At 45.0% G+C, this 57,671-nt stretch carries 53 protein-coding genes, 1 pseudogene and 1 riboswitch (2 of these 55 cut by a window edge); of the genes and pseudogenes, 38 read left to right on the top strand and 16 right to left on the bottom strand.

Annotated elements, in window-relative coordinates; translation table 11 throughout:
• The 7 genes in view from AC6R05_RS01280 to AC6R05_RS01250 are tightly spaced (at most 32 nt apart) and all read left to right on the top strand, a layout consistent with a single transcriptional unit that may run on beyond the window.
• Positions 1–149, top strand: the final stretch of a protein-coding gene (locus AC6R05_RS01280) for an FHA domain-containing protein (protein ID WP_285466974.1). 838 nt of this gene lie to the left of the window's left edge; 149 of the gene's 987 nt are visible here — the last part of the coding sequence; its start codon lies off the left edge, out of view; the stop codon is at positions 147–149.
• Positions 149–655, top strand: a complete 507-nt coding sequence (tssJ, locus tag AC6R05_RS01275) for a type VI secretion system lipoprotein TssJ (RefSeq protein WP_152469764.1) — start codon at positions 149–151, stop codon at positions 653–655. Before AC6R05_RS01280 ends, tssJ begins: the two co-directional genes overlap by 1 nt.
• 10 nt (positions 656–665) lie before the next feature.
• Positions 666–1,994: a type VI secretion system baseplate subunit TssK gene (tssK, locus tag AC6R05_RS01270; protein WP_150870132.1), complete on the top strand. Its 1,329-nt coding sequence runs from the start codon at positions 666–668 to the stop codon at positions 1,992–1,994.
• A 4-nt stretch (positions 1,995–1,998) separates the two neighbouring features.
• Entirely contained in the window at positions 1,999–3,198 is a 1,200-nt protein-coding gene (gene icmH / locus AC6R05_RS01265; RefSeq protein ID WP_500646335.1) for a type IVB secretion system protein IcmH/DotU, read from the top strand.
• Between the two features lie 12 nt (positions 3,199–3,210).
• Positions 3,211–6,624 (top strand): type VI secretion protein IcmF/TssM N-terminal domain-containing protein, encoded by a 3,414-nt coding sequence (locus AC6R05_RS01260; RefSeq protein WP_500646334.1) that lies wholly within the window; start codon positions 3,211–3,213, stop codon positions 6,622–6,624.
• Positions 6,615–7,481, top strand: coding sequence for a protein kinase domain-containing protein (locus AC6R05_RS01255; RefSeq protein ID WP_500646333.1), 867 nt, complete (start codon positions 6,615–6,617; stop codon positions 7,479–7,481). Before AC6R05_RS01260 ends, AC6R05_RS01255 begins: the two co-directional genes overlap by 10 nt.
• Positions 7,482–7,513: 32 nt before the next feature.
• The gene (locus AC6R05_RS01250; RefSeq protein ID WP_500646332.1) at positions 7,514–8,119 is read left to right on the top strand and encodes an HAD family hydrolase; all 606 of its coding nucleotides are present in this window, start codon (positions 7,514–7,516) and stop codon (positions 8,117–8,119) included.
• A gap of 41 nt (positions 8,120–8,160) precedes the next feature.
• On the opposite strand, the gene AC6R05_RS01245 is transcribed toward AC6R05_RS01250, so the two are convergent.
• From AC6R05_RS01245 to AC6R05_RS01235, 3 genes are all read right to left on the bottom strand, one after another.
• Positions 8,161–9,648, bottom strand: a complete 1,488-nt coding sequence (locus tag AC6R05_RS01245; protein WP_500646331.1) for an SgrR family transcriptional regulator — start codon at positions 9,646–9,648, stop codon at positions 8,161–8,163.
• Positions 9,649–9,713: 65 nt separating this feature from the next.
• Positions 9,714–10,748, bottom strand: a complete 1,035-nt coding sequence (locus AC6R05_RS01240; protein ID WP_500646342.1) for a Gfo/Idh/MocA family protein — start codon at positions 10,746–10,748, stop codon at positions 9,714–9,716.
• Positions 10,749–10,884: 136 nt separating this feature from the next.
• Positions 10,885–12,432 (bottom strand): methyl-accepting chemotaxis protein, encoded by a 1,548-nt coding sequence (locus AC6R05_RS01235; RefSeq protein ID WP_500646330.1) that lies wholly within the window; start codon positions 12,430–12,432, stop codon positions 10,885–10,887.
• A 433-nt stretch (positions 12,433–12,865) separates the two neighbouring features.
• Here AC6R05_RS01235 and AC6R05_RS01230 point away from each other — a divergent pair, with 433 nt between their 5' ends.
• Positions 12,866–14,992 carry a methyl-accepting chemotaxis protein gene (locus tag AC6R05_RS01230; RefSeq protein WP_408692891.1) on the top strand — a complete coding sequence of 709 codons (2,127 nt, stop codon included), beginning with the start codon at positions 12,866–12,868 and terminating at the stop codon, positions 14,990–14,992.
• A gap of 113 nt (positions 14,993–15,105) precedes the next feature.
• Here the strand turns inward: AC6R05_RS01230 and AC6R05_RS01225 are convergent, their stop codons facing one another.
• Positions 15,106–16,056, bottom strand: coding sequence for a LysR family transcriptional regulator (locus AC6R05_RS01225; protein WP_500646329.1), 951 nt, complete (start codon positions 16,054–16,056; stop codon positions 15,106–15,108).
• Positions 16,057–16,157: 101 nt separating this feature from the next.
• Between AC6R05_RS01225 and AC6R05_RS01220 the strand changes: the two genes are divergently transcribed.
• The 4 genes from AC6R05_RS01220 to AC6R05_RS01205 all read left to right on the top strand — a co-directional run bounded on the left by AC6R05_RS01220 (position 16,158) and on the right by AC6R05_RS01205 (position 19,559).
• Positions 16,158–17,507 carry an MATE family efflux transporter gene (locus AC6R05_RS01220; RefSeq protein ID WP_500646328.1) on the top strand — a complete coding sequence of 450 codons (1,350 nt, stop codon included), beginning with the start codon at positions 16,158–16,160 and terminating at the stop codon, positions 17,505–17,507.
• Between the two features lie 92 nt (positions 17,508–17,599).
• On the top strand, positions 17,600–17,845 hold the full coding sequence (locus AC6R05_RS01215) for a hypothetical protein (RefSeq protein ID WP_032552842.1): 246 nt from the start codon (positions 17,600–17,602) through the stop codon (positions 17,843–17,845).
• Positions 17,846–18,117: 272 nt separating this feature from the next.
• Positions 18,118–19,122 (top strand): response regulator, encoded by a 1,005-nt coding sequence (locus AC6R05_RS01210; RefSeq protein WP_500646327.1) that lies wholly within the window; start codon positions 18,118–18,120, stop codon positions 19,120–19,122.
• Positions 19,123–19,124: 2 nt separating this feature from the next.
• Positions 19,125–19,559 (top strand): PAS domain-containing protein, encoded by a 435-nt coding sequence (locus tag AC6R05_RS01205; protein ID WP_500646326.1) that lies wholly within the window; start codon positions 19,125–19,127, stop codon positions 19,557–19,559.
• A gap of 73 nt (positions 19,560–19,632) precedes the next feature.
• Here the strand turns inward: AC6R05_RS01205 and AC6R05_RS01200 are convergent, their stop codons facing one another.
• Together AC6R05_RS01200 and AC6R05_RS01195 are read right to left on the bottom strand one after the other, a co-directional pair.
• Complete coding sequence (locus AC6R05_RS01200; RefSeq protein WP_150896658.1) at positions 19,633–20,196, bottom strand: putative outer membrane beta-barrel protein; 564 nt, start codon at positions 20,194–20,196, stop codon at positions 19,633–19,635.
• A gap of 189 nt (positions 20,197–20,385) precedes the next feature.
• Positions 20,386–20,928 (bottom strand): outer membrane beta-barrel protein, encoded by a 543-nt coding sequence (locus AC6R05_RS01195; RefSeq protein WP_500646325.1) that lies wholly within the window; start codon positions 20,926–20,928, stop codon positions 20,386–20,388.
• A gap of 607 nt (positions 20,929–21,535) precedes the next feature.
• Here AC6R05_RS01195 and AC6R05_RS01190 point away from each other — a divergent pair.
• From AC6R05_RS01190 to napH, 7 genes are all read left to right on the top strand, one after another.
• A complete protein-coding gene (locus AC6R05_RS01190) occupies positions 21,536–22,579 on the top strand; it encodes a GMP reductase (RefSeq protein ID WP_500646324.1) in 1,044 nt (347 codons plus the stop codon).
• 311 nt (positions 22,580–22,890) lie between these two features.
• Positions 22,891–24,426 carry a hypothetical protein gene (locus tag AC6R05_RS01185; protein WP_500646323.1) on the top strand — a complete coding sequence of 512 codons (1,536 nt, stop codon included), beginning with the start codon at positions 22,891–22,893 and terminating at the stop codon, positions 24,424–24,426.
• A 280-nt stretch (positions 24,427–24,706) separates the two neighbouring features.
• Entirely contained in the window at positions 24,707–25,084 is a 378-nt protein-coding gene (locus AC6R05_RS01180) for an energy transducer TonB (RefSeq protein WP_500646322.1), read from the top strand.
• Positions 25,085–25,247: 163 nt separating this feature from the next.
• Positions 25,248–25,631 carry a VanZ family protein gene (locus AC6R05_RS01175; RefSeq protein ID WP_390520944.1) on the top strand — a complete coding sequence of 128 codons (384 nt, stop codon included), beginning with the start codon at positions 25,248–25,250 and terminating at the stop codon, positions 25,629–25,631.
• Between the two features lie 76 nt (positions 25,632–25,707).
• The gene (locus tag AC6R05_RS01170) at positions 25,708–26,091 is read left to right on the top strand and encodes a DUF4345 domain-containing protein (RefSeq protein WP_500646321.1); all 384 of its coding nucleotides are present in this window, start codon (positions 25,708–25,710) and stop codon (positions 26,089–26,091) included.
• A 275-nt stretch (positions 26,092–26,366) separates the two neighbouring features.
• Complete coding sequence (napG, locus tag AC6R05_RS01165; RefSeq protein ID WP_150870166.1) at positions 26,367–27,146, top strand: ferredoxin-type protein NapG; 780 nt, start codon at positions 26,367–26,369, stop codon at positions 27,144–27,146.
• Positions 27,146–27,991, top strand: coding sequence for a quinol dehydrogenase ferredoxin subunit NapH (gene napH, locus AC6R05_RS01160; protein ID WP_285465066.1), 846 nt, complete (start codon positions 27,146–27,148; stop codon positions 27,989–27,991). Before napG ends, napH begins: the two co-directional genes overlap by 1 nt.
• A gap of 136 nt (positions 27,992–28,127) precedes the next feature.
• Here napH and AC6R05_RS01155 read toward each other — a convergent pair whose 3' ends face one another.
• The 3 genes from AC6R05_RS01155 to AC6R05_RS01145 all read right to left on the bottom strand — a co-directional run bounded on the left by AC6R05_RS01155 (position 28,128) and on the right by AC6R05_RS01145 (position 30,526).
• Positions 28,128–28,844 (bottom strand): hypothetical protein, encoded by a 717-nt coding sequence (locus tag AC6R05_RS01155; protein ID WP_500646320.1) that lies wholly within the window; start codon positions 28,842–28,844, stop codon positions 28,128–28,130.
• A 59-nt stretch (positions 28,845–28,903) separates the two neighbouring features.
• Complete coding sequence (locus tag AC6R05_RS01150) at positions 28,904–29,419, bottom strand: hypothetical protein (RefSeq protein ID WP_500646319.1); 516 nt, start codon at positions 29,417–29,419, stop codon at positions 28,904–28,906.
• 153 nt (positions 29,420–29,572) lie between these two features.
• Complete coding sequence (locus tag AC6R05_RS01145; protein WP_500646318.1) at positions 29,573–30,526, bottom strand: LysR family transcriptional regulator; 954 nt, start codon at positions 30,524–30,526, stop codon at positions 29,573–29,575.
• A 293-nt stretch (positions 30,527–30,819) separates the two neighbouring features.
• Between AC6R05_RS01145 and AC6R05_RS01140 the strand changes: the two genes are divergently transcribed.
• The gene (locus AC6R05_RS01140) at positions 30,820–32,376 is read left to right on the top strand and encodes a methyl-accepting chemotaxis protein (protein WP_500646317.1); all 1,557 of its coding nucleotides are present in this window, start codon (positions 30,820–30,822) and stop codon (positions 32,374–32,376) included.
• A 119-nt stretch (positions 32,377–32,495) separates the two neighbouring features.
• Positions 32,496–33,197 (top strand): class I SAM-dependent methyltransferase, encoded by a 702-nt coding sequence (locus AC6R05_RS01135; RefSeq protein WP_500646316.1) that lies wholly within the window; start codon positions 32,496–32,498, stop codon positions 33,195–33,197.
• Positions 33,198–33,281: 84 nt separating this feature from the next.
• Here AC6R05_RS01135 and AC6R05_RS01130 read toward each other — a convergent pair whose 3' ends face one another.
• Positions 33,282–34,493 carry an MFS transporter gene (locus tag AC6R05_RS01130; protein WP_500646315.1) on the bottom strand — a complete coding sequence of 404 codons (1,212 nt, stop codon included), beginning with the start codon at positions 34,491–34,493 and terminating at the stop codon, positions 33,282–33,284.
• A 91-nt stretch (positions 34,494–34,584) separates the two neighbouring features.
• Here AC6R05_RS01130 and AC6R05_RS01125 point away from each other — a divergent pair, with 91 nt between their 5' ends.
• The 3 genes and pseudogenes from AC6R05_RS01125 to AC6R05_RS01115 all read left to right on the top strand — a co-directional run.
• Entirely contained in the window at positions 34,585–36,273 is a 1,689-nt protein-coding gene (locus AC6R05_RS01125) for an ABC transporter substrate-binding protein (RefSeq protein ID WP_500646314.1), read from the top strand.
• A 45-nt stretch (positions 36,274–36,318) separates the two neighbouring features.
• Positions 36,319–37,197, top strand: a complete 879-nt coding sequence (locus AC6R05_RS01120) for a helix-turn-helix domain-containing protein (protein WP_500646313.1) — start codon at positions 36,319–36,321, stop codon at positions 37,195–37,197.
• A 94-nt stretch (positions 37,198–37,291) separates the two neighbouring features.
• A pseudogene (locus AC6R05_RS01115) lies at positions 37,292–38,167 on the top strand (nuclear transport factor 2 family protein); the annotation flags it as partial.
• A gap of 414 nt (positions 38,168–38,581) precedes the next feature.
• On the opposite strand, the gene AC6R05_RS01110 reads toward AC6R05_RS01115, so the two are convergent.
• Positions 38,582–39,061 (bottom strand): porin, encoded by a 480-nt coding sequence (locus tag AC6R05_RS01110; protein WP_500646312.1) that lies wholly within the window; start codon positions 39,059–39,061, stop codon positions 38,582–38,584.
• Positions 39,062–39,556: 495 nt separating this feature from the next.
• On the opposite strand from AC6R05_RS01110, the gene AC6R05_RS01105 reads away from it, so the two are divergent.
• A complete protein-coding gene (locus AC6R05_RS01105; RefSeq protein ID WP_500646311.1) occupies positions 39,557–41,056 on the top strand; it encodes a winged helix-turn-helix domain-containing protein in 1,500 nt (499 codons plus the stop codon).
• A 113-nt stretch (positions 41,057–41,169) separates the two neighbouring features.
• Here the strand turns inward: AC6R05_RS01105 and AC6R05_RS01100 are convergent, their stop codons facing one another.
• Complete coding sequence (locus AC6R05_RS01100) at positions 41,170–41,775, bottom strand: mechanosensitive ion channel family protein (RefSeq protein WP_500646310.1); 606 nt, start codon at positions 41,773–41,775, stop codon at positions 41,170–41,172.
• 366 nt (positions 41,776–42,141) lie between these two features.
• Here AC6R05_RS01100 and AC6R05_RS01095 point away from each other — a divergent pair, with 366 nt between their 5' ends.
• Positions 42,142–42,348 carry a hypothetical protein gene (locus AC6R05_RS01095; RefSeq protein WP_331441380.1) on the top strand — a complete coding sequence of 69 codons (207 nt, stop codon included), beginning with the start codon at positions 42,142–42,144 and terminating at the stop codon, positions 42,346–42,348.
• A gap of 1 nt (position 42,349) precedes the next feature.
• Positions 42,350–43,306 (top strand): TerC family protein, encoded by a 957-nt coding sequence (locus AC6R05_RS01090; protein ID WP_500646309.1) that lies wholly within the window; start codon positions 42,350–42,352, stop codon positions 43,304–43,306.
• 98 nt (positions 43,307–43,404) lie between these two features.
• On the opposite strand, the gene AC6R05_RS01085 is transcribed toward AC6R05_RS01090, so the two are convergent.
• Both AC6R05_RS01085 and AC6R05_RS01080 read right to left on the bottom strand, forming a co-directional pair.
• Positions 43,405–43,797: an MAPEG family protein gene (locus AC6R05_RS01085; RefSeq protein ID WP_500646308.1), complete on the bottom strand. Its 393-nt coding sequence runs from the start codon at positions 43,795–43,797 to the stop codon at positions 43,405–43,407.
• A 93-nt stretch (positions 43,798–43,890) separates the two neighbouring features.
• On the bottom strand, positions 43,891–44,142 hold the full coding sequence (locus AC6R05_RS01080) for a hypothetical protein (RefSeq protein WP_500646307.1): 252 nt from the start codon (positions 44,140–44,142) through the stop codon (positions 43,891–43,893).
• A 337-nt stretch (positions 44,143–44,479) separates the two neighbouring features.
• Positions 44,480–44,591, top strand: a riboswitch (TPP riboswitch).
• A 103-nt stretch (positions 44,592–44,694) separates the two neighbouring features.
• Here AC6R05_RS01080 and thiD point away from each other — a divergent pair.
• From thiD to thiM, 6 genes are all read left to right on the top strand, one after another.
• A complete protein-coding gene (gene thiD, locus AC6R05_RS01075) occupies positions 44,695–45,555 on the top strand; it encodes a bifunctional hydroxymethylpyrimidine kinase/phosphomethylpyrimidine kinase (RefSeq protein ID WP_500646306.1) in 861 nt (286 codons plus the stop codon).
• Positions 45,545–46,324 carry an ABC transporter ATP-binding protein gene (locus AC6R05_RS01070; RefSeq protein WP_500646305.1) on the top strand — a complete coding sequence of 260 codons (780 nt, stop codon included), beginning with the start codon at positions 45,545–45,547 and terminating at the stop codon, positions 46,322–46,324. Before thiD ends, AC6R05_RS01070 begins: the two co-directional genes overlap by 11 nt.
• A 52-nt stretch (positions 46,325–46,376) precedes the next feature.
• Positions 46,377–47,120, top strand: coding sequence for an ABC transporter permease (locus AC6R05_RS01065; RefSeq protein ID WP_500646341.1), 744 nt, complete (start codon positions 46,377–46,379; stop codon positions 47,118–47,120).
• A 61-nt stretch (positions 47,121–47,181) separates the two neighbouring features.
• Positions 47,182–48,114, top strand: a complete 933-nt coding sequence (locus AC6R05_RS01060) for an ABC transporter substrate-binding protein (protein ID WP_390521102.1) — start codon at positions 47,182–47,184, stop codon at positions 48,112–48,114.
• An 8-nt stretch (positions 48,115–48,122) separates the two neighbouring features.
• Positions 48,123–48,809: a thiaminase II gene (gene tenA / locus AC6R05_RS01055; RefSeq protein ID WP_150870216.1), complete on the top strand. Its 687-nt coding sequence runs from the start codon at positions 48,123–48,125 to the stop codon at positions 48,807–48,809.
• A gap of 8 nt (positions 48,810–48,817) precedes the next feature.
• The gene (gene thiM / locus AC6R05_RS01050; protein WP_500646304.1) at positions 48,818–49,606 is read left to right on the top strand and encodes a hydroxyethylthiazole kinase; all 789 of its coding nucleotides are present in this window, start codon (positions 48,818–48,820) and stop codon (positions 49,604–49,606) included.
• 131 nt (positions 49,607–49,737) lie between these two features.
• Here the strand turns inward: thiM and AC6R05_RS01045 are convergent, their stop codons facing one another.
• Complete coding sequence (locus tag AC6R05_RS01045) at positions 49,738–51,684, bottom strand: methyl-accepting chemotaxis protein (protein ID WP_500646303.1); 1,947 nt, start codon at positions 51,682–51,684, stop codon at positions 49,738–49,740.
• Between the two features lie 341 nt (positions 51,685–52,025).
• On the opposite strand from AC6R05_RS01045, the gene thiE reads away from it, so the two are divergent.
• Entirely contained in the window at positions 52,026–52,643 is a 618-nt protein-coding gene (gene thiE / locus AC6R05_RS01040; protein ID WP_500646302.1) for a thiamine phosphate synthase, read from the top strand.
• Between the two features lie 109 nt (positions 52,644–52,752).
• Here the strand turns inward: thiE and AC6R05_RS01035 are convergent, their stop codons facing one another.
• Positions 52,753–53,094, bottom strand: a complete 342-nt coding sequence (locus AC6R05_RS01035) for a hypothetical protein (protein WP_032552962.1) — start codon at positions 53,092–53,094, stop codon at positions 52,753–52,755.
• A gap of 379 nt (positions 53,095–53,473) precedes the next feature.
• Here AC6R05_RS01035 and AC6R05_RS01030 point away from each other — a divergent pair, with 379 nt between their 5' ends.
• The 4 genes from AC6R05_RS01030 to AC6R05_RS01015 all read left to right on the top strand — a co-directional run.
• On the top strand, positions 53,474–53,881 hold the full coding sequence (locus AC6R05_RS01030; protein ID WP_500646301.1) for a hypothetical protein: 408 nt from the start codon (positions 53,474–53,476) through the stop codon (positions 53,879–53,881).
• Positions 53,882–53,943: 62 nt separating this feature from the next.
• Positions 53,944–55,440, top strand: coding sequence for a TolC family protein (locus AC6R05_RS01025; protein ID WP_500646300.1), 1,497 nt, complete (start codon positions 53,944–53,946; stop codon positions 55,438–55,440).
• A 9-nt stretch (positions 55,441–55,449) separates the two neighbouring features.
• Positions 55,450–57,162, top strand: coding sequence for an efflux RND transporter periplasmic adaptor subunit (locus tag AC6R05_RS01020; protein ID WP_500646299.1), 1,713 nt, complete (start codon positions 55,450–55,452; stop codon positions 57,160–57,162).
• 2 nt (positions 57,163–57,164) lie between these two features.
• Positions 57,165–57,671, top strand: partial view of an efflux RND transporter permease subunit gene (locus AC6R05_RS01015; protein ID WP_500646298.1) — the start only. It continues 2,613 nt past the right edge of the window; the window shows 507 of its 3,120 coding nt (coding positions 1–507); its start codon is at positions 57,165–57,167; its stop codon lies beyond the right edge, outside the window.

Genomic DNA, 57,671 nt, shown 5'->3' with positions numbered 1-57,671 from the left:
CAGAGTTTAATGACTACCTATCTGGGTGGGGCAGTAAAGAGAAGAAATACTGGGGACTGTACAAGAAGCAGTTCGCACGCAAACAGGATCGCGGAGAGTTCAAGCGTAATTTTACCGCGATGCTTTTAGAAGAGTTAAGGGACAAGTAATGGAGACAAAGCAGTTTTTTGTTCGTTGCCTGTCAACTGTAGTGAGTTCATTTTTGATCATGGCTTGTAGTTCAAGCGATGAAAGTGTTTTTCAACCATCGATGTCGGTCAACGTCAAGATGGAAGCGACGAATGATATCAATGCATTCGAAGACGATATAGCAAGACCTTTGGTTGTAAGAGTTTACCAATTAAAAGAAACAGGCGCGTTTGAAAAAGCGGATTTCATTAGCTTGTACGAATCGGACAGCACGGTGTTAGCTGGAACCCTTGTCGACACTAAAGTGTTGGCGCCCGTATTGCCTGAAGAGAAGCGTTCGTTTGTGCTAGAAGTGCAACAAGAAGCCAAAGCTATCGCGGTGTTTGCTGAATTTGCTGACTATGAAGTCGCAGTGAGCAAAGGCTTAGTGGCTTTAGTCGAAGAGCCTGATGAAAACCCAATAATTATTCGAATCTCACAAACAAAGATTGAGATTACTCAGCCTGTTGATAGTTCTTGGTGGTAAGGAGACCTATTTGAAACATCAAAGAAAAGTGGTTTGGAAAGAGGGGATGTTTGTCGCTCCTCAGCATTTTCAGCAAACCGAACGATACATTACGCAATATATTCAGAAGTATGTTGCATTGACGTCAGGCAGTGGCAGTTATGGCGTATCAGCGCTAGAGATCGAATCCAACTACTTGAAGTTAGGTAAGTTTGGCGTCGTAAGATGTAGTGGCGTGTTTCAAGACGGCACTCTATTCGACTGTACTCGAGAGCTACTGATCGAAGTACCCGAAAACACCATCGACAAGTGCATCTACCTTGCATTGCCACTCTCAGTTGAGGGTGAAAACGAATATGGGCCAAAAGAAGAACTTAGACGCTATATCGTCGCAGAGCATAACTTGTTTGATGCAAGTGATGCCGAGCAAAGTGGCATTAAAGCGACACTCGCGGAACCCAATATCCGTTTGGTTGTGGAAGGTGAAGACGTTAATGGTTTAGTGCTGATTCCGATCGCTAAGGTGCTTGAAAGAAGAGGCGATGGGGAAGTGGTTCTCGACCGAGGCTTCATTCCTAGCTGTCTTCAATATGGTGCCTCAACCCAGTTGAAAGAGCGCCTAAAAGAGCTATTCATTTTAGTGCAAGCGCGAGCGAAAAACGTATTGGAACGCATCGGTGTTGGTGAACAGACTAAAAGTGATTTGAGCTTAATGCGCGAATTTATGTGGCTACAAACCTTAAACCGTTGGAGCCCACAAATCCAAATTTTACTATCTAAGCCAGATAGCAACGTTGAGCTTCTGTATGAAAAACTGACTAGTTTTTCGTCTGAGCTTGATAGCTTTACGCCCGCGATTGGTAACGCCAATCACCGTGTTCTAGACAAAGATAACCTTCATCACGCCTTTGGCCCTCTATTTGCGACACTTCGTGAGCAGCTCTCTATGGTACAGAGCGATAAGGTGACTGAGTTTGATTGGGACGTGAATCTGTTTGATAAGCGTCGTCTACTGCGTTTGTCTATTCCAACTTTGCATCAAATGGATGGTCGCAGGTTGGTGTTGTCGGTGAAGTCTTCTATTGGTGCGTCTATGCTCAGCTCGACTTTCCCGAGCGCTTGCACATTGAGTGGTATCAGCTTGATTGCTGAGCTGGTACGTAACAGCCAATCTGGCGTGACGATTAATCCGTTAGCTGTGGCTCCGTCGGAATTGAAAGCTCAAGTGGATTTGGCCTATTTTGAGATTGAAACCTCTCATGAATACTGGCAACAACTTAAGTCGAAAAGAGAGCCGATTGCACTGCATGTCGACAGCCGAGTGCCAGATCTAGAAATAAAACTGTATGCGCTAGGGTAACGTTATGGATGACCTACTCGACGAAGCGACGATAGCGATAGAGACTGACTCCCAATCTAGGGATGCTCAGTCCAATCTCGACTCTGTGCGTTTGGCCAGCCTTAACGCCATAAAAAATCATGCGCGATTTAATATGTTTCAGCGCAAAGGCTTGCTGTTTGACAACGATATTCTGAGTTCTAGTTCAGAGTTGTTATCGCTTTCTGTCTCTATCAAACGGCTTGAGTGCCCAGCAGACATCTACACCTTTAGAACCGGTATTAAAAGCCTGCTTACTGACCTGAAATACAAAGTGGCTAAGCTCGACTACCCACCGTCAGTGGCAGATAAAACCTGTTTCCTATTTGCAGTGATGTTGGATGAACAGATCCTTCACTCGGACTGGGGAGAGGAGTCTGGCTGGGAAAACCAAACCTTGGTCAGCGAACTGTTTGGTATTAAAAACGGCGGTGAACAGTTTTATCTGGTCGCAGAACGCGCATTGCTTCAGCCAGTGTTGCTTCGAGACCTGTTAGAACTCATCTATATCATGATCAAACTCGGCTTCCGTGGTCGATACCGAGTAGAAGGAAAAGAGTTGCTGGGTATTCTGCTACAAAGAATTGAGGAAGCAGTTTTTGCACAAGATACGCAATCCACAGAAGAGAATGCCCACGCTATTCCAAGGCCCCATGCCGCACAAATCAAAAAGGTAAGCCGTCCGCAGAGGCCAGTACGATTAACCAGAGGTTTCTTGTTATTCGCAATGCTTCTGTCATTGACCTGGGCCGGTATTTACTACTGGTACAACTTAACAACGCCACAAAAAGCACAGGCATTTATTCAGCTCCCACAGTTTACCGATAAGTATTACAGCCAAGCGAATATTCAAGAGCAAGAGTTTATCTACACCAGTACCCCAGAGGAGTTGGGCAGAGCACCTAAAATCACGGCTCCGGTTAGCACTATCAGTAATAGTAGCAACGTGAGCGAACCAGTAGCATCCGGTGCTTGGCAGGTTCAACTGGCTACCTTGTCGACCAAGGCGGCGTCTGAAAACTTCTTATCTCGCTATGGGGCAGTATTCCCTAACATTGAAGTGAGGCTGTGGCGAGACAAATACCGAGTTTTAAGCCATGCAGACACAAGAGAACAAGCGGCTGAAATATTGGAAAGTGCCAAGCAGTCTGGAATAACCGATGCCTTTATCACCAAAGCGAAGTAGTAGGGTTAGTTAATGATAAGTAAGAAAAAAGCACTCACTTTTGCCATTTTGCTTTCACTACTTGTGATCAGCTTATTAATTGGTGGTTTGTGGTTATTGGATTGGTATTGGTTAGAGCCGATTTGGGCGGTCGTCGTGCAGATTATCGTAGCGGTTCTAGCCGCAGTGGGTATTGGAGCTCTAATCTATTCTCGACTAAGACGCCCGCCAGTAGACGAAGATGCGAAGAAGCGTGAAGATTGGCGCGAAGAGGAGATCCAACGTACCTTTAATCATGTCTGGCGCAAGCATTCTCGCCTTAGTGCGAACCCTTATCTAATCCCATGGTATGTGCACTTAACGGAAGACATTGAGAACGACCAACTTTGGCTGCAGCAGATGGGGTTTGAGGCGATTGAGCCCGCAGATAACCTACCTGAAGATTTGGTCGCCGTTCGTTTTTGGGCATCAGATGATGCGATCATTGCTACCATTGACCTGCTCCATCCAAAAGAGGGAATGCAGAAGAGCATCAATACGCTGGTGGCATTAATCCTGTCTAAACGTTCAAGACAAGCCTTCAATGGTGTGTTATGTGCTGTTGATTTGGGTAAGTTGATCAATAGTACCGAAATCGCTGTCAGTGAACTAAGCCAGAAATATCGCTCGGTTTTAGAAGATCTGAATAAAGCCGTGGGTTTAACACTGCCGACGTATTGCACGTTTACTCATATGTCACAGATTCAGGACCTGTGTGAGCTATTCTCGCCACTCGAAGAGAGCGAACGTGAACTGCCATTTGGCGCATTACGCGATGTTGAAGAGAGCAAAGAGTACGATAAAGCTTGGTTCGATGAATCGTTTGAAGCGTTAAGTCACTCTCTTACGAACTCTTTAAGTTCATCACTGAAAGGCCAGTTGAACGCGGACTATCGCGACTCTGCTCTGGTTGGTATCTATCAGCTCTCTGCCCTGCGTTATGATGTCGAAGACTTCCTTTCACTCACTTTCAGTCAACATCAATTCGATGAGATCGATCTATTCTTCCGAGGCTACTTCTTTGTCAACGTGGGTGGTGAAAGTGAAAACGTCGACATTATCAGCACAATGCACGCCTCTGAACTGGGTTTTGAAACTCTGTCTAATATTCACACTCAGTCAAAAAGCTTGAGCCTATTTGGAAAAGGCCTGTTCAGAAGTTGTGTTTTAAAAGAAGCGCCTCTGGTTGGGTTTAACAAGAAACGTGAGATCACCTATCGAACAACACGCTGGGTTGTCTCTTGCGGTTTGGTAATCCTGTTTGTGGGTTTTGTCGCTACTATCAAAGCGGGTTTTGACTATCAGCAGGCGTTGGACAACAAGGCGCTCGCGATGTTGGACCGCTATAAAGAAAACCTAGAGAAGAATGCGATTCAACCTGATGATTTGGCATCGCCGGTATTCAGTCTCTATGAGCTTAGAGAAATAGTGCAGCTTTATGATGAAAAGCATCACCCTTGGTACGTTTCTAGTTGGCTGCCAAGCTCTAGCATCTCTGGTTATGTTCATGATGCTTACTTTGGTGAGTTGAACTCAGAGTTACTTACTTTGATGCGCGACTACATCATGAAAGATATGTTCGTGTACAACTCGCTGGATGACAAAGTAAAGACTCTTGAATTGCTTAACCTTCAGCAGATCTTGTACAACCCAGCACGCCACTCTTCAACTTCATTGGTGAATTACTATATTGATGCCTTGAATGAAGAGGGTAGCGGTGATGCAAGTCTTATCAAGCGCTTTAAACTCCTTGCAGAAGATGCGCTTAGCACATCGGCCATCCCGCCTGCGTTTGATGAACAGCTATTAGGCTTGGTTCGCAAGTCTCTATCTACCGATGATGTGAGTGAGTTGCTTTATCAGCATATTTTGCAGCATCGCGATTTTGCACGCCGCGTCGATATTCGTAAGAGCCTGAATCCCGTCTATGAACAAGTATTTACGTTTAACGACGGCTTCAGTGGTTATCTGATTCCTTATGCATTCACACGTGACGGCTTCCAAGATTTAAGTAACGAAACAGGCTTCCAGCTCGCTTCTGAGGCTATTACAGCGTATGAGGGCGTGATGGGGCGCATCAACGGTGAAGCTGAGATGAATCGCATCAACCGTCAATTACGTGAACGTTATATCAAAGACTACATACAATATTGGAATGCGTTTGTTTCGAATGTACAGCTTACTGAAGTATCGAACTGGGGCGGCAGCGAGCAACAGCTGGATCTAGTTACGGACGCTAACTTCTCACCAATAACGCAGTTCTACTCAGTGGTGAGCACCAACACTAACCTCATCAAGAGCACGTTGGAGAGTAAAGAGCAGCAGAAGGAAGAACAGCAGAAAGAAGGTCAGCAAGCTGATGAAACCTCACCACTGCAATCTAACAATGGCTCTGCGATGGAGCGAGTGGCAGAATCGATCACCTATCCGTTCCGTCATATTCACGGTGTGATTCACGCTAACCAAACGGGTCAAAGCTCATTAGATATTGCACTGACTAATCTGACTGCGCTGCGAGATTGGGTGAACAAGTCGAAAGAGATTCAATCGAAAGGGCACTATTTCCTAGAGCAGTTAGAGAATGCAGATTCAAGCAACCCGATTGCACGCTTGCACCTCTCTGCGGATGACTACAATGTTCCTCTGTTGCCTGAACTAATGGACTCGCAAGCGACTCTGGTTAACGGTTTGGCGCTGGATGCGGTTCGTGAAGTGATCAATGAAGATTGGTCTAAGGTGACTCACTTTTATCTGACTCGTTTAGCTAACCACTACCCGATTAAGAGTAATGCTCAGACTGACGTGCTGCTCTCTGATTTTGAAGCCTTCTTTAAACCTGAAGGGGAGTTCGATCAGTTCTCGAAGAAGTATGCGAGTCACTTGGATATGACCATCAGTCGAGAAATCTACCTGAATGGCTTCATTCCTCATCAGTATTTGTCGCTCTCTTGGCAATACCCGTCGTTCAGCGACTCGGTTGAAAGAATCCAGAAGCAACTCTTTACTGGCAAAGATCTGGGGTTCAATTTCTCAATAAAAGCCGTGGAGATGTCACCATCGTTGACGCGATTTGCACTTGAAGCGAATCTGAAATTCTTCGAATATCAAAACGGGCCTAAGCTGTGGCGATTGCAGAGTTGGCCGATTCCAGCAAACCAAATGCAAGATATCTCTGTGATGACGCGTGATACCGAAGGAGTTGTGCAGAGAGAGAAGTTCTCGGGGGTTTGGAGTTGGTTTAGAGTGGCAGAGAAAATGAAAGGCTCCACTCAGGTTGGTAGTAATGAAATATTGTGGCGCTACAGTTCGACTAATGGCGAAGTGAATCTTGAGGTGAAACGTGATGGTATAGGACAACCCTTTGAGCCTGATCTATTCACTAATTTAGGATTCCCAACGTGGCTATAACGATTGAACATCCAGAGTGGCTAGCGAAGTTTTGTAGTCAAACGCTTAACACAAACTGTCCAAACACTGATAAGACGATATCACTCGGCTCTTTGACAAGTATTGAAATGCCCGAGTCTAACAATATGACTGTTTCCGATGGGGCTAGTGAGTCACATCGGCATCAGTTCTGTTTCGATTCAGAGCTTGGCCGCGTCAGAGCAAAATACTCTGAAACCATGATTGAAACTATCATGTTGCAACGTGAGGCGTTATGGCTTTCGAGGCTCAATAGTCAGGGGCTATCAACGCAGCGCTGTCTCGATTTCTATCGAGATGGCTCTCGTGCGGCATTGCTGACTAACTACGTTGAAGGGCAATCGCTTTCAGAGTTGATAAAGCATAATCAAACCAGTGATATTACCGTGGTTGCGAATGTCATTGATCAGCTACTGAGTGAGCTCGAAGAGCTGCATCGATGTGGTTATGTACATGGGGATATCAAACCCTCCAATATTCTGCTATCGGAACAAAATATTGTCTCATTCATTGATTTCTCGAACGCCCGCCGAGTAGGTGATAGTTGGCAAGAACGAGGGATAGAGCAGTATTCGCCGAGTTACACTTACCCAAATAGTGCTTCCTCTCAGTTGCGCCACGGAGAAGCACATCCTGTTTGCGATAGTTACGCAAGTTTGATTACCGTTGCGCTGTTAATTGGTGTTCCTGCAGACGAGCTCCCCTTTGGTTTAGATAGCTCTCAAGTCATTGATTTTTTTCTTGGCTTGCCACAACACGAAACTTGGACGTCGTTACCTAAATTAACTCAAGAAAGTGTTCAACGTCATATCGACAGCGTGATTAAAGATTTAATCTAGAGGTCACTAGGAGTACTTTTAAGGAGTTTAGAGTGATTAAAAATGTGGTGTTTGATGTCGGAAATGTGTTGGTTCGATGGGCTCCGTTAGAAATTGCTCGCCTGACTTTTGGGGACGTTGAAGACTTGGAGCAGCGTGCTCGAGCAGTGTTTCAATCTGAGACTTGGTTAGAGCTAAACAAAGGGCATCTTTCTGAGCAACAGGCCAAGCAGCGCTACCAAGATACGATTGGCTTGTCTGAATTAGAATGTGACAAACTGTTTTACTACGTTAAGCAGACGCAGCTTCTAATATACGGCTCTGTTGATCTGCTTAAACGCATTAAGCAAGCGGGCTATCACGTTTATGCTCTAACCGATAATGTGCATGAAATCGTGGCATACTTGAAAGAGACCTATGATTTTTGGCCGCTTTTTGAAGGTGCGACTGTCTCTGCTGAGCTTGGCTTACTCAAACCTCAACCTGAAATTTATCAATCTCTGCTCACAACCAATAAATTGAAAGCGGAAGAAACAGTTTTCCTCGATGATATGCCTTACAACGTAGAAGGCGCTCAAAAGGAAGGTATGGCGGCGATTCAATTCAAAGACGCACATCAATGTGAACAAGAATTGGAAGCCATGGGTTTAGAATTTTAATCTAGGTAAATATCGCCTTTACCCACCCATCGTGTTTATCATCAATGTTTGTGACTTAGCCAGACCTTGGTTAGGTCACACCATCCAAACCCATTTACCTGTACATCATTAAGTCGCTTGGAAACCTCTAAAGCGAAAGGATCTCCGGCAAAAACCGTCATAACTTGGTCTTCGATTAACTTAGCTTTCAGCGAGTCCAATAGTTGGTATGCTCGTTTAAAGTTTCGGGTCGCTCGGATGTTGTCTAATTGATTTGAGATGCCTTTGCAGTACTCCTCATCGATGTTGAGCTGCGAGAATGGAACACGTGATAAAAGACGTAGCCACGCACTGAAACTATCGTTCTCATCAATAATGCTGCATAGCAGAGCACCTTGAACTGACTCGTAATTCCCATAACTACATGAAATAAGCCTACTAGACTCATTAACCAGCTGTTGAGCAATTTTCTGCGATTCAGAGGTATCTTCAACAGTTAGTTCTCTCAATGGTTTATATGAATCAATCGCCTGAAACAGCAAAAATACTGCGGGTTGCGATTGGTGTTTGGTCGTTGTTATTTCTGGCGTTGAGACTCGAATTTCATTGTGAGCACAAGCCTTACTTTTCGCCCAGTCGAGGTAAGACCACAACTCAATTTGGTCCAAAATCGCTTGCTGGTGGCAGTAACTACTATAACGACTCAACCGCAGCATATTGGTAGAAAATACATCTAGCTTTAGTGCTCCTGAGCCAATGGTGTGCTGGGTAGTACCGTGTTTGAAAATTGATGCTTCAGCTTGCGCGAGCAGTCTCGGTAAGTGCCAGTCGGCTTTATGGAGTGTTATCTCAACCGCATCCGGATAAGGTGAGTGAATGTGGGCAATATGTTGATAGCAACTACGCCATTGAGGTCGATTCGCTAGCTGTTGTAATGAGCTGACGACATGCTGCCCCACTAGAGGTTGCCCATCATGAAAAGTGACTCCAGTACGCAGCTGAAAATACCAGACTGTCGCATCTTCATTGGGTTGCCAATGATAGGCGAGATCTCCCGTTACCATCCCTTCATGGATGTGGCTTAAACGCTGATACAGATGGTGAACCAAAAATCGTTCAGTTCGGCGCAACACTTTATGTGGGTGTAGTGGTTCTATTTTTCTGTGGAAAGGGAGGTAAACACGTTGTTTGTTGCTCTGTTCATTACGGCTTAGAAAGGCTTGCAGTGCTTCACCCGGTTCGCGACCTCCAAAGCTCAAGACCTCCAAAAGCTCATCGACTTTACCTTCATAGGCGATCGGTTCAGCCATAGAATGGCAGGCATCTATAGGTTCGATTAACAGCTCAATTGTGGCTTTTTTATTTCTTCCAACAGACGCCTGCCAGTTGATCCAACCAGCGGAAGACATCACTTTTATCAACGTAGAGACATGTCGTTCGCTCACTAGCCATAGCTCGGCTAGTTGATTTACCTGACATGATGATTGTCCCGGACCCAAGGAACGAAAGAGGAGTTCATACAGTTCTAACTTTCTTTTTAAATTCTTCATGTCGTTACTTGTGGCTGATGTAAGTGTTTGTTGGTTCATGCTTGAGCTGAGTGTTAACGACTTAGCTAGCGGTTCTTATTCGGTAAGTGAGTCAGGTGACTAAATCCGCAATCTATCAGAGCGGTTTCTAATGTATTGATCACTTGTTGAGAAGTTTCTGGCCTCAGTAGTTTAGACGCTCGCTGTTGTACTTGTAGTAATGTAGAAAAATGGTCGATTTCATATTCGAAGCCATTCCCTGATACAGGTATATCAATGAGTTTGGATTGTCCGTTATGCTCAATTTCAATACGTTGTGGGTTCCACCACTTTTCGCATATTTTTATCGTTATCCCGTCACCAGTTAACACCGCATCGCGTTGGAGGTTTCGTGTTATTGAAGCACTGAACTTTCCAGATACGCTACCAGTAAACGTGAAGCAAGCATCGGTATCGACAGCACAGTCTTGAATGCCTTGCGTCAGCTGCACTGAAGGTGGATTAGGGATGCTGCCCAGAGTGTTGCATAAATCGTAGTAGAGCCATAGCCCGTACACACCAACATCAAGCGAAGCACCACCGCATAGCTCTGGATTGAAGATAAATAAGCTAGGGTCGTAGTCGTGCTCATTACCAAACCCCGCCTCAACATGAAGTTGCTGAATGTTCTGCTCTACCAAATACGTTTTCAATTCTATGTAAGCAGGGAAGGTGACGGTTTTCATCGCTTCAAGCAACAGTACATCATGCTTCTTCGCCAGTGCACTCATTTCCAACCAGTCTTCAAGTTGTGTAAAAGCTGGCTTCTCTACCAAAACATGCTTGTTGTGCTTGATAAACAGTTCTGCAAGGGGTTTGTGGTAAGGGTGAACGGTAGCGATGTACACAGCATCAATCTCAGGGTCCTCGGCCATGTGTTGATAAGATTCATAGCTATGGTTAGCGCCGTATTGTTGGCAAAATAGATTTGCTCTTTCTGCGTCCCTGGCTGCAACCGCATATAGCTCTGCCTTAGAGCTATGTTGGGTAACTGCGACTGCAAAACGATGCGCGATGTTGCCTAAACCAGCGATTCCCCATTTGATTTTATGCATTGATTGGACCTCTATGTAGTGACCCATAGAGCATAGCGAATCAGTAGGTGGTGAAATAGAGCACAAAAGGTGAAGGTTGTTCATTATTTCCTAGCTATGTATAGGAAACAAAAAAGAGCTGGTGCCTATTGCGACACCAGCTCTAAATCATTTGAAGATTGTCTTAGTGATTAAATTGATTCACTAGGCGTTTTAGGCTCTGTAGGTGAGTAGCTAGGGATTCTGCACGTCTTACAGATGTAGAAGAAAGCTCTCGCGTTTCGATGATCGCTTGCTTGACTCGAACAACATGGTCATTGATACCGTGAGTGACTTGCACCTGCTCCTCAATTGCTTGAGAGGTTTGAGCGCTTTGCTCATTGATCGACATAAGGTCTTGAACAATTGCTTCGAAAGAGGCTCGGCTTTGCTGAGACTTCTCGACACAAACCTCAGAAGAGTGGATACCTTCTTCGATGAAGCGCCCCGTTTGATTCACCGTGTTTTGTAGAATCTCAATACGTGAGCGAATCTCTTCGACGGAAGAACTTGTCTTGCCAGACAGTGCTCGAACTTCGTCAGCAACCACGGCGAATCCGCGCCCTTGTTCGCCTGCGCGAGCCGCTTCAATCGCAGCATTGAGTGCCAGAAGGTTCGTCTGTTCGGCAATGCCTTGAATCATAGACAGAATCGCTTCGATGCCATCGACATCGTTGTAAAGCTGCTCTAGTGCAGATTTAGAGCCTGTTAAGTGCTCGCTAAGCTCATGCACTGTTTGAGCGGCTTCTTCCACGGTAGAAGCGCCTTGTTGTGCTTGATCCTGCGCGTTAATTGCGAAATCAGCGCTCTGCTTGGCTTGATGAGCAACTTCATCGATCGATGCCAACATCTCTTCTGCTGAAACTGCCATTGCATCCGTCGCGAGATCTTGCTCACCTAATTCGTTATCAATACTCTGGCGATTCGCAAGCTCTTGTTTTGCCGAATCAATCAGATCGGTAGAGGTTTCAGAAGCGCGTGACGTGACTGCGCGAAGTTCTGCACTTTTCATCTGCATAGCGAGCTCAATAGGCGAGAGATCATCACAATAACCCGTATATGGCTTTTCCATGATCGGGTTGTCGTAATGCTCTTTAGCGAGCTTATGTATCGTAGATAGGCGTTGCTTGAACATTGCAGCACAGCCCGCTTGAGCCAAAACCGTAACCAATAATGCGATAGCGGCCATCGTAGTCGGGATCACTCCTGCAATAAGCGCTAACCCTAGTAGAGCTTGCAAACCTAATAGAGCATATGAGCTGAGAAGCCAGCGCATTCTTCGAATTTTAACTTTTCCAGCGTGCATTTGAGCGTAAAGCGTTTTAGCTCGCTCAATTTGGCCGTCAGTGGGTTGTGTTCTTACTGATTGGTATTCGTGTACCGATCCATCCGAGTTGCGAATTGGAGTAACAAACGCAGATACCCAATAGTGACCCTTGTCTTTACATTTGTTCTTCACCAAACCCATCCAACTATTCCCCGATTGGATGTACTGCCAAAGCTGAGCAAAAGCTTCTTTAGGCATGTCTTGGTGGCGAATAAGGTTGTGAGGTTGCCCTAACAACTCTTGTTCGCTGTAGCCAGCAACGTGGTAAAAGTCTTCATTACAATAAGTAATATTACTTTCTGGCGTGGTGGTCGAAATAAGACTATCCGTATCTGAAAAGCGAACTCTTTCATCATGATTGTTCATTACGTACTGCCTTGTATTTGTTATAAGAATTTATTGTTTTATAAGGCGCGTATTATCTTATAAGTGTCAAAATGATGCCTTATCAATAAATTGACGGCAGTCATTATTTAACCAATTGAAATTTAATATGGATTGATATGGATCAATACGAATAAGCTCTGAATAGGTTAGCTGTGATTTTTATCGCTTTAATGTCATTTATTCGTCATAAAAATGGAATCAATGTTCCAGTTTTTGAGTTGTATTTCTCTATTAATTTTGGGCCAATTTTTTACTAATGCACCATATTGGTGATCGATTCGCACTAAAATAGGGAGTGTAATTGTTTGAACTGTATATAAATTAATCATACAAGTTAATTAAAGCCCTGTTTTGTATATGGTCTATAAATTGCTTTGTTGTATATAGATGTAAAACAAAACAAGGAATGTAGATGAACCTTACGGATCAGGAACGTCATTGGCTTAAATGGTTTGGCTCAACGGGTAAGATTGCGATGAGAAAGGCCTGTTTCTTAAATCGAACGCGCACTAGGGAGTTAGAGCAGACGTTCGAAAGTATTGCGGAGACACGGGTACAGTTACTAAATAATTGGGTAAAGAACCAATGGGACTTTCTCGAAGATGCCGCGCTGTATGTTGCTAGTCGAACGGAAGAGCAAACAACGGAAACGTTGCAAAGGCTTCTTAATCGCAGCCCAGATATCTCAGAACTCGCGGTCGTGGACGAGCGAGGCATCGCCCAAGCGTCAAGCTACAGCAATCATGTTGGTTACACGCTTACTGACCCCAAGGCGCTCAACGAAGGTTTAAAGAAGCGCTATCTTCATGGGCCTTATGTTGACGAGCGTACGTTATCGGTTGGTGCTTCAAGCTCGTCGTTTCATGACCAAGTTACACTGATGTTTTATGTGCCGTTCTCACGTGAAGACGGTAAACCACTGTGTCTGTGCGGACGAGTACCAAACGATGTGATTGGCGATATTATCCAGCGTGAAGCGGGGCATATCTATAGTGAGTCTGGGGACAACTATATCTTTATGGTGGAGTCGAATCATGATCCACGTATTGAAGCCGGTGTCGCGCTATCTCGCTCTCGATTTGAAGACAACACCTTCTCGCATGGTGAGAACCTTAAACAAGGCGTCAATACCGATTGGGGCGTGGTGAAAGTTCAGCATCATACCGAGTTTGAAATCCGCTTTACCGACCCTGCGACCAAGCAGTTACACCCAGGCGTCAGAGAAACAATAAAGAAAGGCAACAATGTCTTTGTTGAATATCCGGGTTATTCCGATTACCGACACATTCCTGTCATTGGTAAAGGTGTGACTTTTCAACTCGATGGCTCACCAGATAAGTTCGGCATGATGTGCGAGTCGGATTTGGAAGAGGTGTACCGTGATAGAAGCCTCAGCTACACCTTATCGAAACACTTTATTGGCAGCATGCTTTTTACCCTTTTCCTACCTCTACTGCTGACTCACCTTTTTGATTTATCTCCTTTTATACAAGCAAGCCTAATGGTTGTCTGCATGTTGTTGAGTCTTGGTCTGTTTCGAGCGTTTAGTGCCAAGCCGCTGGTCAATAAAATGAGTAAGATGACCATGGTAATGCAGACACTGGCTGAAGGGGACGGCAACCTCAGTCGTCGACTCGACCCCAGTACCTTCAGTAGCGATGAATTGGGCAGTTTAGGGCGTTGGACGAACAGTTTTATCGATAATCTCGATGGGATCATCAGCGAACTGATCCATGCCAGTAGTGAGGTTCGCCAAGTATCAGAATCGATGTTTAGGCGCAGTGTGGTGATGAATCAGGCCAGTGATGACGCCTCACATTCGCTGCACAATATGTTGGAGTTGAGCCAGCACCAACAGAGTGAAATCACCAATGCGACGGTTTCAGCGACTCAAATGGATACGGTGATGAAACATGCTGTGGAAAGCGCTGAAGAGGAGTACAAGCAGGCAGCGCAAGGAATGGAGTCTGTGCGTCATATCGTCGAAAGCTCAGCGACCAGTGTTAACGAAGTGAATAACGAGATGAGTAAGGTCTCTGACATTATCAACATCATTACGGATATCACGGCACAAACCAATTTATTGGCTCTCAATGCGGCGATTGAATCTGCGCGAGCGGGTGAGCATGGCCGAGGCTTCTCGGTGGTAGCGTCAGAGGTTAGAACCTTAGCTGATCGTACTTCGCAGGCGGCCAACCACATTGGTGATCTGATGAAAGAGTTGCATGCTAAATCGCGCAGTGCGGTGGCATCTATGGAGCAAGGAGTGGAAAACGTCAGTCGAGGGAACTTGATGGTCGATTCTAGTGCTCGTAGTGAGCAGATGCGGGTCGCTGTTGCCGAGCTGTTTGCGACCATGTCGAAACTCGATGAGAACAGTCAAGAGAACGGTCATACAGCAGACAAAGCTCAACGTTCTATTTCCGATCTTCAAACCTCGACTCAACAGCTGGCGCGTCGTGTGACTCTGATGGGTAATGCCTTAGGTCGTCTGGAACAACTTATTGGTCGCTTTGAGGTGAGTAAGAAAGCGGCTTAACGCTCTCAAATTGAAAGATATATTCAGATAACTCTCGCCCACAAGTTATATCAATATCGATGATAGCTTGTGGGTGTTTTTGTCGTTATCTCTCTATTTATATATCTCTCTACCTACCTCTCTATCACTCCATACCAATCATGCTGCTGAGCGAGGCGTTTTAGTTTGCTCAGCTCGCTCTCATTCTCCTCAACAAGCCAACCGATGAGATCATCAATGACCGCATTCTTGGTATTTTGATGCAGGTAATACGTCCACGCACTATGCTGAATTTTCGCGTTTGGCGGGCAATATAAGAAACCACGCTCTAATTCAGGGATGATCAACAACAAGTCAGTGACGGTAACACCTTGTCCAGAGAGGCAGGCGTTCAACGCCAAATCAAGGGAGAGGAAGCTGGTATTTCGAACAGGCGTTGTCGGTGGATACGCTACATCGGATAACCATGTCTTCCAGTCAGTGTGGTCGAGAGTAGGATGCAACCTTGGCAAGGTTAGGATTGAGTCTAAATCAAGATCGTCAGTTACTAAGCTGTGCGAGCAGACTGGTGCCATAAACTCTTCGCGCAGTACACGGATACCAGGTTTGTTGTCGTAATGGTTCTTCAACTGCGTATGGAAGACCAACAAGTCGTAATCGGTGTAGTTAAGTGCTTCATCCTCCTCGATAACAGGAATAATCACGATCTCGTAATCAGGGTATCGCTCATTGAGCTGCCTAACTTTAGAGATCAGTACACGTGTGGCATAACTCAGCGCAGCTTTGATGACGATTCGTTTCTGTTTAGGCTCTTTCCAGCTGGCAAGCACGGATTCAATGTTGCTATAACCTTCGCGTAGGGCAAGGTACAACTCGTTACCTTGTGGCGTCAGTTCAATAGCGCGATGCTTGCGACGCACCAGTGAAATTTCTAGCTCATCTTCTAACTGTTTCACCTGTCGGCTTACTGCACTCTGAGTAACATTGAGCTCGTCTGCAGCCAGTGTAAAGCTCATGAGCCTAGCGACAGATTCAAAGGCGCGCAGCCCATTGTGAGAATAGGGCAGATTTGGATATGGGGTCATAAAACACTCGCATGAGTTTTTAGAATGTTAGAGTGGCAGATATATCAATTGAAGGCTAGTGCTAAAAGCCATAAGGTTTGTGGAAATCTTAAGAGGCTCTCATGAAAAAAATACTCGCACTAGCATTCCCGCTCATCATTTCACAATTGATATCAATGGCATTGGTGTTAACCGATGTATGGATGATGTCTCGAATTAGCGTATCTGCGCTGGCTGCGGGTGGTTTGGGTGCCTCGATCTACTTCTTCATCTTTCTTATTGCCAGCAGCACGGTCGGTTGCGTCGCAAACTTAATTGCTATCGCCTACGGGCAGAGAGTCGCGCGCCCAGACTTTGGCAACCAACAGATCCGTCTGGCAGTAAAAGGCGCAGTCATGCTTTCGTTTGTGATGAGCGCTGTTTTGATGTCTGGTTTCTGGTTCGCGCCTCAAGTACTTGAAATGGCGAAACAACCGCCAGAGGTGATTACTCTTGCGATGGAGTACGTTCATGCACTTAAGTGGGTGATGTTGCCATCATTGTTATTACTGGTTTTGCGAGGATTAACCAGCGCCTTTGGTAACGTACGCTCTATTTTGATCATGTCGATAGCCACTGTTATTTTGAACGTGCCAGTGAGCTATTTCATGACCTTCGAGCTGGGTATGGGCTTAACGGGGCTTGGTTTAGGTACCGCGATTGCAGCACTGGTTGTGATGATTGGCTACACGTTCTGGGTATTTCAACGTGACGAGTTCAAACCGTTCGCCCCTTGGCTGCACTTGGAAGAGTATTCGGTCAAGTTGATGGCTCCGCTGCTATTGATGGGCTTACCTATCGCGGTCGCGGCGATCCTGGAGCATGGTCTTATCTATGGCGGCACGCTAATGGCGGGAACCATCAGTATTGCGTCATTAGCACTGCACCAAATTCTGCTTCAGTGTTTGAGCTTTACTTGGAACTTCAACTTTGGTTTCTCACAGGCAGCGGCGATATTGGTCGGTCGTGACTTTGGTGCGGGTAATATCGAAGGAATTAAGAAGACTTCAATGCAAAGCTTTATTCTTGTCTCGCTGCTGAGTTTAGTGTTGTGCGGTGTCTTTATTGCGTGGCCTGAAGCCATTGCGGCAATGTTCCAACTTGATGACGGTACAGACACTATGTCAACGCTATTAACTTCGGTTATTTGGGTAGTGGCTCTCTGCTTTATTGTTGATGCATGGCAATTGCTAGCGATTAACCTACTAAGAGGTATGAAGATTGTCTCCATGCCAACGGTAATGACAGCGATTGGCTACTGGGTATTTGGATTGCCAGCGGCATGGTATCTAATGCCGGACTATCAGCTTGCCGGTATCTGGGGCGGCATTGGTATCGGCCTCGGTGTGACGGGTATCTTGTTGCTTGTTCAACTCATGGTTGAAATCAGAAAGCAGCGCTCTTTAGATTGCTCGGCACAATTGGCGCATTAATCCCGTTTGTACAACTTAGACCAACGTCGTACAGAAACCCTAGCATAAGCTGATTACACTGTATTGAAGACTTAAGGAAAGAGGTTGTACAAATGGAAGTAGGGTTGTTTTGGGCCGAGAAAGGGATGTTGGTACTTGGGGCTCTTTTTGTACTGACGAGCGTAATGCAATATGGGAAGCGCAGTTCCGATTGGAAAGGTGTGATTACCATGTTCTATAAACGCATTCCTATGAGTGTCTCGGAATATAAGTGGTATCGCTTAGGTATTGCGCTTTTGGTGTTCGCCGTCATTTTGCGTTTTGCTTTACTGATTTTATGGCCAACGTACCAGCTTTAATCGATCGCTTCGTTACACATATTTCTAGAGCGGAATGACGTGATTTATCAATTGTTGCCATTCCAGCATCTTGTTTAGAAAACACCACTCGATTTATTCAGAAACCCTTTTATATTAAGGGTTTCTGACTGCATATCTTGATCTCTCAAACATAGCAAAAACTTCTAATTATCTTGCCTGTAATCACCATATTAATGGATTCACCCCGTACCTGATACCATAAGGATCTGTTACACTCGCTATTATTCGCTTCAATCATTGGTGGTACATTAATGTCGTTTCCAGTTCTTATATGTGATGATTCTGCCTTAGCCCGCAAACAGATGGCTCGCTCTTTACCGCCGTCGTTAAATGCTGACATAACCTTCGCGGTGCATGGATTGAATGCGCTCGATGAATTAGCGAGTAATCAGTTTAAATTAATGTTCCTCGACCTGACCATGCCAGAGTTGGATGGCTATGGAACATTAGAAGAGATGCAGCGTTTGGGTAATACGACTCCTGTCGTCGTTGTGTCTGGTGATATTCAGCCTAAAGCTAAACAGAAGGTTATGGAGCTTGGGGCGAAAGCCTTCCTGCAAAAACCAATTGACCAAGAGGCACTTAAAGCCGTTCTTCGTGAATTGGTTGATCCGCCTAAGCAGCCACAATTAGTCACACCAGCGCCGCTAGAGCTGCCTATTCTGCGCAGACGCGATATCTATATGGAAGTGGCTAACGTTTCGATCGGCCGTGCGGCAGACGCATTGGCCCGCCACTTCGATGTATTTGTTCATCTACCACTGCCTAACGTCAACATCTTTGAGGTAAGTGAGCTTCACATGGCACTGCGCGATTTGGCCGACAACGACCAGGTATCTGGTGTTTGCCAAGGCTTTAGTGGTGAAGGTATTGCCGGCGAAGCATTGGTTCTGCTCAGTGATTCGAGTGTGAATGATCTCAAGAAGCTGATGAAGGTGCCAACAGACAGTGAAGAGCTTGAAGAATTAGAGCTGCTTATGGATGTATCCAACATTCTTGTGGGTTCTTTCTTAAATGGCTTAGGTGAACAGTCTGAAGTGCGCTTCTTCCAAAGTTCTCCGGTACTGTTAGGGCAACATATTCCAATCGAATCAGTGATTGCCAATACCAGCGGTTCGTTCAAAAAGACCATGACCTTTGAGGTGAGCTACAACATTGAAGGCACCTCAATTCGTTGTGACCTACTGTTTATGTTTGTGGATGAATCTTTACCGCTACTAGACAACAAGCTGTCTTACCTAATGGAGGAGTTCTAATTATGCTTCAATTACCTGCAGAGTTTGAGCAGTTCCATTGGATGGTCGATATGGTTCAAAACGTCGACATGGGACTTGTTGTGGTCGACCGAGATTTCAACGTGCAAGTTTGGAACGGCTTCATGACACACCACAGTGGTAAACAGTCTCATGATGCGATTGGCAAATCGATTTTCGAGCTGTTTCCTGAGATCCCAGAAGAGTGGTTCCGCCTCAAAACTAAACCCGTTTATGATCTTGGCTGTCGTAGTTTCATTACGTGGCAACAACGTCCGTATCTGTTCAAGTGTCGTAACGTGCGACCTGTTACTCAACAAGCAGACTTCATGTACCAGAACGTGACACTTAACCCGATGCGTTCTCCGACTGGACAAGTAACGTCACTGTTTCTTTCTATTCAAGATGCGACGGCAGAGGCTCTGGTTGCTCGTCAGTAAGAATCACTAAACAGATTCATAAAAGAAAAGGCACGCGATTATGCGTGCCTTTTTCGTTTTTCGTGCTTCTGAGCTAGAAACTGTAGTGGGCACCAATTGAGAAGTAGTTAGCTGTGTAGTCCAGTGCTAGAGGTTGGTATGTGTAATCGAGAGAAAACTGCAGTCCTTTTTGCCACGGACTGTTCATGCTGACACCTACATTCGCGTACGGCTTGATTGAAGACTCTGAATCTTTGGTTTCAGTATTTGCGCCAATGTCTTCGACCTTTTCGTCTACTGTCGAGTATGCTCCACCGGCAGCGGCATAGACATTAATGAGTTTACTTACAGGCTGGTGGATCTTTACGCCAGTACTGATCGCCTTGTATTCCATAGTTGTAATTGTGTCATTACTGCCGTCGTAGATGTCTCCGGAGATAGAAAGAGTATCGGTGTAACTCAGATCTAGTGCGACAAAAGGCGTGAAATAATAATTTAGGCGGCCGCGTGAAGTGAAACCAGTCAAGCTTTCGCCGTTCTTAGTAATGTTCGACATACCAATATCAAAAGAGTATTCCAGCGGCACTTTGGCAGCGTGGGCGTTCAGGCAAATAGTAGAGAGTGTGCTGAGCAATACAGCTTTAAAGATTCTTGGCATTGAGCAACCTTGTTAATGAGAATTAAATGGTATGCTGCATTGTAACATATATGGAGTATCATTCCATTTGATGTGGTAAGAATTTTAGACGTGGGGATAATAGGTAACAGGTGGGTGGAAAGGGGGGGGGAGAGAATGTGGCAATCAATAGATAGACTGCCACAGATAATTGGATAGGGTGATTACGGCTTAGAAATTTAGGTAGGCACCACCATACACAGAAGCTGCACCTTCTCCGCTTGGTAGCCATTGATAGCTGATACCTGTATCTAGAATTAAAGGTGAGCCAAGGAGAGCAAAAGTGATACCTGTACTCGCATAAGGTTGGATACTGCTGTCTGTTGTGGTTTCAGATACGCTGTTGACTGCATCCCAACGTGTGACCTCGGAATCGATGTAGCTCGCTCCGCCCGAACCATAGAGGTTAAACCCGCCAAAGCTCTGCTCCAGTTTTAGGCCTGCGCTGTAAGAGTTGTACTTTGAAGCAAAGCCATCAGATTCTGACGTCACAGTACTATCTAAGGTTGCAGTGTGGCCAAAGCTAAGATCGAGTGACACCATAGGTGAAAGGTAATAGTTGTATCCTAGCTGCGCAAAGTAGGCTGTTTCAGAATCTGAACCATCAGAAATCGCAGTCGCACCGAGATTGGTATAGAAAGAACCGGGACCATTTTGTGCCAAAGCGGAGCCACTGATACATAAAAGCGCAAGTAGAGGGAGGGTTTTCTTCATAACTAACGTCCTTGTAAGCCATTCAATGTGCTCTTGTTTAATATAAAGAGCAGTTCTAATAAGCAACTTATACCTTATTTTAGACTGTTTGACTCGCAAGAGTTATCGCTAAAGAGCGAGCTTTTGATCTCTGCGACACCTTATTCTTTTTCATAACGGCGAATTTTTAGGCACTCAAACAAGAAAATTCAAAAAATTTGTACTTTTTGAAGTGTTTCTACAGGCCAAAGATTGACCATGATGACGTCTTTTTCTCACAGAAATAGAAATAAAAAGAGAAAGTAGCGATGAAGCGATGGAAAACGTTTGCGCAAATGTTGCGTAAGTTTGCGTCACGCTGTGCGCTTAAGTCGTTAATATCTAAGTAAATAGCTGAAAAATAGGAAAGGAGAGAGGAATTCGGATATGGAATCTTTGGGAGGATAGCATAAAAAAAAATGAAATATCAGACTTGCTGTTAATAAATCACGGCCTATAATGCTGAAAACCGGAGCGTCTGCCAACGCTCCGGTTTTTTTGTGTCCGAAGAAAAGTAAACTCGTCTGCCAACGACTTTACAACGCACCATGCGAGTGACACATACATTTATGAATCAAGGAAAAACACCATGCGTATCGAACAAGAACTTAAGTTAGGCTTTAAAGATGTACTGTTTCGCCCGAAGCGTTCAACACTAAAAAGTCGTTCTCAAGTAAATTTAACCCGCGATTTTACATTCAAGCACAGCGGTCGTCAATGGGCTGGTACTCCTGTTATTGCAGCAAATATGGATTCTGTTGCAAGTTTTGAAATGGCAGCGGCTCTTGCAGAGCACGAAGTAATGACAGCTGTTCACAAACACTACACAGTCGAGCAGTGGGCTGACTTCGTAAAATCAGCAGACAAGAAGACGCTAAACAATGTTTTCGTATCAACAGGTACTTCTGACGCTGATTTCGAAAAAACAAAAGAGATCATGGCGCTATCTGAAGAGCTAATCTTCATCTGTATCGATATCGCAAACGGCTACTCAGAGCACCTAGTAGAGTACGTTCAAAAGGTACGTGCTGAATTCCCGAACAAAGTTATCTCAGCAGGTAACGTTGTAACAGGTGATATGTGTGAAGAGCTAATCCTAGCGGGTGCTGACATCGTTAAAGTTGGTATCGGCCCAGGTTCTGTATGTACTACACGTGTTAAAACAGGTGTTGGTTACCCTCAACTTTCTGCAATCATCGAGTGTGGTGACGCAGCACACGGCCTAGGCGGCATGATCATCGGTGACGGTGGCTGTTCATGTGCAGGTGACGTTGCAAAAGCATTCGGCGGTGGCGCGGACTTCGTAATGCTAGGCGGTATGCTAGCAGGCCACGAAGAGTCAGGCGGCGAAGTGGTAGAGCAAGACGGTAAGAAGTTCATGAAGTTCTACGGCATGTCGTCTCAATCTGCTATGGACAAGCACTCAGGTGGTGTTGCTAAGTACCGCGCAGCTGAAGGTAAAACTGTTTTACTTCCGTTCCGTGGTTCTGTTCACGGCACTATCTCTGACATCCTTGGTGGTGTACGTTCAACTTGTACATACGTAGGCGCAGCAAAGCTTAAAGAGTTAACTAAGCGTACGACTTTCATCCGTGTACAAGAGCAAGAGAACAACGTATTCGGTAAAGAGTAACCTGAACGAATTCGAATAGTTTGAAAATCAAGAGCCGCTTTTTAGCGGCTCTTTTTTTGTCCAAAAAACGTTAATTGGTGACAAAGTAGCGGTAGAGAATTTTAGGTTTAAACTTGTATCGTTGCTAACACCTAGCTACTTCTGTCTCACTTATTAACTTAAGTGGTTTTATTTGGCGTATTGCTATCTCATGAATTTTATATAGCCTCAGGTTATGCGTCACGAAAACGTAATTATAGTGTTGTTTTACCAGTTTTTTCTTGTGTAATAAGGCCAGCTGAAAATTGCTAGGTATTTAATGTAAGTTAAAAATGAAACGAAGAATACTTTTGGGGTTAGTTATATCATTTGCGGCGATTAGCTTTCCTGTGGCGAGTCAAGACTTCCTGCCCGTTCAGCAGGCTTGTGATAAACGTTATACCGAGGATTTAGAGGAGCTAAAAACGACCGAGCCATCTTATTATAGTTATTACCACTATATCGCAAGTGGTGGTTGCCCTGGCGTTGAGTTAAGAGAACGGCGTTTTGAGCGTATTGATCATCACTTTGCTAGGCTCGGTAATTTTAATGCTCAGTGGGAGTTAAATAAGGATTATGCGAGTTTGGTTGAAAAAGCGGTCGCTGGTTCTATTTCCGCTAGAGCGAAAATCGTTCTGTCCAATACCGTGCCGCAAACAACGCAATATAGCCGCGATAAAGACCTTGATAATTTGGAACTGTCTGATGAGATAAAGCAGCGATATATTTCACAGATATTGGAACTTGCAGACAGAGGAGATATCAGGGCACTTCATGTCGCTATGGCATACTATTTGTATGCTCCAATCTCGTTATCTGGTGATGATGATGACGCTTCGATGGCTACTGAGAGGCTTAGAAAAGCGCGACGGTTGATGGAGTTGTACGGTAATGATTACTTATGGCTGAATATGACATACAACAATTGGCTGTTAGAAGCTAAAGATCTTAGTTGGTGCGCCGAGAATATTAAAGGTAGGCAGTACTTTTCAGAGTTTGAAAAAGGGCTTTATACTTTCAGCAGACCATTTTTTTGTAACAGTGTTTTTAATAAAAAACTATTCAATAAAATAGAGCTTATGAGTGATGTCAGCCGCCTACATTTCTTTAAAGAGCTGATAGCCTCAATGGAGTTCGATTTTTCCGGCAGCCACCAGGCCAGATTATATCAACTGAAAAAGTGGGACCGTACACTTAATAAGCTGGCACTGTTAGCCTATTTTGATGTGTCATTAGTCAATGAAGCTTTAGCTTTTTCTCTGCTATCACTGCCGTACGAGCCTAACCGTGATCTTGCCGGATTTTACTGGCTTGATACGGAACGTCACCCCTCACCGTTGATGCGACTGATAAGTAGCATGTATGGCAAAAACGGTTATGACGTCGAGGAGAGTGCCGATGAACAGATTATCCCCGAGATTTTGGCGAGCGAAAAATACTTTGGATTGGCGTACGCTTACTTGGGTAGAGATGATGAATACTACCAGTTTACTTTAAACAGAGTATTACCAAAGGGCGATTGGATTTCACTCTACACTTTTTACCTTATGTATAAGTATGAGGATAACACTCGTGCCTGGGCGATGATAAAAACACTTGAGCAATATGACGAATATATTGCAAAACAGGTGGAAGAGGACTTTTTTTTAGGTGGACTTAGCGAACCCGATAAGAAAGCGGTTCAAAAAGTGATGGAAGAAATACGGCCATACCTCCCAGAAAAAAACAAAGTAAATTATTCTCAAATATATTGGAAGAGGGATATACAACCCTACCTTTTAAAGCAACTGTCGTTACTAATTGAGAAAGAAGAAATCAAGCTCAAGTGAGAGCGTAAGGTGTTGCCAAAATAACCGAGAGCCGCTTTTTAGCGGCTCTTTTTGTCTAAACGTTACTGAAAACGATACTCATAGATTGTAGGCGCGTGTGGAAACAGCCCTTCAATAATGTCTTTCAGACAAGGCGTAACAAGAGTAATATTCAACTTTGTTAGTATGATGTTCTACTGTATAGTCGGAAAATCATTCAAGATATTGATATTAAAGGCGATGTCAATGTCTTGGCTTAATGCTTTCCGACTATATTGTGACTATACGAATGGGGTTTGGTGTGAAAAATCTGTTCATGATCTTATGCATGTTTTCTTTGGCTTCTTGTGCAACGGCACCAAAGCCACCTCAACCAAACCTTACTGATAGCCCAAAAGCCAGTTATAAAGTTGCACCCAAGTACCCGAAAGAAGCATTGAGTACCGGCGTTGAGGGCTCTGTGGAGTTTAGGTTTGATTTAGACCCAAATGGAAAGCCAATTAACATACAGATCACTCGCTCGTGGCCGAAAGGTGTTTTTGATGAGAGTGCCACAGAGGCGCTTCGTCAATGGACATACTTAGTGAAAGATGCACAGGGAAATCCGTTGAAATCAAAGAATATTGCAGTACAAATGCGTTTTACATTATACGCACCAATTTCGGATAAGTGGTTGTGACATTGAACCGACTAGATGCATTTCTATCGCCACCATTTCGGTGGCGTTTTTGTATCTGAAGATACTCGCCTACATAGCGATACAGTTGTACTCGCTTGGCATGCTGTTTACTATGCAACTTGTTAATTTGAGTACATTTCAATTTTGGTAAGTAAGGGCAGTTATGCGTCGTTTGATCGGCTTAGTTCAAAAATATTGGTTGGCAATTACCCTGTTGGTCTTGGCTGTTATCACCATACTCTCACTTCTTCCTGTTCCTAGCCTGCCGCCAGTGCCGGGTACAGATAAAACACATCACTTTATTGCTTATGCAGCATTAACCTTCTCTGTTGCATTGGCGAGGCCAAAGAACTGGCTGTTGATAGCGCTTTTCTTTGTTGTTTGGAGTGGAGCGATCGAAATACTTCAACCCTATGTGAATCGCTATGGAGAGTGGTTGGATTTAGCGGCTAACGCTGGTGGTGTAGCGTGTGGGATCTTGTTAGCTAAAGTTGTGAACTTAGCCTTTCCTATGGATGAAAAAAAGCGTGAAGAAACATACCAATAGCAGTGTGATCTCCTTGTAAGTCGACTAAGATTTTAAATTCAACATAAGTAATTTTGAGACAACTAAAGGATTAGAAATGTCAAAACTACTGGTTTATGCCACCGCTGCTTTCTTCATTGTTTATGGAGCATTGTTTCTTCTTATCCCCACAGGGATGGCGTATTGGATCACGGGTGCGGAGTTGAATACGGCATCTGCAGTGATAGATGTACGCGCTACTTATGGTGGAGCTCAGCTTGCTATAGGCTTGATGATGTTCTTGGTGGTAAAACTCAAAGATGATGTCGAGCTTGGATTGATTTTCGTTGCTGTCGTTTTGTTAGCAATGGCGTTTGGAAGATTAGTTGGTCTTTGGAATGACGGTGAAGCGAATTTAGTCATGTATTTATACTTGGTTGGGGAGCTGCTGTTCGGTGCTCTTGCTCTCGTGTTAAGAAGCAAAGACAAGATCAAAGCTTAGGCTTTTCAATTTATTATGATTACCCACGCTGAGCTGCCTCTCACCACTTTGATAACAGCGTGATCCTGCTAACAAATATCCCTACTACTTTTGTGTATTAATTGTGAGCCATTGATTTGAGTCAATGGCTTTTTCATACCATCCTTTATAGATAACCCAATTACCAAGGATTACTGACTATGAGCTTTTCACTGAGTGGGCTCGTAGGAGAAGTCTATGGATAGCAAATAATAACGAGCAAGGGCTGCTACAGCTTTGCGCGTAGTGGGTGGTATATGAAGTCATCAAAACCAAAATTCTCCGAAGGTCGTCGCCGCTTTCTGCGTGACACCGCAAGAACCGCAGCAGGTGTCGGCGCCGCAGCAACCGTGCTTGGGTTGCAGTCGATGCAGAGTAAAGCGCGAGACACTACCGGCCTGCCAGTAAGGCCACCGGGTGCATTAGAGGGTGAAGCCTTTGAATCAGCCTGTGTTAGGTGTGGTTTATGTGTTCAAGCTTGTCCGTATGACACGTTAAAACTTGCAACGCTGCTTTCGCCACTTCCTTCTGGAACGCCTTACTTTAATGCCCGTGATATTCCTTGTGAGATGTGTGAAGACATCCCTTGCGTTGTGGAATGCCCAACCGGCGCGTTAGACCCACTGCTCAAAGATATCGATGATGCGCGCATGGGTACCGCAGTATTAATCGACCATGAGAACTGCCTTAACTGGCGTGGTTTACGTTGTGATGTGTGTTATCGAGTGTGTCCGTTAATAGACAAAGCGATCACATTAGAACACGTTCGTAATGACCGAACCGGTTACCACGCTAAGTTGATCCCAACCGTCCACTCTGATGCTTGTACTGGTTGCGGTAAGTGTGAACAAGCGTGTGTTCTTGATGTATCTGCGATCAAAGTGATCCCGACCAACTTAGCTATGGGTAAGTTGGGTGAGCACTACCAACTGGGTTGGGAAGAGGTCGATAGAGATCTCAACAATGCGCCAGTTGAAGATGTGATTCCGACTGATGCACTTGAGTCTCTGAACTCCTTGAAGAAGGGGAATCTATAATGGCTAAGAATCTGGCAAAGAATGCAGGTAAAGAAGCGATCGAGACTTTAGGCTGGTGGCGAGCACATCGGTTTCTTATTCTAAGACGGTTATGCCAAATTGCAGTTATGGTCTGTTTTATCGCTGGCCCAACGTGGGGGATCCTGCAAGGCAATCTATCATCTAGCCTGCTTTTAGGGACTGTGCCTTTGAGCGATCCTTTGATTGTGATGCAAACCATAGCAGCGGGTCACATACCTGAACTCACGGTGCTTGCGGGCGCGGGGATAGTGATTGCTTTCTATTTGATCGTTGCGCCACGCGTCTTCTGTGGTTGGGTTTGCCCAATGAACATTGTCACCGATGCAGCAGCTTGGCTGCGCAGAAAGATGGGCTTGAAAGCGAGTTATCGTTGGTCGCCACAAATCCGTTACTGGCTAATTGGTGTCTTGCTGGTAGGCAGTGCAGTTACAGGCACGGTTTTATGGGCGTGGCTTGACCCAGTGGCGACACTGCATCGTGGCTTAGTGTTTGGTATGGGTGCAGGATGGATTCTCATTGCTTTGGTGTTTATCGTCGATTTGCTGCTTGTTGAACACGGTTGGTGTGGTCATTTGTGTCCATTAGGTGCCATGTATGGTGTGATTGGTCGTAAGAGCGTGATTCGCGTAAAAGCGGTACGTCGTGAAGACTGCGATAAATGCATGGACTGTTTTTACGTTTGTCCTGAGCCAGAGATACTTCGTCAGCCTCTGAAGGAAGGGGATAGACGAGTGATGTCGCAGAATTGTATCAGTTGCGGTCGCTGCGTAGATGTTTGTGCTGAGAAAGTCTTTGAGTTTAAAAGCCGATTGGATGATAAATGATTCTCGGGTGTCATAAGCGGCGACATTAGTTTCAGACAAGGTAAAACCGAGTAGGCTCGAATCCCCAAAAGTGATTCGAGCCTTTTTATGCAGAATCATCTGCCAAGCCTTTGGATAGACCTAGCGTGAGACCTTGTTAGCCTAATTTAGGACGTGCTTTTAGTGTTTGAATCTTATGTAGGTTTGCACGTGCTGGGTTGTTTGTTTTTAATTTGCTTTTCAGTGCACCTTTAACTTCGCTTACAGGAACAAAGATACGCTCACCGTCTTTGATTACTGAGACGTATACCTCTCGTGTGATCTCTTCACGAATCAACCATGTGCCATCTTCAAGGCGTTTTACGTCACCTTTCACATTGCCGTCAGCGCCGCGAACTTGCCAAGAGTCTTCTTCGGTGTTCTTAACTGCAGTAATGGTTTTGTCGCTGTGTAAAGCCTCGATTGAGATACCGTCGTCGTTAATGATGATTTCACCAACACGAACTTCACCAATATAGACTGAGTAGAGCGTCTCGTTTTCGTCTGAACGCTCCTTAACTGCGGCCATTTTGCTGTCTGGGTTGTTGATATCAATCTCAATCGGATTTGATGGAGTGCCCATGATCGGGTGAGTAGGTACAGGCACTTCTTCACCTAAATCCGGAATGTAGACATAACCGAAGTCAAAACCGAGATCTGGTGTTTGATCGCCATCTGGAGCATCGACGCCGTAACCTGGATCCACGTTTTCAAAGCCTAAGTCACCGTCGAATTGTGGTGCAGTGTCACCACCGCCTGAGCTACCAGAAGAGCTACAGCCAGCAGCTAGAGAGACCATTAAAGCAACTGCGGTAAGTTTTAGAACGTTTTTCATGAGAACCTCATTTAAGTATCAATATTTGAAAATATGTTGTGATGAGTTTTACCCAGCGATCAAAATGAAACGCCTAGGCCGTATGTGATGGACCAGTCAGAGCTTTTGGATTTATCAGCGCCAATGGTGATGCTCACGTTGTCGAGCATGTAAGTCAGGTCCAAGCCATAGAGCGCTTCATATTGCGTGTCATCCATTTCTTCTCCTTTGAGTTCGTAACTGTTTTTTATCTGACGAACACCAAAAGCGGGGGTGATATACACTTTGTCTGTCGCTGCAACTGGGAGGGTTAGGGATAAGTCTCGTTCCGTATACCTTGATGAGTAGTCTTGAACACTGCTCTCATGGTCGTAACGATAAAACGCAGCTTCTGCGCCAATCCCCACACCACCTTGTTTGTAGCGTGTGTAGCCGAAATACATGTCCTTTGAATTTCCTTCGAAAGAACCACCAAAAGAGACACTATCAATGTGCTGTGGGATCCACTCCTCTGCTGATACCGAATGGGGCAAAATGCTGCCCAATGCGATAGCGGAACAGGCGATGACTTTGAAAGCGTTTCGTAGTTGGCTCAAGTTTCGGCTCCTCTAATTTAAGAGTGAGAAGCGATGGAGTGGTGACTTCACCGCTGTCTCGGGACGAAACAAAGAATGCCAAAATGAGTACAGCGTTAGAAATGGTCAGTTTTCATGTGCGGCATAACTGGGAGTTATGACGAGGAGGTTGGGTTATGAAACGATCTGTTTGCCTATCTTGATCATCTTGTCGATGAGCCACTTATAAAAAAGGTCGTTAGTGAGCCCAGCCGTCCAGCTCATACATATATCAATCTCTGGGACTTGTTCGAGTAACTGGCAACGATAGCCTTCAGTTTCGGATAGCAACTTCATGACACGGGTTGGACCAATGAGCACTGCATCTGAATATTCAAGCGTATCTAACGCCAACCACATGCTGGCTTGATCCAACATCACAGGGTTATCGGGAAGGATGGTATTGTAGATGTGCTGATATTGGGTTGAACCCGAAATCCGTATCACGGGAAACTGCGAGAAAGGTGGGGGCTCGCTAGTTTCGGTGAACAGTGGGTGATCATTACGAGCGATGAAAGAAGAGCTTACAGCACCAAACTTGATACTTTCACAACGTGCACCAGAACCTATGATAGGCCCGAGCGCAAGGTTGATCTCACCATTCTCTAGTTGATTGATATTTTCTCTACTCCACTCTTTACAAACCACAGTTACGTTCGGCGCTTCTTGATGAAGTTCTCGCAGCAAGGTGGAAATCCAATGCGGACTGCCATAATCGGAGAAAATAATACTAACGGTGGCATCTACTTCTTTTAAATCCAGTTCATCTGGGATGACCAAATGCTTGACTTGCTCGCACAGCGATTCAACTTGAGGCTTGATGCGTTCTGCTTTAGGGGTAAGAAGTTGGTTGTTACCCGATCTGACTAACAAAGGGTCATTGAACATGGCTCTCAGGCGAGTGAGCTGTTTACTGACCGCGGGCTGTGACAGAAACAATAACTCAGCACTCTTTGATACATGTTTATGTTCTAGCAATACCGATAGGGTTTTCAGTAGGTTGAAATCGAGTTCGCGCAACTTGGCGATGTCACTATTCCTCATGGCTATAGCCGTCTCTTGTATGTATGCCCATTTGTTATTAAGCATAGATGTAACCATGGTTTTTCGCGTCATATTAAATCGAGATTAAAGTCAAAATTCTATTTTTGAAGTGTCACGCAATTTTTGCAGTAGGAATGAATGAAAAGTAGATTTTTGAGCGTTTTTTGTACGGAAATGTAAATTGTCTCAATTTTGAGTCAGTTGTTTTTAATAAATGCTTTGAATAAATGTAACAAGAAATTTATAAAGTAATAACAGGTTGGCGAGGTGGTCTTTATAGAAGCGCAGAATACAAATAATAGATGCTTCTGTCGGTATTGCTGCTTTGGAATTGCTTGATGAAAATAAAACATAAACTTTTTGGCCTGACTGGCCTCGCGATTAGTGCGCTTATCGTTATCGTATTGATCACTGAAATCAGCAACTTAAAGCTGATCAAACTAGAAAAAACATTGATTGAAGTGAAAGATTTAGAGCTTTCGCTGCAAGAGATGAAAAGGATAGAGCTTCAGTTTCTGAACTCATCAGAAACCAGCTTGTCTGCTCAGTTTTCGAAGGAGTATGATCATTTCAATATTCTCTCACAATCTTTGCTTGCCCACCTTGTTGAGCTTGAGGTTGTGGTGGATGACATGCCAAAGCTGCTGAAAGAAATAACCCAATACCAACAAGGGTTTGAGTCGCTAGTCTCCATCTATGGAGCGGACAAAACCAAAGCTTCAGCCATCATCGCTCAGTCCGATTACCTCTATAACGACATCTATAGGATTTTCAAAGGGGTCGAGAAACAGTTTGAACAAGAGATCGATTCTGCACAGTCCTCGATTAACCAGTTTATTTTGTTCTCGCTTTCCATCGTCGTTATTGCACTTGTTCTGCTGTCTTACGGTTTGATCAACAGCATTCAACGCAGCATTTCTAATTTAAATCTGATTACTAACCAAGTTGCGCGTGACCATGACTTAACACTACGAGCAACGGAATCTAATGATGAAATTGGTGACATTGCTAAGGGCACCAACAAGCTGATTGTGAGTATCGAGGGTTTGATTACTCAGGTACAAAGCAGTGTTGAGAACCTAGGGGCTGTGTCTGTACAGCTTAGATCGAATAGTCACCAAACAGAGCTTTCATTACAGCAGCAACAACTCGAAACTGACAGCGTCGCTACGGCAATCACTGAGATGGGGGAAACCATCAAGGAAGTGGCGGCAACAACAGAGCATGCAGCAAGCAATACTCAAAAAGGGTTCACCGTTGCTCAGCAGGGTTTGGTTGAAATTGAATCAACGAAGCAAACGGTTACGGAGCTGTCTAGTGAGCTGGAATCTGCAGAACATGAGATCGAACATCTGTCAGAGCTCTCTTCTCAAATCAGCTCTGTGATAGGCGTGATCCATGAGATTGCGGAGCAAACTAATCTACTCGCATTGAATGCTGCGATTGAAGCGGCACGCGCTGGTGAACAAGGCCGTGGTTTTGCTGTTGTAGCAGACGAAGTAAGAACGCTCGCGAGCCGTACTCAAACGTCGACAGAAGAGATCTCTAGCATCATTACTTCAGTGCAGAGCCAGACTCAAGCGGTTGTGTCGACCATGAAAGGCTGTCGAACCAAGGGCACAGTGAGTGTTGAGTCATCACAAGTGGCTTACCAACAAATCGAAGCGGTAATGGATGAGATGCAGAAAATCTTGGACAGCAGCACCCAGATTGCAGCGGCTGTAGAAGAGCAGAGTATGGTGTGTAATGAAGTCGCACAAAACATAGTGGTGATTCGAGATACAACCACCACCAATGTCGAAGGTGTGTCAGACAATACTCGCTCAACAGAGGTCGTTAGCCAGCAAACGACAGATCTTCAAACAGCAATCGAGGTGTTTAAAGTCCATCGATAACACAAACCATTATTGAATTGTACTGAGCCTAGTCAGAAATTGGTCAAACTTCATGTCATGGACAACAAGTTTGCAGATTTCATGCTAGGCTCATGTTTTTGTTCAATAAAGGTAAAGTTATGTCAGAAATGTATACCAAGCATGCAAGCAAGTATGCGGAAGTGGTTAAGGGCAATATCTATAACGCGCTGTTAGAGCGCCCGTCTACTTTATCGTTATTGGATGATGTAAAAGGTCTAAAGGTACTCGATCTCGGTTGTGGTCCGGGTGAATATGCTCAATGGTTTCTGGAGCAATCAGTCGCAGAATTGACCTGTACTGATTTATCTGAAGAGATGGTTAGCTTGGTTACAGAGCGTTTTGGCTCAAAGCTAAAGGCCTATGCTCAAGACCTTGCTATTGGGCTTCCTAATGAGCTTGACCAGAGCATAGATGTGATTGTGTGCCCGCTAGTGCTGCATTACATTGAAGACCTCACACCAGTGTTTAAAGAAGTGCAAAGGGTTCTTAAGCCTGGTGGTTACATGGTCTTCTCTACCCATCACCCATTTGCTGACTTTGAATGCTCAATTAATGGTAACTACTTTAGTCGTGAGTTTATTCAAGAAGAGTGGAATACCATAGGCGACCCTGTGGAAGTGAGCTTTTATCGTCGTTCACTTACTGAGATCTGCAATTCGATTGCTGCATCTGGGTTAGTGATTTCAAGAATCACCGAAGGTGAAGTGGATGAGCGGGTACGAGAGATAGATGAAGATAGATATAACCATCTGAAAAATAATCCAAACTTCATTTTTGTTCGTTGTGACAAGCCAGCTTAAATAGAAATACTGTTTCTCAGCGCACTCAATAGTTTAACGCCCAAAGCGAAATTCGTTTTGGGCGTTTTGCCTTTTATTGCGCCATCAACGGATAGAACGGACGCTGGTCGTCATTAACCAAAATGCTGTTAGTAGCTGTGTGGCAAAGCATCCGACGAACAACCACTCGATACCAATCAGTGATGTTAAATAGCCTGAACCAGCAAGGCCAAATGGCATCAAGAGTTTGAACAGTGAGCCTGTTATCCCGTTTACTCGGCCGAGAACGCTGACATCAAAGGCTTCTTGGCGGTAACTCCAGATACAGATGCTGCTATATAAACCCACAGCGGATACCCAAAAGAACCCGGCAATAAGTGCTGTTTGATTCTCCATGACCAACGGAATAACAAACCCGATGGATTCGAGTGCAATCGAGATAATGAGAAGCCATCCTAGTCCCCATTTCTTGCGTAACTTGTCAGCGCTGAATGCACCAATGAGACCACCAAGACCAGAAGCAACGATCAGATAACTGACGCCCACTGCATTTAATCCTAAATCTGCTTTGGCATAGTAGATTGCCTGAATCCAGAATACGGCACCTGTTGTGTTGATGACCATGACAGCAAGCGTAATCAACCACATGTTCTGCTCATTACGTAGTGCTTGCCATCCTTCTTTTATGGCGCTGAAAGTGCTTTGTTTGTCTCTGTTGATGGGTGTTTTTACGTCGAGCCTTTTGAGTTGCCAAAAAGCCAATAGCATCAAAAGTGCTACGCCGATGAAGACGTTATGAATGGTCGCCAGTAACATGATGGCCCCTGAGAGTACTGGTCCAACGGTTTCCATAAAACTGCCCAAGGAGCTCATTCGAGCTGTCGCCACATTTTGAGTCTCATGGGAAAGCGCGCTTTTTTGAATCGACATACGCGCGTTGTGGTAGCCGTAGTTAAACGCCATCATTAAGAACGCACATGGAAACAGAACCCATAATGGCTCAGCTAGGAACTCAACCGCCAGGAACGAGATAAACACCGTTATAGCCTGACCAAGCAACATAGTCAGCGACCACTGCTTTTTATCACTGCGATCGACCCATACGCCAATAAACAGGGCTAGTAATAGATTGGGCAGAAACTCAACGGCCCTCATCCAACCCATCCACTCGGATGATTGAGTCAATTCATACACCAACAATGGTAATGCAAGTGTGTATATTTGGCTTGCAAAGCTAACAAACAGAGCACTGCTAAATAACGTAACGAAGGTTCTATTCTTCCAGATGGAGCCATGAGACTCAGCTAACGTATTCATCTAAATATCCTTTTTATTTTTGGTAACACGGCTATTATTTGAAAATAAAAGATGAAGAAAAATAGAAATATAATTTTAGGATTTCACCTTTATGCGTTATTGGTTAGCTTTGGTATTTTTGCGAGACTTTGGATTCGAGATAGGTCGATGGACACCTATTTCATTAGATGATGTAACGAAAGCATTGAACTGCACGCGTCGTAACGCTCAGCTGGTCATCAAAAGGCTGGTGGAAGAGTCGATCATCGACTGGAAGTCGGGGGTTGGCAGAGGTAATTTGCCTCAGCTTCTCCTTAAAGAGTCGGTAAACACCACATTAATCGAACAAGCTAAGTTCTGGATGAATGAGGGAAAAGCCGATCAAGCGTTGAACCTTATCAGAAGCAAAGATCGTGATCAGTTTATTGCCGAGTTCGTTAGTCAATATCAACAGCAAGATAACGATCAAGACATCCTGCAAATCCCTTTTTATCGAGCGACGCACAGCTTGATCCCTTATGAAATATCTAGGCGTACCGAACGGCACATTGCTGATTACCTCTATGCTAACCTGTTACGTTTCAACAGAGATACAGGCCAGTTGGAAGGCGATTTAGCGCAAACATGGGAACATACTGGTGATACGCTGAAGGTTCGGCTGCGTAAATCACTTAAGTTCTGGGACGGATCAGCACTTACTGCGTTTGATGTGAAGGCAGCCTATGAGTCGATCATCTCGTCAAACTCGGTGAGCCGAGGTCTGTTCTTACTCATTGATGAGTTTTCTGTGGTCGACGAGTACACCTTACGAATTTGCTCCAAACGTTTGTCTCATTATCTGCCAAGGCTGATGTCGCATGGTGCGCTATCGGTTTCCAAATTGAACAGCGACGGTACGATAGTCGGAAGTGGAGCGTTTCGATTGGCAGAGCAAACCGATTACCGAACGCTACTTACTGCGTCTCCTCATTATCACGGCTATCGACCTTGGCTAGATGGCGTAGAAATCTGGAACATGGGCTTATCTGCAAATGACTTTCAAATGCATTGCGATATTGTGCATGGCAGCTCTGCCCCGGATATTGCTGATGAATTCACACAGGTACAACAGTGGGAAGAGGGCTGTATCTACGCTTGTTTAAACAGTGCAAACAACGCATGGATGAAGTTGGCAAAGCATCGTCGATACATCCAACAGTTGCTGCAATCCTTGCCGATGAATGGTGTGAGAGACACTATGATTTATCGACGAGCGTCAGGGATGACAAGCCTTGAACCCTTAAAACTTGGTAAAGCAGTGGACTTGTCTTTCGCGAATCAGGTACCGATTGAGGTGTTAACTTATCAGCTGCCTGGGCATATTGAAGCGGCTGAAAACATCACTGAGCTGCTGTGTCAGTATGGTTTAGATTCAAACCTCACAGTGCTGCCATACCCTGAATTTGACCAAGTAGAACGACAATCGAAAGCAGATATTATTGTTTCTGGTGAGGTGTTTGGTGAACATAAAGAGAGTTCTTGGCTTGGATGGTTGCTGTGTACTAACACCGTGACGGCGAGCCTGAATAAGCAATTGAAGCCTTGGTTCGAACAACAAGTATTTGATAGTTTGGCGCAATCAGATGAAAGCAAGCGGGTTCAAGGTTATCAGCGAATTGAGCGCGAGTTGATTCGAAAAGCGATTTATATCCCTCTGTTTCAATGCGCACAAGATATGAGAATCTCTCATAAAGTGAATGCGATGGATCTTCTTACTAATGGCTGGATCGACTTCAATCAGGTTGTCTTCGAAGGTCGTTAAATGTGTCTCTGTGGTTAAATAGAAATTAAACAAAGGTGGTGTGTTTTGTCTATTCCTCAAGTTGGTTTTAGCCATCAACAATCGAATCAAGCGGAACTTCAAATTCTGGAGCTATCTGATTTATACGAGCAAAATCGGCTCGACCATAGCCCTGAAAGTGCTCATCGTATTAATTTCTTCGGGATCATATACATAGAGCAGGGTACCGGAAGCCACATGGTGGACTTTGAAGATTACCCTTTTCAAGAAGGCTCGGTTCTTTTCGTGCAAAGAGAGCAGGTTCATAGCTTTGATTTTTCTAATCGCCCGAAGGGAAAAATCTTGCTCTTTACCCAAGCGTTTCTCGATCAAGTGCATGCCAATATGAAGTTGCCAAACTACACGCCGACTCACCTGAATGAAAAGCACTCACCATTGCTACAGTTGGAGGAGCAAGACCAAGAACCAACACTGGTCTTTATTCGACAAATGATCGAGGAAATCAACAGAGCATCCAGCGAGCCTTTAATCGTGATGTATCTTTTCTCGGCTTTCGCGCTCACTTTACATCGATTAAGACCTGAAATAAGGCAAGACAAATTGACTCAAGAGCAGAGCGTCAGGTTCGCACGTTTCTTCGAATTAATGCAAAGTCACTTTCACCAAATAAGAGACGCAAATTGGTACGCTCAGCAGATCAATACCACTTATAAGACATTGAATATTGTCTGCAAGTTGGCAACGGGATTGACTGCGAAACAGATGATCGATGCGTTTACTATCATCGAGATTAAGCGTCGTTTGGTGGTGAGCCACACTCCATCACAACAAATGGCGTACGACTTTGGATTTGAGGATGCCAGCAATTTTGTAAAGTATTTTAAGAACTTAACCGGATTGACGCCGAGCCAATTTAGTCAAAAATACAAGAATCCGACGCTTTAGGTTCGATATTCACCATAATTTAACCCATTTTCACTCTGACGAAATCATGGTTGCCCGACTAAGCTGTTACTAACAAAAACGAGAGGGCAACAAAATGATTACATCTCCACTTTCTTCTTTCTTTTCTCGCACACTTCTTGCTGCGAGTGTGCTGAGCCTTGCTGCATGCGCTAATGATTCTATGGTGAAAAACGATGAGCTTTCCAACAAAGATAAAGCCGTAGCGGTGATATCGAGCATCGAAACCGGCGATGCTAACGCTATTCGTTATATCAATCCTACCCAATACACCCAGCATAACTTGGCGGTTGGCGATGGTTTGGAAGGCTTTGGTGAAGTGATGAAGGCACTGCCAGCAGGTAGCGCAAAAGCCGATGTAAAACGCGCTTATCAAGACGGCGATTATGTTTTTCTACATACGGAATATAACTTCTTTGGTCCTAAAGTCGGTTTTGACGTGTTCCGTTTCGAAGAGGGAAAGATAGTTGAACATTGGGACAATCTAGCCGAGCTAGCGACCCAATCAAACCCAAGCGGTCGCACCCAGCTTGAGGGGCCAACAAAAGTGACCGACCTTGATAAAACAGAAGACAATAAAGCCATTGTTGCAGACTTTGTAAGTACCATTTTAATGCAAGGCGATATGTCTAAAATCAACCAGTTTATCGACAACGAAGATGACGCTTATCTTCAACACAACACCATGGTAGCAGATGGCCTAAGTGGCTTAGGCAAAGCGCTTGGAGAGTTGGCAAAAGCTGGTATGCCAATGGTTTACAAAGAGAATCACAAGATCTTGGGTGAAGGTAACTTTGTACTCGCTATTAGCGAAGGCGTGTTTATGAATAAAGACGTCGCCTTCTATGACTTATTCCGTCTGGATAACGGCAAAATCGTTGAGCATTGGGACGTGATTGAGAATATCCCGCCTCGTGAAGAGTGGAAAAACGATAACGGTAAATTTGGCTTCGAGCATGATTACGTGGTGGAAGTAGCTTCGTTCAAGCTTAAAGATGGTGTCGACCCACAAGAATTCGCAAAACTGGATAAAGCCGTTGCCGATAGCTATGTTTCAAAACAACCAGGATTTATTCAGCGTGAATCTGGACTAGTGGATGGCGATACATGGCGTGTGATTGTGCATTGGGAATCGCTGGATGATGCGGATGCATCGATGGAAAGCTTCATGAGTGCCTCTGCTGCGCAAGGCTTTCTAGCTGGCGCAGATACCTCGACAATGAAGATGCAGCGTTACGAAAACTAGCTGTAGTAAACTAAAAAAGACCTTATATCCGTCTAGTTATAGGATATAAGGTCTTTTTTGTGTCCAGAACTCGTATTTGTTGAGCGTTAAATACGAACTCTCAATTCAGTCTTATTTCAATTAGAAACGGAACTCTGCGCTTACTGCGTAGCTGTTTTCAACAATTTTTGCTTCGTAAGTCGTGTACTCAAGTGCCACGCGAGCTGGGCCAAGAGTAACACCTGCACCTACACCGTAGTAAATGTCGTCCGTGTCACCTAGGTTCGTTTGGAAGTGACCAACACCTACACGTCCGTATACATCAAAAATAGTGATTGGCAGAGTTAGCTTAGTGCTTGCTAGCCATGCATCAGAGTGGATGTGCTCGTAGTCTTTGTGCGTATCTACAAAATCTGCGTAACCCGCTTCAATCGCTAGGAAGTCGTTAAGTTGGTAACCAAGGTAAAGGTTGTAGCCGCTGTTTTCATCGCTGAAGTCGGTGTTGTTGCTTTCTGCTTGGTACTCAGAGTAAAGGTAGCTTGCACCCACGTAAGGGTTAGCAGATACCTGAGTTACGAAGAAGATAGCAGCGATAGGAAGAATAAATTTGTTCAGTTTCATTGTTTAAGAACTCTTAATATAAAGGTTGACTAACATTCCCTAATCCTTCAGCAGATGATGCTTTTTACATCGATTAACATATCCATATTGCAAGTGACTTCAGGGAACGTTGCGCCTTCTTATGTTTAAGCGTCTCGCCCCTCACTTGCGGTGTGGGGCTATGATGCGTTGTTCTGGTAGGTGTGGCATAACGGAAAGCTAATCTGTTCATAAATCTTCATAAATATCTCATCAACAAAATATAAAACAAATTAAAACAAAGGCTTGATAAGTTTTTCTAAAAGGATTTAGTCTATAAAAGTTGCATTTCAATGACTCTATCCCTTTTAAGAATGATTGAAATGGCAAACAAGGAAGCTGAAATGTGACATTGATCTCCTTCATAACTGATTCTGTGGGAAATGTACGTTTGCGAGTAATTAAATCCCTGCGAAATCATTGGATTGGGGCTATGTTTACTCAATGAGATGAATAAAAAAGAGAGAGTTTGCGTGAATGCCTGACAAAAATATCAGTTTTATCGTTGATGAATGGCGTTTTGTACCAAATGAAGGACAGATCCAGTTTGGGGATACGTCGATCACGATTGATAATCGGTTGGCAAAGTTACTTGAATTTCTATGTATGAATCCTGGGTTAACACATAGCCGGGATGAGCTTATTGAACAGGTCTGGAATGGCAGTGTATTAACCGATCAAGTCGTCACTCAAGCGGTGTTTGAGCTACGGAAAGTACTCAAGAAGCATAGTGAAAATGAGGCAAGTTACATTATTACGGTACCAAAGCGTGGTTACCGATTTGATGGTGAAGTAAAAGTCGAAAAAATTGCGGTGCAAAAGCCAGAAGCTAGTGAAGAAATGAGCAGTGAACCTGAGTTTTCCATCGCTGGGCGTCGTATTAGTGAGAAAATGACGCTGACACCGCCGAAACCAAACAGGTTAGTATTCCTTTTTGCTCTTTTGATAGTGGTGATCGTTGCGCAATTTGTCATTTTAATTTCCTATCAACAAGATGAGAGCGATTCATCGACTCAACAACATGCAAATCACCTGAGCCATTATGAGTTTCGTTACGCTGTTTTGAATGTCAGTGAAGAGGTTAGAGCGCGCCCAGAACTGTACGGAATGGTGATCAAATTCATTGAGCATGTTGGCTTCTACTCCAATATTCGAGTAGTGAAGTCAGAAGAGCATCGGCGCTTGGCCGCGTCAGAGTTTAATTTCTCTACCGCGATGAGCCGCGATGGCAGCAAGCTTCGTTTGTTGATGAAATATCATAATCGAGTGTCGGGCCAGACCCACTTAAACCGTCGCTACTCTACGAACTTTGGCCGTTTTCATGAAACATTCCCAGCCATGATTGACGATCTGATGCGCGCAATGTACATCGAAGTACCGGAAGACGAGCTACAGCAAAATGTCTCAATCTTCCCAAAAGATGAGCAAGCGATCATATCACTTATGTCAGGGACAGGTGTCTTATACAACAATGGTGGTTTTGACGTGGCGTTGAATCACTTCAGACAAGCGCGCGAATACGCACCTGATAATGCTTATACCATTTCAGTGAGCTACATCGGTGAGATTATGACGGCGTTTACACAGGATGAAGACGATAAGAGCAAGCGTATTGAACAGCTCAACCAAAAGTATTCATCGGCGCTAACCAAAGTGTTACAGAAAGACAAGAACCCGAGAGTGTGTGAAGCGAACGCAATACTTGCTCTTTCCGAGAGCGATCCTGAGAAGGCGTCGAAGATTTTACTGTCGATTCCATACAATCAGCACACTTCACTGACCTATCTGTTGATGGCCAAAGCGGAAGAAGCGAGAGGGCATACCAGTGGCGCTAAAGAGCTGTATTTACAAGCGACACAAAATACCTCCTCACCAATGGCATTAACAATAGCGGGGCCTCTATTTTTTGATAGTAACTTAGACCCTTTGATTGATCAGTTACAGGTGATTAAGGAAGATAAAGACATCTCTAACTGATGTTTATGCTCGGCTATAAGCTAATCAAGCCCTAGATTCTTAGGGCTTTTTTATGTCTATCGGATGGTGTTCAGATGCATTACTTCAAGTTGAATTCTCTAGAATTTGGCAAATTATACGGTAACGCTTTTCGACTTCGCTTTATTTCTGTGTGGCGGCTGATTGAGGGAGTGGGTCGTTTTATCTGTTTGTGGGGCATTTTTTCGAAGCACCTTCGTGACACTTTTTTGAAGCAGCAAAGAGTTTGGGTAGGCGATCAAGTTGCCACTTGAGTGCCTAATCAGAGTATGAAACATTTTTATCTCTAAAATCTTTCCTTCAATTCCATCACCATCCGCCACCACGATTGAGTCCCCAATTCGATATGGGAACACGAAAAAGATCAGAAAGCTCGCCGTGATGTTACTTAGGATTGACCACTGCGCGATAAACGCAACACCAAACACCGTGACGAGCGAAGAGATGAAAATGGTGAAGTTACCATAGCCAATCCCGCTAACGATGATGTAAGTGGCAAACAGCAATACAAAACAACAAATATTAAAGCAACGAATAATGAATGCAGTCCGTGTAGAAGATACCGACTTCATTTTCGCTAGATTAGTGATTGTTGCCGAGATAAAGCGTTTAAATAGCCAGTAAAAAAGGACAAAAAGCAGCGCGAGTATAATGTCATATTCGCGTAGCGTTTCGATGAGTTGAGTAAGATAGATTGGCATATTGACCTCTTTCATTTAGGAGCAATATTCTGTGCCCTTGAAGCGAGAAACACATCAGAGTTTGCTTATAACTTTATTATTTCCTTGTCATTACCGCCCATGTGATCGATGAAAAATCAGTGTTGTAGGGATAAAATCTATCAATAACTTGCTGATTTTATTTGTTTTATATTTATTTTATATTTCAATAACCGATAGATAAGCCTTTACTGATGCTTGATATCATTCAATTCGTAGAATGAGCGGCCTTTCAATCACTACGGGGCCAACCATGACTATCATCGTTATCAAATTGCTATACATCTATGTCTACAAAAAGCGCAGACAAAAACTGGCGTTATCGCGTAATACGGGGACTGCGTAATCATGCTGACGCTATTTATCACACAACTCATCATCCTATGGTCAGCAGCTGATCCGATTCGCTCTATTCCAGTTTTGGTTGGGAGTGGTTCTACTTATTCGTCAAGTAATCGTAGAGTAGTTGGCTCAATCGCACGTTTTTCTGTGGGCGTCGTTGTCGGTGCGTTGCTCTTGCTTGCCGTGATTCAACATTTAGTTGGGGGCGCATAGTATGACTGCAGACTATATGGTGGCATTTGGAACCTTACTATTGTTAGAAGTTATCCTTGGTGTCGATAATGTCATCTTCATCTCGATTTTGGTTGAAGACCTACCAAAACGCTTACAAAGAAGAGTGCGTAACCTAGGCATCAGCTTGGCGGTGTTGTCGCGAATCGGGTTAGTATTCTCAGTGTCTTGGCTGATGACTCTGACAGAGCCACTCGTATCGATTTCTCGCTGGGCTTGGTCAGGAAAAGATCTGATTCTGATTTTTGGGGGCGCTTTCTTATTGTTAAAGAGCCTACATGAATTGCACGCGTGGCTTACGGAACCGAAAGTAAAACAACCACGTTCTAATAGCACTAGCTTGATGTTGGTTGTGTTGCAGATCATTGCGGTTGATGCTGTGTTCTCTTTTGACTCTGTGATTACAGCCGTTGCACTGGTGGACGAAGTCACGATTATCATAACCGCGATTGTTGTGTCAGCTGTCATCATGGTGCTACTAGCAGAGGCTATTCAAACCACCATCACCAAACACCCCGGCTTGAAGCTACTGGCACTGCTTTTCTTAGTCATGCTTGGTGTCGTTCTTATGTTGGAAGGAGTAGGGATCGAGCTGGATAAGAGCTACATCTATGTCGTACTCGCTTTTGGTTTGCTACAGGAAGTTTTGCATATCGTTTTGAACAAGCAGAATTCTACAACGCCACCGACACCTGAGGGAGGTGCACCGATTGGCTTAAGGCTCTCTAAGCCTAATCGTGGGAGCAGCAATGACAGCGGCTATATAGTTGATGTTGATGCAGTCGGTAATGTTCGAAGTCACCCTCGAACCAAAGTTCACCCATATAGCCGCCCAATGACTGGCGCACAATATGCTGAAGAGCTTGATTCACTGTGGTCAGAGCCAGTGGTTTACATCTCTCACAGACTAAAGCCTGCCGTATTGGATCGCGTGGGTTAAGGTTGCCAAATAAAGCCTAAATACCATGGATGGTTACATTTACGTACAGGTTCACTTCAACTGATTACAGACTTTTCCATCATCGAATAGCGTCATTCTTATAAGCTTTGGATACATTGCCCCATAATGAAAAACGAACTGCCTATCGCAACCGCCCAGCAGATCGAGCGCATAACACCAATATTGACCAAATACAGAATGTGGTAAGCCACTCGAAAACCGATATGGAGAATTGCAAACAACTGCACGCTCTCGTTGACAGTATTCGTTGTTATGGCAAGAAGTATCGATGCTGAAAATACGATGAGAGACTCAAACGCATTTTGGTGCGCGGCAAGTGCACGAGCTCCAAACCCTTGCAATTTCGCCTGTTGATCACGTGGGTGATTGTTGTCGTAGCCACCCAGTTTGTTCATAGCGATAGCCACCGGGATTTTCGCTAGATAGGGAAGTAGGGCAGCTGCAATTAAGCAATAAATCAGAGTATTCAATCTACCGTCCTTGTATCGGGTATTCAGTCTTAAGTCAGATAAATCAGTGTGCGAAAGCTATAGTCTAGTCGGTTTGTAGGTTGTGTGTCTCAGTTAAACGGACTGCGACTGGTATCTGTGTTTTACGTAGAACCAAATCAAAGTAAAGCTCACCCCAAGCGAGACGAGTATTGTGAGTAGCGTTGGCAGTGTATTAGCCAGCGTCACTTCTGCTCCTAGGATGAAGTTCGTCGCCATCAACAGCAGCCCAGCGATTAAAAAGGATCTAACAGTCGACGTTACAACAAAACGAGTGAACCCTTGCTCACGCAGTTTAATCCATATATTGGCACTTCTAACTTCCATTCTATGTTCCCCGTTTAGTCATCAGTACATATCTTTACTTAACAAACACTTATACTCTAGGTGCAATGTATTATCAATTGTGTTTATAAAACGTTTTATAGATGTATAACTATGTTCAATGGTTTGGAGAGTTCAGCTCGCTTTACTTTGAAGCGTAATGCAGCCGTTAGGTTGGATAAACTATTTTGGACAATTTGCGGCGGTAGCACTCTCAATTGGATGTTTTTCAACCTCCAAAATCTGATGAAATTGTGGACGAAAACGCTTTCGTTCACGCTTTAGTAAATAATAATCTGCAAAATTATTACCTCACTCTCAAGAGTGCTGTTAGTATGGATGCAAATAGTCGGGGGGCAATTACACCGTGTTGTATTTGCTGAGATCGAATTTCGAGACCCGTTGAACCTGATTCAGTTAGTACTGGCGTAGGGAACTATTGATACTAAAACCTATGCGGTACCGATTTTCATTCCATCGATCCTTCGATCTCTGGTGCCTGCCATCTCGGTTTTAGTTCAGTTCTCCTACGTCTTTTAGATGGTAGGAGCGACCATGACACAGCATTCCAGCACGCAAATCGACACTCAGTCCATTTCTTCAAGCACTCCAATTGTGTTAACCATTGCGGGTTCAGACAGTGGCGGCGGCGCAGGTATTCAAGCCGATATCAAAGCCATGTCTGCGACCGGTAGTTTTGCGTGTTCAGTGATCACCGCAATCACGTCGCAAAATACACAAGGCGTTTCAGCCATCTTTCCAATTCCATTAGATCATGTTGCAAGCCAGCTTGATGCGGTATTCAGCGACCTGAATGTCGTTGCGGTCAAAGTCGGCATGTTGGCAGATTCAAACATCATCAAGGTTGTAGCGGATAAGATTAAGCAGTATCAACCCAAACATCTGGTTATTGACCCGGTAATGGTTGCGACCAGTGGTGACTTGTTGCTTGAGCAGTCAGCCATCAGCACCTTGAAAGAAGCACTTATTCCACTTGCCGACATCATTACACCAAACCTTCCAGAAGGCGCAGCACTGACAGGTAAACCTGTGCCAGAAAGCGAAGCCGACATGCAAGACATGGTTGAAGAGCTTCGAGCATTGGGCGCAAAATCGGTGCTGTTAAAAGGTGGCCATTTAGAGCAAGACGAAAACAGCAACGATCTACTGATTCTGCCAACCAACACTGCTCTTATCAGCGCAAAACGATTCCCAACCAAGAACACACACGGTACTGGCTGTACGCTCTCTTCGGCTATCGCCTCTTACCTTGCGCAAGGGAATGAGCTGACTCAATCCGTTGAGCTTGGTAAGCGCTATATTTCGGACGCGATTGCCCACGCAGATCAATTAAATGTCGGTCAAGGGCACGGACCTGTGAATCACTTCTACGCAGGTCATGCTGATGTCCGCTAAGCCTCTTGGCGTTGAAATCACCAGCGCGAGCATTCGTTATCTCGATAACCAACATCGGACGTTGCAAGGCCTGAGCTTAGCGATTCCTGCATCTCAATGGACCGTTTTATTGGGTAGAAGTGGCTGCGGGAAAACCACCATTTTACGTTATCTCGCTGGTCTATTGGGTGAGAACATTGAGTGGCAAGGTGTCGTGAAGACGAGTGATGGTCAATCGCTAGAGGGCAAGATTGCCTACATGGCACAGCAAGATCTGCTGCTGCCTTGGCTATCGGTGATTGATAACGTATGTCTAAGCCGGCGCTTTGCTGGGAAAGACACTCAAAGCTTGGAAAGTGCCTCGAGCGATGCAGACAATCACGCAAGAGCTTTGTCTTTGCTGAAATCGGTTGGGCTTGCTGATTATGCTCACGCTATGCCACAACAACTGTCTGGTGGCATGCGTCAACGTGTTGCGTTAGCGCGAACGCTTATGCAAGACAAACCTATCGTATTGATGGATGAGCCTTTCTCCGCGTTAGATGCGGTAACAAGGCACAAACTGCAAACCTTAGCGGCTCACTTGCTGCAAGATAAAACCGTGGTCTTGATTACTCATGACCCACAAGAAGCGGTGCGCTTGGCACACAGCCTTTACGTGTTGCAAGGCTCACCCGCATCTGCTCAATCACTGCAAGTTCCGACAACATTGCCTCCAAGAACCATAGATGGTCATTGCGCGAGCATTCAGCAGAAAATATTAGAGCAGTTGGAGCAAGACTATGCATAGTTCCCAAGCGCTAACCAAACCTCAATCGGTATTGAACCATAAGGATAGCTCTATGAGCCCGTTACTGCGTGTCGTGATAAGCACCGCGATTATTCTGGGCCTGTGGCAGCTGGTGGTCGTGGTTTTCGAAATGCCGAGCTTCATTCTGCCTGCACCTATGGAAGTGTTTAATAAGCTGATTGAACGTTATGACGTCTTGCTCAAACACACTTGGGTCACGGCGCAAGAGATCCTACTCGGACTTCTGCTTGGCCTATCTATGGGGCTGTTCTTTGCTTTGCAAATGCTGTTGTTTGAGCCTTTAAAGCGTTGGCTACTCCCTATTTTGATTGCGAGTCAGGCTGTTCCCGTGTTTGCGATCGCTCCGCTACTAATGCTGTGGCTGGGCTACGGTATTGCCTCCAAGGTTGTAATGGCGGCGATCATTATCTTCTTCCCAGTGACAACGTGCTGCTACGACGGTTTACGCAATACCCCGCGTGGCTATCTCGATCTGGCTCAAACTATGGGCGCCACCAAATGGCAAAGGTTACGTCATATTCAGCTGCCAGCGGCACTGCCGACTTTGGCATCAGGTGTGCGTGTGGCTGTAGTGATTGCACCAATTGGTGCGGTTGTCGGTGAGTGGGTGGGTTCAAGTGAAGGGCTTGGCTACCTGATGCTACAAGCTAACGCACGAATGATTATTGATGAGATGTTTGCTGCGCTATTTATCTTAGCTGTGCTCTCTATCTCACTCTACTTTGTCACAGACAAATTACTCAAAAAGGCGATCCCTTGGGAAAGCCACAACTAAACAAAATCTATAAAAATAGAAAGTTCAAAAGGAAAGGTTAATCGTGAAAAACAGTAAATTTATGAGCGCTGCTGCTCTAATGGCTTCGTTGGTTTCAGGTCATGTTATGGCAGATGAAACTAAAGTAACGCTGATGCTAGATTGGTTTGTAAACCCGAACCATGGGCCTATCGTGATTGCACACGAGCGTGGCTACTTTGAAGAGCAAGGGCTAGAGGTAGAAATTCAGGAGCCAGCGGACCCAAGTACACCCGCTAAGCTTGTAGCGGCAGGGCGTGTTGATCTTGCTGTGACTTACCAACCAAGCCTGACGATCGACGTAGCAGCAGGTCTTCCATTAGTGAGAGCCTCTACGCTTATCGCAACACCATTGAACACGCTAATGGTTCTGGACAATGGCAAGAATGATTCACTGGCCGATCTTAAAGGTAAGAAGATTGGTATTGCGATTGCGGGTAACGAAGAAGCGACGATCGGCACTATGCTAGCGCAGGAAAATGTTGCGTTTACTGACGTTCAAACCATCAATGTGGGTTGGGCACTCTCTTCGTCTCTAGCTTCTGGCAAAGTAGATGCGATTTGGGGGGGCTTGCGTAACTTTGAAACTAACCAACTAGCACTTGAAGGTTACAAAGCAAAAGCCTTCTTCCCAGAAGAGCACGGTGTACCTGCTTACGATGAGCTGATCTTTGTTGCAAATGCTAACAAACGTGATGAAGCGGCGATCAAAGCGTTCAACAAAGCGCTAGAGCAAGCAACGACCTACATCGTGAACCACCCAACTGAATCTTGGAAACAGTTTGTTGCTTACTCGCCAGACACTCTTAACAACGAGCTGAACCAGCGTGCATGGAACGACACTCTAACGCGTTTTGCACTTCGCCCATCGGCAGTCGATCATAAGCGTTATGATGATTACGCACAGTTCATGTACGACAAAGGCATCATCAAATCACTGCCAAAAGCGGCTGACTACGTACCGACGTTCGAATAAGGAACATCATGAAATATCAAGATTTAATCACAGCTTGTCAGCAAGATTGGCAGGACTACACCGAGCATGAGTTTGTGCAAACGCTGGCGCAAGGTACTCTGCCTCAGCCGTGTTTTCTTCACTACTTGAAGCAAGATTTTCTATTCCTAAAGCAGTACGCCCGTGCTTATGCGTTAGCGATTTACAAAGCTAACACGCTGGCGGATATGCGTCGTGCATTGCCAAGTGTGCATGCACTGTTGGATTCTGAAATTGGTCATCACGTGACTTATTGTGAGCAGTGGGGGCTGACTGAGTCGGACCTAGAAAATGAACCGGAAGACTTTGGGACTGTCGCGTATACACGCTATGTACTGGATGCCGGTATGACGGGGGATTTGGTTGATCTCTACGCGGCACTGGCACCATGCTCTATCGGTTATGCTGTGATTGGCAAAGCATTACTGGAAGATCCGAAAACAGTCTTGGAAGGTAACCCATACCGCAGCTGGATTGAGTTATATGGTGGCGAAGAGTTCCAAAGTGGCGTAGCGGCAGGGGCTGAGTATTTCGACCAGCTATTGGCGGAAATTGATATCAATAGCCAACGTGGACAGAACTTGATTCACATCTTTAAGACGGCGACACGCATGGAAGTGGCGTTTTGGCAGCAAGGACTTGATGCAAGCGATGCTGTATTACCCAACATTAACTAGAGGTCTTTATGCTTATTGAACAGATCACAAGCGCTCTGCAAGCGGTTCGAGAACAGAAACCATTGGTGGTTAATATCACCAACTATGTGGTTATGAATAACAGTGCAAACGCGCTGCTGGCATTGGGCGCGTCACCTATCATGGCACACTCAAAGCAGGAAATGGCTGAGATGATGTCTTTTGCAGGCGCATTGGTGATCAATATTGGTACGTTAGACAGTGTTTGGACGCCGCGTATGGACTTTGCTGTTGAGCAAGCAAATGCGAATAGAAAAACCGTGGTGCTTGACCCTGTCGGCTGTGGTGCTAGCCAGCTTAGAACCGACACGTCGCGTCGTATTGCTCAACAGGCAGACCGCTTAATCATTCGCGCTAATGCTTCAGAGATCATTGCACTGGCGGGTGAACAAGCTCAAAGCAAAGGTGTTGATGCATTAGATAGCAGTGATGCAGCATTAGGTGCTGCCAAGTTCCTTGCAGCTGAATACAACGCAAGCGTGGTGATTTCTGGCGAGACTGACTATGTCGTAACTGCGGACTCGGTGACGCAACTGAACAACGGTCACGCCATGATGCCTTACGTGACGGGTATGGGTTGTACGCTGTCTGCACTCACTGGGGCATTTGCTGCGGTTGGCGATAACAGCGGTTTGGCTGCCGCTGCGGTACTTGGTGTTGCTGGAGAAATCGCAGCAGAGCAATCGCAAGGACCAGGCAGCTTGCAGCTAAATATCCTCGATGCGCTGTATCAGTTAGATGAAGAGACGCTTACTGCTCGTCTAAAACTGACGGCTTAGCTTACAGTTTGACTGATAACTTAATTGACAGTTTAGAAGTTATCTAAAACCCAAAACAATAACCCCGAGTCTTAACAACTCGGGGTTATTTTTATTGAGATATATCCAATTGGCTGTGGCTGCGACGCAAGCTAGGTGCTTTTAAAGCGGTCAACTTGGCTCTTAAGATGGTGTGCAACCTCAGTAAGATCGCTCGCCGCTTCCGAAATTTTAGCTACAGATTCTTGGTTACTCTGGGCGATGGTATTCGCGCCTTGAGCGTTGTCACCTAGAGAGCGAGTCAGGCTATCTTGCTCATCGACCGAAACTGCAATCTGGCTATTTGCTTGGTTAAGGTCTTGAATATGTTGGTTAATCACATGCAAGTTTTGAGAGGCCTGCTGCGCCTGCGTCGAAGCTTGAGATACAGTGCCATGGCTCTCTTTGATCGACTCGAGAGCGTCTTTAGCGCCGCGCTGCAATGAGGTGATCAAATCATTGATCTGGCTAGCAGACTCTTGAGTACGTTTCGCTAGAGTACGTACTTCATCTGCAACTACGGCAAAGCCACGGCCTTGCTCACCAGCTCGCGCCGCCTCAATCGCAGCATTCAGTGCGAGCAGGTTTGTTTGCTCGGTTACGCCCTGAATTACCTCTAAAATTGCGCCAATGTTCATCGACTCAGCATGCAGGTCGCTCACTTTCTGGCTGCTAAGCTGCATCTGCTCGTCTGCTTGGCCAATCTCTTGCAGGGTTTTGTCCACTTCTGTTAGACCCATCGCAACGTTTGAAGTCGCTTGGCTTGCCACTTCAGAAGCATGGTTAGCGCTAGATGCAATCTCAGACGTGCTTGATGCAAGCTGAGACACCGCTGATGAGATGTTGATGATTTCGTCATTGAGTCGCGACGCGTTGTTTGAACCCGTTGTGGTCACGCTATCGAGTGACTCTGACATTTCACCAATGCGTAAGCTGGAAGCATTTACTTGTTGAACGATATCGCGCAGAGACTCGATGGTGGTTTTCATGTTCTCCAGTAACTGACCAATCTCATTCTGGTCAGTAACTTTAACGTCAACACTCAAATTACCTTGTGCCAGCTCATTGGTGATCTCTTTAACCTGAGCGATCCCCTTGTTGATGGAGCGAGTAACAAGAATCGCACTCGTTGTCCCAACTAATAATGCAATGCCTGTGAGTAATACGATGATTTGAATTGAACGCTCTTCGCTGAGTTCGAGCTCTGGGATAAGTGCGTTTTTCTGCTGCTCGATAATAGATTGTGCATCTAATACGGCAATGGCGAGGGTATCACCTAGGCTGGTCAGTTGGGTTTGAAGCTGAGCATTCTCAAGTTTCTGTTGGTGGACTTGCTCAAACCCTGCTGCGTAGGCTTCGCGCTGATCGGTGAAGCTATCGATCAATTCTGCTTGGTAATCTGATGACTCTAGTGAGCGAATATCACCCTCAATGCCGGGTAGGGCATATTCAAACAGATCTTGCCCTGTTTCGTAGGTTTTTGGATTTCCGTCGTTTGAGTAGCTTAGCACTGCGATTTTCGCGGCTAAGAAGTTCTCCATTAGCATCCCTGCGTATAGGCTCGCGTTGGAGTCGTCGTTATTGTATGACTCGTAAAGCAGGCTCTGAGCCGCTTTGAGCGCGTTCTCTTCTCTTTTCACCATCTCAACTGTGACTAGCTGGTGGATTAATTGCTGGCTCTGACTCATCAACTGGTAAGCTTGGTCAAAGGCAGTAATGCTCTGTTGAACCTGAGAAAGGCGTTCTAAGCTATCGGCGTGTTGAGTTTGGCTGAGTAAAGATTGCAGTTGTTGGTCGATGTCGCTTTTATTGGCGAGATAAGCTTGCTGATATTGGTCATCAAGCGTTGCTAGGTAGCGCTCAGAGGTGAGGCGCATTTGTAGAAAGTGGGTTTCAATATTGCTGGACTCTTCAGCTTGCCCACTCAATAGACTGTAGTGTTTAAAACCGTTAGACAGGGTTTGGATCCCTTGAAAGCTAACAAAGCCCGAGATGATGAAAAAGAGTAAGCAGATCGCATAACCCAGTTTCACTCTTAAAGAGATAGATAGTTGACGCATATACATCCTTATAATCCGCGTTTCACTGTATTCTTGCCTGTAAGTACTCGTAGAGTATTTCACATTTAAGATGTAAGAGCATGCAAAATGTAACATTAATGTGTCACTTGTAGGTGTTTTGTTGTCTTTGAGTGCTGGTTTTAGAGTTTTTGAGTGGTTTTATGTGTGCCTAGTAACATATTGTGAGGATGCTATAGCGAACAGTGCGATAAGGTTTGCTATAGCAGGCGCTATGGAAGGTGAGATTTTAATGTGCCCAACGCGATCAAACGGTAAACTAGGTGATCAACAATAAAAAGCGCTGTGATAAATCCTGAGTGCATTAAAAGGATCCGAAATCAATGAATAACCCTTACAAACTCTACCTTGTTACTGATGATCAACAAGACTTAGCCACACTAGAACATGTGGTGGAGCAAGCGGTCGCTGGTGGTGTAACTATGGTTCAAGTGCGAGAAAAGCATGGTGACGTCAGAGCGTTCATTGAGCGAGCACAGCGTGTAAAGGCTATCTTGGAAGGCACCGGTGTCCCTTTAATCATTAATGATCGCGTGGATGTGGCATTGGCCGTGGATGCTGATGGGCTTCATCTTGGTCAGTCAGATATGCCTGCGGAGATAGCGCGACGTCTGATTGGTGAAGATAAAATACTTGGTCTTTCGATTGAGAATGAACAGCAGCTTAAAGAATCGGAACACCTTCCAATTGACTACATCGGTTTGAGTGCGATCTTTGCGACACCAACCAAAACCAATACTAAAAAGCACTGGGGTGTTGAAGGTTTAAAGAGTGCGCTTGAAACGACGAAACTGCCTATCGTTGGTATTGGTGGAATTAATGAGAGTAATATCCCTGAGTTGATGGCGACTGGCGTGCATGGTTTAGCTTTAGTTTCAGCTATCTGTCAGGCTGATGATCCCAAAGCTGCCGCTCAGCATCTGCTCTCTTTGATGGGGTAATTTAGAAATCGAGTAGCTCAGATTTCAATTGACTAGAAAACAACGGCTCAAAACGAGTAACTTGTTTTCTAGTCATATTTTGGTGAGTTCTGTATGAGCTGAACTCAGCTTACTGCATACAAAGCGCGATTGTTCCTGCAATCGTCAAAGCGATAGCAATGTACCAACCGATTTGCACCTTGTTATCCGCCACGAATATCTTGATGTAATTCACTTCTTCATGCGCCATAGCAATAAAGTCGGTGTAGTTAATCGACAACTCGCGGCTGGTCTCTTTCAGTTCATTTTGAAGCTTGTTGAAAGCCTCATCCATAAACCCTTTCATTTCACTTGCTGCTGGCTTACCCATTAGCAGAGTGTCCCAAATTGCCATGCGTGAAGCATATTCACTATCACTAACACGATTCAGTACGCGCAAATCATACTCGCGCTTGTCACGCTCTTTCCCCATTTTAAGTGGGCAAATATTCTTTAAAACGTTCACAAATAATTCCAAAGGTTCATTCAGGTAGAAACGAGCACCAAATGGGCTCATAAACTGGGGACGAATCGAGATTCAAAAATGACCTGTTTAATGACCACGGATTAACCGACGCTTCTAAGTATTTGAAGATTCGTTGTTAAAACTGATGTTGCGCATAGTAAATTTGTGTCTGGACGACATCAACTAGGGTGTTTTGTCTAGACGACAAAGATAATTGGTAGAAAAGCATCAATAAGTCTATTTAATGAGCGCTTAATCAGTATTGGAGCTATATTTGTCTAAAGAGTCATTGACCTTACCCTTGGGGTAACCTTTATAGTGACGGTTCAAAATATATGGATTGGTTATGACGCATTCACTTAAGACATTTTGGATTACGATCTTCAGCATCTTTGCGATGTTGATGTCGACGTCTGTCTCCAGTGCGTCAACCATGGAAATGCAGATGATGGATAGAGAGACGATGTCTTGCCATCACGCGAGTATGATGACTCATGCAATGTCTTCAATGTGTGATGTTTCTAGTGATGATCAATCTATGCATGATATGGGACAACATGAGACTTCTCATTGCTCACACGGTGGGGACATGGGCGCCAATTGCTGTGTGTCCATCTGCCTGAGCTGGTCTTACCCAATCCAATCTATCAATTCCTTATCCAGTTTTTCCTATTCGCTTGCTCCTCATCACTCTGTGATTATTGGCAGTAAAGTAGCACGTATTCAGTCTATTCTAAGACCGCCTTCCGCTTAATTCACAATTCCCAAATCTCATTACCTAAGACCGACCTACGAGGTTGAGCCTAGGTGCGATCTATGCGTTTTTTAACGCCACAAAATGGATTTATTCTTGTGAATATTGAATCGAGATGGTTGGTGTTGCCAATATGCACCAGCTTGATAGCGATGCCTGCATTTGTGATGGCAGCATCGTCAAATGAGGCAGTGACCTCTACAAACGGAAGTCATGCTGTTGTTGCTAGCGAAGTAGAGACTCTACAAGTCCAAGAGCGCCAGTTAGCACTGCTTATTGACCAAGCCTTGCAGCGTGATAGCGGTCGTCAGCAGATCATCGCTCAATCTCAAGCGACTCGTCATGCGGGTGTCGCTTCAGCCACCCTCAGTGATCCAAAACTAAAAGTGGGTTTTGGCGGCCTTCCTGTCGATAGTTTTAAGTTCGACGAAGATCCAATGACCAATATTTCTGTTGGGTTAATGCAGCAGTTTGAACGTGGTTCGACGTTGGATTTAAAGGAGCGCCAGTCAAGCCAGCAAGCAGATGGTATTGACTTGCAAGTTGCTGTCCGAGAAAGAGAAATCACCAACACCATTACCACACTATGGTTGGAACTTGGTTATCAACAAGCCGCACGTTCAACCTTGTTAGAAACGCGCCGTCTAATGGTAGAGCTTGAGCGTTTTATTGAGACCAATTATGGGATCGGTAACAGCGAAGCTCAGGACCTGCTCAACGCTCAACTGAATGTCGCTAAGTTTGATGAAAAGCTGCAAGCAAATCAGCAGCAACAGCGTCGAATTATCGCTCAGCTTTCTGAGTGGTTAGGTTCAGATTGGTTGAGTTCATCACAGGCAAATTTTGCTGCAGATGCGTCACAATCAGGCGCACAAACTCAATCTGTTCAGGCCAGTAACGTTTTGAGTTGGCAAGCTTTAGAAGGTCAGTTGAAGCCTTACGTTGGTCAATCTCAATACTACGCTCTATTGCAGTCACACCCTATGGTTCGTGCTGCGGATACGGCTATCACCGTCAACGAAACGCAAGTAGAGATTGCAGAGCAAGCGTATCTACCTCAGTTCGGCGTCGAGGTGATGTACGCCTATCGACAAGCGAATAATATGCAAGGTAATCCGGCGTCAGATCTGGTCAGTGCTTATGTGACTATGGATATCCCATTGTTTACGGGTAATCGTCAAGACAAGAGTGTTGAAGCTGCTCAGTACCAAGTGGGTTCTGCACGTGCTCAGAAAGAGACGCTTCTTAGTCAAATGAACGCCAAAGTAAACGCGCTTTTGGTGGATAGAGACAACCTATCTCAGCGTATCGAACGTTATCAAAACAGCTTTATTCCTCAAGCTGATGCAACCACAAAGGCCGTTGAACGCGGTTATCAAAATAACACTGCGCAATTTAATGACGTGATCACTGCTATGACTAACGCGCTCAATATCGAGCTAGAACAGCAGAGATTAATCACGGATTTAAACATAGTTAACAGTCAATTGGCTGCGCTTGTTGGTGGCTCATATCACCAGCCTTCTCAATCATCAAAGACAACGCCACAAGCGCAATAAGGAAACATCATGAAATCATTTACAGTCGCAAGTATTGCTCTTGTCGTTGGCGCAGCAATCGGTGTTGGTGCGAGCCAATTTTTCCCGATGAACCACGCTGCTATGAGTGGAGAAATGTCAGAAAAAAGCGCAGATGAGCCGCTTTATTGGGTTGCCCCGATGGATCCGAACTATCAACGAGACCAGCCGGGTAAGTCACCTATGGGGATGGACTTAGTTCCTGTTTATGCTGATGACTTGGCAGGAAAAAAAGATAAACCTGGGACGGTCACCATTGATCCTGCGGTGGAAAACAACCTTGGGGTAAAAACCGAATCTGTGATGTTAGAACCTTTGACGCCAAAAATAGAGACGGTGGGCTACGTTGCCTTTGATGAAAGTCGTCTGTGGCAGACCAACGTCCGTGCGGCGGGGTGGGTTCAAGACCTATTTATTAATGCGGTAGGTGAAACTGTATCCAAGGGTGAAGTGTTGTTTACACTCTATTCTCCAGAGTTAGTTAAGGCACAAGAAGAGTTGTTGAGCGCTTATAAAACGGGTCGTAAAGGTATGATCTCAGGTGCTAAAGAACGACTGGTCTCTTTGGGAGTTGATAAACAGCAAATCAATCAAATCGTGAGACGTGGCAAAGCATCGCAAACCATAGAAATAAAAGCGCCAGCCGATGGAGTTATCGCAACCTTAAATATTCGAGAGGGTGGTTATCTTTCTCCTGCTCAAGCGGTAATTAGCGCCGGCCCTCTGGAAGAAGTTTGGGTTGATGCCGAGGTGTTTGAACGTCAAGCACACTGGATTTCACAAGGCACTGCAGCTTCGATGACGTTAGATGCGGTTCCGGGTGGTGAATGGAGCGGTCGTGTGGATTACATTTACCCAATCCTAGATCCAACCACTCGAACACTGCGAGTGCGTCTTAAGTTCCCCAATCCTGATGGTGAGCTGAAGCCGAATATGTTCTCGAACATCACGCTCAAACCAGAAAGTGACGATCAAGTTCTTACAGTAGCTCGTTCATCGGTGATTCACTCGGGTGGCATGACGCGAGTGATGTTGTCTGAAGGTGAAGGTAAATATCGCTCACATCGTATTCGTGTAGGGCGTGAAGCGGGCGATCGTGTCGAAGTGCTTGAAGGTCTCGAACAGGGTGTGAGCGTCGTTACTTCTGCTCACTTCATGTTGGATTCGGAGTCTAGCCAAACGGCAGATTTGTCTCGAATCTCTTCAATCAATGAAGAGCCAATGCAGATGAGCGATTCCGTGTGGGCAAAAGGCAGTATCACCAATCTGATGGTGGGACACCGCATGGCAACCATTGAGCATCAACCGGTTCCTGAGTGGGATTGGCCGGGAATGGTGATGGACTTTACCTTCTCTGATGAGGTTGATTTATCTGGCTTAGCGAACGGTCAGGCGATCGATTTTAAAATGGAGAAGACGGATTCAGGGCAATTCCAAGTCACCGAAGTGAGCCAAAGTGATAAGACAATGGCGACGGAAGTCTGGGTCGAAGGCGATATCACCATGCTGATGGCAGATTTTGGAATGATCACAGTGAATCACCAAGCTGTTGATGAGTGGCAGTGGCAAGCTGGAGAGATGAATTTCACTGCTAGCGATGACATTCCACTTGATGATTACAAAGAGGGACAAAAAGTGCGTTTCCTCGTGGTGAAATCTGGCACGGATTACGTGTTGAAGAAAATTGAGTCGGCTGAGGAGTAGTGATGATTAATGCAATTATTCGCTGGTCGATCAGCAATCGATTCTTAGTGCTTGTCGCCACTATCGCTCTGACTTTAGGAGGCCTCTACAGTGTGAAAAATACGCCTGTCGATGCCATTCCGGATCTTTCTGATGTACAAGTTATCATCAAAACCAGCTATCCGGGACAAGCGCCGCAAGTGGTAGAAGATCAGGTGACCTATCCGCTTACTACAGCAATGCTCGCAGTACCTGGTGCTGAAACCGTTAGGGGCTATTCGTTCTTTGGTGATTCGTACGTTTATATCATCTTCAACGATGACACTGACATGTATTGGGCACGTTCAAGGGTGTTGGAATATCTCAGCCAAGTCGCGCCTAAGCTGCCAGCCAGTGCTAAGCCAACACTTGGCCCAGACGCGACCGGTGTTGGCTGGATCTACAGTTACGTTCTACAAGATAAAACTGGTCAGCATGATCTGGCGGAACTTCGTAGCCTTCAAGATTGGTTCTTAAAGTATGAGCTGCAA

This window comes from Vibrio sp. R11-SG3-ISO9 (assembly GCF_059834255.1).
Note: the sequence above shows the minus strand (reverse complement) of the source record. Positions and strands in the feature narration are given on the sequence as shown.

What these genes read in the sequence shown, in the direction of transcription:
- tssJ (WP_152469764.1), top strand. Translation starts at nt 149, where the DNA reads ATGGAGACAAAGCAGTTTTTTGTTCGTTGCCTGTCAACTGTAGTGAGT.
- icmH (WP_500646335.1), top strand. Translation starts at nt 1,999, where the DNA reads ATGGATGACCTACTCGACGAAGCGACGATAGCGATAGAGACTGACTCC.
- AC6R05_RS01260 (WP_500646334.1), top strand. Translation starts at nt 3,211, where the DNA reads ATGATAAGTAAGAAAAAAGCACTCACTTTTGCCATTTTGCTTTCACTA.
- AC6R05_RS01245 (WP_500646331.1), bottom strand. Translation starts at nt 9,648, where the DNA reads ATGAAGAATTTAAAAAGAAAGTTAGAACTGTATGAACTCCTCTTTCGT.
- AC6R05_RS01240 (WP_500646342.1), bottom strand. Translation starts at nt 10,748, where the DNA reads ATGGGTCACTACATAGAGGTCCAATCAATGCATAAAATCAAATGGGGA.
- AC6R05_RS01235 (WP_500646330.1), bottom strand. Translation starts at nt 12,432, where the DNA reads ATGAACAATCATGATGAAAGAGTTCGCTTTTCAGATACGGATAGTCTT.
- AC6R05_RS01230 (WP_408692891.1), top strand. Translation starts at nt 12,866, where the DNA reads ATGAACCTTACGGATCAGGAACGTCATTGGCTTAAATGGTTTGGCTCA.
- AC6R05_RS01225 (WP_500646329.1), bottom strand. Translation starts at nt 16,056, where the DNA reads ATGACCCCATATCCAAATCTGCCCTATTCTCACAATGGGCTGCGCGCC.
- AC6R05_RS01220 (WP_500646328.1), top strand. Translation starts at nt 16,158, where the DNA reads ATGAAAAAAATACTCGCACTAGCATTCCCGCTCATCATTTCACAATTG.
- AC6R05_RS01215 (WP_032552842.1), top strand. Translation starts at nt 17,600, where the DNA reads ATGGAAGTAGGGTTGTTTTGGGCCGAGAAAGGGATGTTGGTACTTGGG.
- AC6R05_RS01210 (WP_500646327.1), top strand. Translation starts at nt 18,118, where the DNA reads ATGTCGTTTCCAGTTCTTATATGTGATGATTCTGCCTTAGCCCGCAAA.
- AC6R05_RS01205 (WP_500646326.1), top strand. Translation starts at nt 19,125, where the DNA reads ATGCTTCAATTACCTGCAGAGTTTGAGCAGTTCCATTGGATGGTCGAT.
- AC6R05_RS01200 (WP_150896658.1), bottom strand. Translation starts at nt 20,196, where the DNA reads ATGCCAAGAATCTTTAAAGCTGTATTGCTCAGCACACTCTCTACTATT.
- AC6R05_RS01195 (WP_500646325.1), bottom strand. Translation starts at nt 20,928, where the DNA reads ATGAAGAAAACCCTCCCTCTACTTGCGCTTTTATGTATCAGTGGCTCC.
- AC6R05_RS01190 (WP_500646324.1), top strand. Translation starts at nt 21,536, where the DNA reads ATGCGTATCGAACAAGAACTTAAGTTAGGCTTTAAAGATGTACTGTTT.
- AC6R05_RS01185 (WP_500646323.1), top strand. Translation starts at nt 22,891, where the DNA reads ATGAAACGAAGAATACTTTTGGGGTTAGTTATATCATTTGCGGCGATT.
- AC6R05_RS01175 (WP_390520944.1), top strand. Translation starts at nt 25,248, where the DNA reads ATGCGTCGTTTGATCGGCTTAGTTCAAAAATATTGGTTGGCAATTACC.
- AC6R05_RS01170 (WP_500646321.1), top strand. Translation starts at nt 25,708, where the DNA reads ATGTCAAAACTACTGGTTTATGCCACCGCTGCTTTCTTCATTGTTTAT.
- napG (WP_150870166.1), top strand. Translation starts at nt 26,367, where the DNA reads ATGAAGTCATCAAAACCAAAATTCTCCGAAGGTCGTCGCCGCTTTCTG.
- napH (WP_285465066.1), top strand. Translation starts at nt 27,146, where the DNA reads ATGGCTAAGAATCTGGCAAAGAATGCAGGTAAAGAAGCGATCGAGACT.
- AC6R05_RS01155 (WP_500646320.1), bottom strand. Translation starts at nt 28,844, where the DNA reads ATGAAAAACGTTCTAAAACTTACCGCAGTTGCTTTAATGGTCTCTCTA.
- AC6R05_RS01145 (WP_500646318.1), bottom strand. Translation starts at nt 30,526, where the DNA reads ATGCTTAATAACAAATGGGCATACATACAAGAGACGGCTATAGCCATG.
- AC6R05_RS01140 (WP_500646317.1), top strand. Translation starts at nt 30,820, where the DNA reads ATGAAAATAAAACATAAACTTTTTGGCCTGACTGGCCTCGCGATTAGT.
- AC6R05_RS01135 (WP_500646316.1), top strand. Translation starts at nt 32,496, where the DNA reads ATGTCAGAAATGTATACCAAGCATGCAAGCAAGTATGCGGAAGTGGTT.
- AC6R05_RS01130 (WP_500646315.1), bottom strand. Translation starts at nt 34,493, where the DNA reads ATGAATACGTTAGCTGAGTCTCATGGCTCCATCTGGAAGAATAGAACC.
- AC6R05_RS01125 (WP_500646314.1), top strand. Translation starts at nt 34,585, where the DNA reads ATGCGTTATTGGTTAGCTTTGGTATTTTTGCGAGACTTTGGATTCGAG.
- AC6R05_RS01110 (WP_500646312.1), bottom strand. Translation starts at nt 39,061, where the DNA reads ATGAAACTGAACAAATTTATTCTTCCTATCGCTGCTATCTTCTTCGTA.
- AC6R05_RS01105 (WP_500646311.1), top strand. Translation starts at nt 39,557, where the DNA reads ATGCCTGACAAAAATATCAGTTTTATCGTTGATGAATGGCGTTTTGTA.
- AC6R05_RS01100 (WP_500646310.1), bottom strand. Translation starts at nt 41,775, where the DNA reads ATGCCAATCTATCTTACTCAACTCATCGAAACGCTACGCGAATATGAC.
- AC6R05_RS01095 (WP_331441380.1), top strand. Translation starts at nt 42,142, where the DNA reads ATGCTGACGCTATTTATCACACAACTCATCATCCTATGGTCAGCAGCT.
- AC6R05_RS01090 (WP_500646309.1), top strand. Translation starts at nt 42,350, where the DNA reads ATGACTGCAGACTATATGGTGGCATTTGGAACCTTACTATTGTTAGAA.
- AC6R05_RS01080 (WP_500646307.1), bottom strand. Translation starts at nt 44,142, where the DNA reads ATGGAAGTTAGAAGTGCCAATATATGGATTAAACTGCGTGAGCAAGGG.
- thiD (WP_500646306.1), top strand. Translation starts at nt 44,695, where the DNA reads ATGACACAGCATTCCAGCACGCAAATCGACACTCAGTCCATTTCTTCA.
- AC6R05_RS01070 (WP_500646305.1), top strand. Translation starts at nt 45,545, where the DNA reads ATGTCCGCTAAGCCTCTTGGCGTTGAAATCACCAGCGCGAGCATTCGT.
- AC6R05_RS01065 (WP_500646341.1), top strand. Translation starts at nt 46,377, where the DNA reads ATGAGCCCGTTACTGCGTGTCGTGATAAGCACCGCGATTATTCTGGGC.
- AC6R05_RS01060 (WP_390521102.1), top strand. Translation starts at nt 47,182, where the DNA reads ATGAGCGCTGCTGCTCTAATGGCTTCGTTGGTTTCAGGTCATGTTATG.
- tenA (WP_150870216.1), top strand. Translation starts at nt 48,123, where the DNA reads ATGAAATATCAAGATTTAATCACAGCTTGTCAGCAAGATTGGCAGGAC.
- thiM (WP_500646304.1), top strand. Translation starts at nt 48,818, where the DNA reads ATGCTTATTGAACAGATCACAAGCGCTCTGCAAGCGGTTCGAGAACAG.
- AC6R05_RS01045 (WP_500646303.1), bottom strand. Translation starts at nt 51,684, where the DNA reads ATGCGTCAACTATCTATCTCTTTAAGAGTGAAACTGGGTTATGCGATC.
- thiE (WP_500646302.1), top strand. Translation starts at nt 52,026, where the DNA reads ATGAATAACCCTTACAAACTCTACCTTGTTACTGATGATCAACAAGAC.
- AC6R05_RS01035 (WP_032552962.1), bottom strand. Translation starts at nt 53,094, where the DNA reads ATGGGGAAAGAGCGTGACAAGCGCGAGTATGATTTGCGCGTACTGAAT.
- AC6R05_RS01030 (WP_500646301.1), top strand. Translation starts at nt 53,474, where the DNA reads ATGACGCATTCACTTAAGACATTTTGGATTACGATCTTCAGCATCTTT.
- AC6R05_RS01025 (WP_500646300.1), top strand. Translation starts at nt 53,944, where the DNA reads ATGCGTTTTTTAACGCCACAAAATGGATTTATTCTTGTGAATATTGAA.
- AC6R05_RS01020 (WP_500646299.1), top strand. Translation starts at nt 55,450, where the DNA reads ATGAAATCATTTACAGTCGCAAGTATTGCTCTTGTCGTTGGCGCAGCA.